This window comes from Marinobacter sp. DS40M6, from assembly GCF_028581595.1.
GTDB lineage: Bacteria > Pseudomonadota > Gammaproteobacteria > Pseudomonadales > Oleiphilaceae > Marinobacter > Marinobacter salarius.
On sequence record NZ_JAFCAE010000002.1, the window covers coordinates 691062 to 748732 of the forward strand.

The following is a 57671-nucleotide window of genomic DNA, read 5'->3' on the forward strand; positions in this document are numbered from 1 at the left end:
ATCCGCACCAATGGATGCGGCAGGGTCAAGGCAGACAGCGACCACAGCTGATCAGCCCTGTCCCGGCAGATGTCGGCGAGACCATCCGGCCCGCCGACAAGAAAGCTGACGTCGCGGCCATCCAACTGCCAGTTCTCAAGCTGACCGGCCAATTTTTCAGTGGACCAGTTGCGGCCGCCAACTTCCAGGGCAATCACCCGGTCACGAGGGCCCAACGCCGACAGGATTGCGTCCCCCTCACGCTGCATCAGCCTGGGAATATCCGGATTCTTGCCACGATGGGCCAGGGGAATTTCCACCAGATCAAGGGACAACTCCGGCGGCATCCGGCGGGCATACTCATTATACCCCTGGCTGACCCACTCGGGCATTTTCTGCCCTACACAGACCAGGCGTAACCGCATGATTATTCGCTACCCGCAACACCCAGATCGGGAGCATCACGCCAGAGGCGTTCGAGGTCATAGAACTCTCGGGTTGCCGGCATCATGACGTGAACCACCACGTCGCCGAGATCAACCAGAATCCAGTCACTCGCATTGGCGCCTTCCACATTGCTGGCACGAACCCCCTGCTCCTTCGCTTCGGACAACACCGAATCCGCCAGGGATTTCACATGCCGATTGGAGGTGCCACACGCAAGGACCATGTAGTCCGTTACGCTGGTTCTCCCCCTGACATCAATGATGCTTACGTCCTGCGCTTTGACGTCCTCAAGCGCACCCACGACCAGTTCTTTCAGTTGCTCTGCCTGCATAATCACCCTGTTGGACGGGCAGCGGCGAAGGCAGCCACCCGAAAAGTCATATTCAGACGGGATTGTAGCACTAAAAGTTCCCGTCCGGTCATGCGCCGTATAGTCTCTGGCGTTGAATTTCCCGCCACACCGGGTCGGGCAGCAGGTAACGGGGAGAATGGCCGGAAAGAATCCGATCGCGAATACCGGTCGCAGAGATATCAAGCAACGGTGGGTCGAGTTGCAAAATATGGCCACAAGGCGCGCGAAACAAGGCCTCTACCCGCTCGACTGACCGCTGGCTCAATAATTTCGCCGGCACACCGTCCGGTGCCAGACCTGGCCCCGGACGTTGCACGACGACAATGTGAGCCAGTTCGGGAATCCGCTCCCACTCCTGCCAGCGGTCGAAACCGGCGAAGGAATCCGTACCCAAAACCATGGCGAGCGGTTTGTCGGGGCCGATCTCCGCCCTCAGTTGCGTCAACGTCTCCGCGGTGTAAGACGCGCCTTCCCGCCCCAACTCGCGATCATCCAGAGTCAGCCCGGGCTCGCCGGCAATGGCCAGCTCCAGCAAAGCCAGACGCTGCGCACTCGTGGCACCCGGCACGTCACGGTGAGGAGGCACGTGGCAAGGCATCAAAGCCACTTCCGACACCCCCAACCGCTCCCTTAGTTCGACCGCGAGCCGCAGGTGGCCATGATGTATCGGGTCGAAGGTGCCGCCATAGATCACATGCATGCGCAATCAGGTCCGGATGTGGCCGTCGCCAAACACCACGTATTTCTGTGATGTCAGACCTTCAAGGCCAACCGGCCCACGGGCGTGAATCTTGTCTGTGGAGATGCCGATTTCCGCACCGAGACCATACTCAAAACCATCCGCAAAACGGGTCGACGCATTGACCATGACGGAGCTGGAATCCACTTCCGTCAGGAATCGACGGGCCCGGGTATAGTTTTCCGTGACGATGCTGTCTGTGTGCTGAGAGCTATAACGATTGATATGCTCAATGGCTCCATCAAGCCCGTCGATCACTTTTACCGCAAGCACCGGGGCCAGGTATTCCGTACCCCAGTCGTCCTCGGTGGCACGAACAACATCGGGGAGAATATCCATTGTCTGCGGGCAGCCCCTGAGCTCCACGCCTTTGTCCCGGAAGGCGTCCGCCAGCAAGGGCAGAATATCGGCCGCAATTTCCTGGTCCACCAGCAGTGTTTCCATGGTATTGCAGGTGCCGTACCGCTGGGTCTTGGAGTTCACCGCGATGTTTAGGGCTTTTTCGGGATCAGCATGACTGTCGATGTACACGTGACAGATACCATCAAGATGCTTGATTACAGGTACGCGCGCATCACGACTGATCCGCTCAATCAGTCCCTTACCACCTCTGGGGACTATCACATCCACAAACCGGGGCATGGTAATCAGTTCGCCGACAGCCGCCCTGTCGGTGGTTTTCACGACCTGTACGGCACTTTCTGGCAGTCCTGATTCCTTCAACCCCTTGGCCAGGCAGGCTGCGATGGCCTGATTGGAATGAATGGCCTCGGAGCCCCCGCGCAAAATGGTGGCGTTGCCGGACTTCAGGCACAGACTGGCAGCCTCTACAGTCACGTTGGGCCGGGATTCGTAGATAATACCGATAACACCCAACGGCACACGCATGCGACCAACCTGTATTCCGGAGGGTCGATACGTCATATCGGTAATTTCACCAATCGGATCCGGCAACGAGGCCACCTGGCGCAGCCCTTCAATCATTGCATCGATGCGCGCCGGGGTCAGCTCCAGCCGATCCAGCATCGCTGCTTCAAGACCATTGGCACGGCCACCCTCCAGATCCCTGGCATTGGCTGTGGCAAGCTCATCGCGCGCAGCGTCCAGAGCCTCGGCTGTTGCCAGCAACGCCTGGTTGCGAACAGCCGTTGTGGAGCGGGCCACAGCCCTCGCGGCCTGCCGTGCCTGCTGTCCTACCTCCGCCATATAAGCTGCAATATCCATCCGATTACCTTTCAATGTTAATACCGATTGTGCGAATCAGGGCCTAACTTTACCTTTCCCGTTTCAAGTACGCATCCCAAGCGATTATTATACCGGCCTGAGACACTTTATTCCGCGGGTCATTGAACAAAACCTGCTGTATGCTTTAAACCACGGACGCCCGGGAGAGGACGGATACCATGGCCCAGATGGCCGAAAAATTCCTGTTAAGCCGCCTGTCGAGAACTGGATTCCTGATCCTGATCGCCATTGCCGCATTTTCAGTGATCCAACGGGAGACACTGACAGCAATCACCGCTATTGTCGCCGCAGCACTGGTCTTCAGCGGCAACACCTTCCACCCCGGACGCTCTCGACAACCCTGGCCGGCGATTCACCGACTCCTGTTTGTGGCGCTGTTGTCGCTTTTGGCCACCAGCCTATGGACAGGGCCCTGGAGCCTGACCCACTGGCTCTACGTCGCACCACTGGTCGGCTTTGCACTGCTGCCCGTCACCTGGGCAGCGGCGATTACCGCACTCTGCGCCGTTCTTGCGATGTCTGCCACCCATTGGTCTGCCGGCCTGCCCGAACGCCACCAGATGCTTAGCGCACTGCTGCTGACCGTTATGCTCTCAGGCCTGCTGGTTTTCCTGCGTGAGTACAAGTCGCGACAACTTGCGCCCCTGCGCCGGACCGACGAACTGACCCAGGCCGCAAGCCGCGAATACCTGACGGCTGATCTGCACAAGGAGATCCAGCGCAGTGAACGGGAAGGCACCGATATGTCGGTGATCATGATCGGCCTGGACACCCACCTGAGCGACAGCGACCCGGATGCCGACATACGCTCCATACTGCCACGGATCGGCCGTTATCTGCACTCCCAGCTACGGGATTTCGACACCTACTATCGGGTAGCAGATCTGCAATTCCTGGTCATCCTGCCAGGCATCCCCACGGCAGAAGCGGCATCACAGGCCGAGACGATCCGAAAGGGATTACGCACCCTGCTTGCCTCACACCAACTGCATCTGACGGTCAGTGCGGGAATCGCCGGCCTGAATATCGGCGATGACGCAGACAGTTTGCAGCAATCCGCTGCCAATGCGTTGCGGCGCGCCCAGCAACAAGGGGGCGACCGCGCCCAGTCCTACAGTACCTGGACACACACATCGCCCCCACCCAGAACGGAGGGGCCGGCGTTATGACTGAAACCCGCTTGAGAAGTTTTACCCATCTGGCCGGTTATGCGTTTGCCAGTCTTTTCATTGCAAGCCTGGCGTTCCAGAACCTTCGCTACGGATTCTATGACCTGTTCTTCCTGGCTGCCGGAATGGCGTTGCTGACGGTCGCAGGCGCTGGCTATACCTTCATATGTCGCCGCCGCCAGTTGTCGGCGCCGGGGCATCTCCTTATTCTTACAGCGCTGAACAGTGGGTTGGTGGCGGCCATGTTTGCCCTTGACCCTCCCGGCATCAGTCATTGGGTTATGCCCCTGGTTGTACTGAATCTGCTGATCCTTCCGCTACGACAGGGGCTGATCCTTTCCCTGTTATTGCTGGTCGCACTGGCACTCTTTCTACTCCTGTCATCGCCCCTGATGTACGCCATAACCATCAGTGCCGGGGTGTTTGCTCTGGTCGCGGTGGCCGCGCTGTATATCTGGCACTACGACCACATGGCACAATCGGCAGAGGATCTGGCCATTACCGACCCGGTGACCGGCGCCCACAATGCACGCTTCCTGGACGAAACCCTGCAAAAGGAAATTTCCCGGGCCATTGTCATGTCACACTCCCTGTCGGTGATTTCCCTGGCCATTGATTACGCCGAGGAAGCCGAAGATCTGCACGGCCAGGCCGGCATGCAGCGACTGCTCAGGGACCTCACCCAGCACCTGTTTGACGTTATCCGTGCTGGCGACACCCTTTACACGCTTGAAGACGGCGAGTTTTTCCTGATCCTGCCCTTCACACCGGAAGAAGGCGTACGCGTCATCGCCGAACGAATTCGGCGGACCATCGCGGAACAGAACTGGCCTCTGGCCGGAAAAGTGACTGTCAGCCTTGGCTGCACCACTCGCGCCAGTACCGACATCCGCACGGCGGACCTGCGAAAACGGGTTAGGCATGCATTGGAGGAAGCCCGTAAACGTGGTGCCGATTCGGTCTGGTACAGCCAGGGAGATGTTCGCCCATCATGATGCCGGAGTGGCTACAGTCACTGACCGACTGGCTGGCAACCAACCCGGGCTGGCTGTCAGCGGCGCTGTTCCTCACAGCATTCCTCGAGTCCCTAGCCTTTGCGGGCATCCTGATCCCCGGGGTTGCCATCCTGTTCGCCGTGGCGGTGCTGGCTGGCCAGGTGGCCATACCGGTGGCCGAAGTCCTGCTGTGGGCCGGCGCCGGAGCCGTTGCTGGCGACGGCATCAGCTTCGCCCTCGGCAGACTGTTTCAGGGACGCCTGGACAGGCTTTGGCCACTGAATCGTTTCCCGGGATTTATCGGCAAAGGCGAGGCTTTCTTCCATCGTCACGGCGGTAAAAGCGTCGTTATCGGACGCTTTGTGGGCCCGATTCGACCAATCATTCCGCTCATCGCCGGCGCATTTCTGATGCCGTGGCGACGGTTCCTGGCCTTCAACCTGTCATCGGCAGTGGCCTGGGCACCAGTCTATGTATTGCCGGGGTATCTGGTTGGTAGCGCCCTGGCCAGCGAATTCGAACCACCCGCTCACTTTTACCCTGTGATCGCAATCAGTGCCGCAATACTGCTGGTGATTTACCTGTTGCTTTTCCGCTTCCAGTTAGGTCTTGGGCATGGCAGCCAGCTCTACCTGTGGTTGTCGCGCCTCACGGCCCGCTACGATTCGACCCACCGCTTCTGGCGCCTGTATACCAGCCAGCGACCCGCGCAGGCCGGCGAGTTCCCGCTACCCTCATTGTCGTTGGCACTGGGAGCCGGGGCTCTGTTTATGATTTGGGGCCAACTGGCCATCGCCACCCAACTGCTGGCGCCGTTTGATGAGCTGACCCTTCAGTGGTTTTCTCAGTTGCGGACCCCGCTTCTGGACCCGGTAATGATCCTGCTGACGCTTCTCGGGGACCCACCGGTACTGCTGGCAGCAGCGGCGTTGAGCGCTCTGGCCCTTTACTTTCGTGGTTACTACGCCGCCGCCATCCATGTGGCGGGAGCAGCACTGCTCACGACTGTGTTGGTCTGGGGCTTCAAATACCTGACCGCCATACCTCGGCCGGACGTTGTCTTCGGACCTCCGGATTCGGGCGCTTTCCCCAGCGGCCACGCCACCGGCGTCACCGTTCTTTCTACCCTGGCAGCAAGCTTTATCGCCAGGGAAAGCCGGAATATCAGACGCTGGCGCTACTACCTGCTTTTCAGTATTCCCATTATCCTTGGGGCGCTAAGCAGACTTTATCTGGGCGTTCACTGGTTTACCGATGTGGTGGCGGGGGTGTTTCTCGGGCTCTCGATCTGCGGGTTCGTAAGGGCCAGCTATAGCCGCTACGACAACGTCCCACTGGCAAGGGATGGAACGCTATTGATTGCGGGGTGGGGATGGCTCGCCTTCGTGGCCTGGTATGTAACGACACAATGGTCAAACGCGGTTGTGCTCTACAGTGTCACCGCTCCGTAGCAACCATTATTCAGCTTTCTTCCAGTGCTTCCAGCAACCCCAGCAGACGCTCCAGGCGCTCCAGGGGCGCCTGGAGCTCCACCAGCCGCTGCTTTTCCTGCTTGTCCAGCGGCAGTAATTCGGTCAACCGCCACCCCACATCCCTGGCGTCGTCGTAGTCTACGTCCATATCCAGTTCCCGGACGACAGGATGGCGAAACAACGCTTTCAACACCGAGGGGAGTTCCGCGAAACGCTCAGGAACAGGCGTTTGCTCCTCCGCCAGCAGGCATTCCACATCCCCGACATTCAGTCCGTCCGGCTGCTGCCAGGAACGTACCACCGTTACCTTATCCTTGCCTTCAACGGTAATACCCAGCAAACCGTTATCCATCTGCTGGAAATCAATAATGCGAACATAGGTGCCGATATCGTAGAAAGCCACCGACTTGCCCGTTTCCAGACCTTCCCGAAGCAGCACGACTACAAATCCCCGATCCTCCTTGAGGCAACGGGTAAGCATATCGATGTATCTGGGCTCGAACAGCTGCAGGGGAATCCGTCCACCGGGCAGCACTACAGAGTTCAGCGGGAAAAGAGGTACATTCATTGTTGGTATTGTCACCAGTAAACTAGCTCCGGAGGAATGACGACCCTGTCATATCCTCAATGAATTGAAAGCAGGCGATGGACTTCGTCCACCCTTGCACGGGCTTCCGTCAATAGCTGCAGGCTTCGGGACGCGTTCAGCTCAAGCTCACCAAGACGGCGATAGGCAGGCACCTCGTCAAACGGTGGCAGAGACCCGTTCTGACTGGACCCAATCATCGCATGCAACTGGGCGACAATCACGATATCCACCAGCTGAGGTGAGGATTCCCGGCACTCATACCCCCAGTCCTCCGCATGCCTTGTCGCCTCCAGAAAGCCATTAGGGAACGACCAGCTTTCCAGGATTGCGGTTCCCACATCGGCCCTGAGCTCGCCAATGGCATGCTCAAGATTGGCCTGATCGGCAAACAGATTGACGTGATGCTCCGCCTGCACCAGCACCGGCACGACTCCGATATCGTGCAACAGCCCTGCGAGCAACGCCTCTTCCGGGTTGATGGAGGTAGCACTATCCGCAAGCACCCAACACAGGGCGGCCATCTCACGGGAATGGCGCCAGAGTTTGTCCATTTCCTTTTGCAGCGATGCCTGTTTGGTTTTGAACACCTCGCGCATCGAAAACACCGTAACCAATTGGCGCGTGGTACGCATGCCCAAACGGATAACCGCCTCGCGAACGTTGCGAACATCACTGAATCCACGGTACAGGGGACTGTTGCAGGCTCGAACCAGTTTCGCAGCCATCGACGGGTCCGCCGAGATTGCACTGGCAACCTGATCCGCCGTGGAATCTTCTCGGTCTACGGTTCTGCGCACTTTCCAGGCCACATCCGGCACGCTTGGCAGGGTCAATTGATTGGAGCGCAGCTCGGCATAAAACTCCATCAGCAGATGGTGTTCTTCGCTGCCCTCGTCGCCAGCCCCGTCACCGGAATCCATTTCCACCTGGGGCACGGGTGCGGCCCGCAATAGCTGGTTGAGGATGTCCTGCTGAATAACGAGGAACTCGCTCGCCTTGATGGCGGTCACGTTGTACATCCGGGGTTGCAGCCGGGCAATGGGGTTAATGGCCTTGTCGGTATCGGCCTCGATGGTGGACTTGCGGCCGTCAATCGACTCCAGCTCTACACTGCCGTGGATCAGGAATATGTCCAGGCCATCCCGCACGCCGCGCTCTACCACTCGCTGGCCCGGGCCGTGGGTTCTTCTTTCCGCCCGACTTGCGAGCAAAACCAACTGGTCATCCGTCAACCGGTTCAAGGGTTGAAACTGCTTGAGACGACGCAGAGGCAGGCTTTCCTGGCCAGCCATAGGACTACTCCTCGATCAGTTATTCGTTCGTTCTGTTACACATTGTAAGCGCGGAATCCCAAAACAACCATGCGATCAAGGGGTAATCTGGTATCCTCTTGCGTTCCATTTTCCGACCCAGTTAAAGAAGAGAGACCAGACAACCATGCCCCAGTATCGTTCGCGGACATCTACCGCAGGCCGCAATATGGCTGGCGCACGTGCTCTTTGGCGCGCCACCGGCATGAAGAATGAAGACTTTGGCAAACCCATCATCGCCGTTGCCAATTCCTTTACTCAGTTCGTTCCCGGCCATGTACACCTCAAGGATCTGGGGCAGTTGGTCTGCCGGGAAATCGAGCAAGCCGGCGGCGTTGCCAAGGAATTCAACACCATTGCCGTGGACGACGGCATTGCGATGGGGCATGACGGGATGCTGTACTCCCTACCTTCCCGCGAGATCATCGCTGACTCCGTGGAATACATGGTCAACGCCCACTGCGCTGATGCCCTGGTCTGCATCTCCAACTGCGACAAGATCACCCCGGGCATGCTGATGGCCGCCATGCGCCTGAACATTCCCGCCATTTTCGTCTCCGGTGGCCCCATGGAAGCCGGCAAGACCAAACTCTCGGAGCACAAACTCGACCTGGTGGATGCCATGGTCATCGCTGCCGACCCGAATGCGGATGACGAAACCGTCGCAGAGTACGAACGCAGCGCCTGCCCCACCTGCGGCTCCTGTTCCGGCATGTTTACAGCCAACTCCATGAACTGCCTCACCGAAGCCATTGGCCTGGCTTTGCCCGGGAACGGCTCAATGCTCGCTACCCACTCGGACCGCGAAGCCCTGTTCCTGAAAGCCGGAAGACAGATTGTGGAGAATGCCCGCCGCTATTACGAGGATGACGACGCCAGTGTGTTGCCTCTGAGCATTGCCTCCATGGAAGCGTTCGAGAACGCCATGGTGATGGACATCGCCATGGGCGGCTCCACCAACACCATCCTGCATTTGCTGGCTGCGGCCCAGGAGGGCGGCGTGCCGTTCACCCTCAACGAAATTGACCAGTTGTCCCGCCGGGTACCCCAACTTTGCAAGGTGGCGCCGAATTCCCCCAAGTATCATATGGAGGACGTTCATCGCGCTGGCGGCATCATGGGCATCCTTGGCGAACTGGAACGGGGCGGACTGATCAACACCGACCTGCCAACCGTACACAGCAAAACCATGCGCGAGGCCCTGAAAACCTGGGACATCATGCAGGAGCCCACCCCTGAAGTGGTCGAATTCTACAAGGCCGGTCCTGCCGGCATTCCCACTCAGACAGCCTTCAGCCAAAGCACCCGCTGGCCCTCCCTTGATGGCGACCGCGAGGCAGGCTGTATTCGTTCCGTTGAAAATGCCTACTCATCTGAAGGCGGCCTGGCGGTTCTCTTCGGCAATATTGCCCTGGACGGCTGCGTGGTCAAGACGGCCGGCGTGGACGAAAGCATCTACGTCTTCGAAGGCAAGGCACGAGTATTCGAAAGCCAGGATACCGCGGTCGAAGGCATCCTCAACGACGAGGTCCAGCCTGGAGAGGTGGTCATTATCCGCTACGAAGGCCCTCAGGGCGGCCCCGGTATGCAGGAAATGCTCTATCCCACCAGTTACCTGAAGTCCAAGGGGCTGGGTAAAGAGTGTGCCCTGCTGACTGACGGCCGCTTCTCCGGTGGCACCTCAGGCCTTTCCATTGGCCATGCCTCCCCTGAAGCGGCTGCAGGTGGCGCCATTGGGTTGATCGAGAACGGTGACCTGATCCGTATCGACATTCCCAACCGGTCCATCAACGTGGAGATAGACCAGAACGAACTCGATCGGCGACGTGAGGAGCGGGATGAGAAAGGCTGGAAGCCCGAATTGTCGCGGCCGCGCAAAGTCTCGGCAGCGCTGAAGGCTTATGCGTTGCTGGCAACCAGCGCCGACAAGGGCGCGGTCAGAAACCTGGAAAAATTAGGCTAAACGCACGCGGGCCCGGGGTAGCGACTACCCCGGGCCCGAATTCAGGCAGGAAAAACGGTTATCAGGGCCTAGAAGAAGGACCAGCCACCGTCGTCATCTTCCTCTATATCATCTTCTTGCGCCTGCTCTGCCGACTCGTCAGCTTCCGGCTCCGCGGCCGCACTGGAAGTGCCTGCATCCTGTGACGCTCCGGCGTTGCCGGACGACCCAGCAGCCGCGACCTGAACGTGAACCATACCCAGCGCTTTCTTGGTGGCGTCATCAAGCACACCAGAGGCGTTCAACCCTTGATCCTTTTGAAACGCGGTCAACGCCGAGCGAGTGGTGTCATCCATTTGCGGACTGACATTGTTGATGTCATAACCCGCCGCATAAAGGGCATTCTTAAGCGCCACGGTATCGTTTGCTGACGCAACGGGCGCCGCCGCCAGGGCCATTGCCCCCGCGAGGATAGCAGCCAATATACGGGTGTGAGTGAATATCTGCCTAGCCATGATCTACTCCAGTTACCTGTCGCTTTTTATTGTGTTGCCAGTCCCTACAGGATGGACATTACGACGAAAGACTAACATATTTTAAGCACTGCCGGACCGATCCGATTGTTGTGATTCTGTAGCGGGGGCAGACACATTTACTGACGGGGCTTCATTCGATTCCCCAAACTCGCGTATGAAAATACCCCAGAACGCCATGAACAGAGCCGCGACCAATGGGCCCATCACAAATCCATTAATGCCGAACATCACTATCCCACCCAAGGTGGAGAGCAAAACGATGTAGTCTGGCAGTTTGGTATCCCGGCCAACGAAAACAGGCCGGAGCAGATTGTCCGCGAGCCCGATCACGACCACCCCGAACGCCGTTAGCACAATTGCCGACACCATCTCCCCTGTCGCGGCCAGGTAGAGAGCCGCAGGAACCCAGACCAACGCCGCGCCAACGGCGGGAAGCAGGGACACAATCGCCATCACCACCCCCCAGAGCAGCGCACCCTGAATACCCAGAAGCCAGAAAATACCGCCCCCAAGCGCGCCCTGGATAACCGCGATCAACAAGTTGCCCTTGACCGTGGCCCGCGTGACCTCTGCGAACTTGGCAAACAACAGACGCTCACGCTCGTCTCCCAGCGGCAGCGCACGAATCAACAGATCCACCAGTTTGCTGCCATCACGGAGAAGGAAAAACGCCAGGTAGATCATCAGCGCCAGCCCCAGAAAGAACTGAAACGTATTCTGCCCAAAACCGAGCGCCTGTTTCGCCAGAAACTGACTGCCCCCCACGAAGCCGCTGACCACGCGATCCCTCACCTCTGCGAAGTCCAAACCAAACTGGGCGAAAAACGACTCAATGGCCGGAAACGACTGGATAACCCTGTCGATGTAGTCGCCGGGGCGTAGTTGCCCTTCCTGGATTCGCTGATAGAGGGACAACCCCTCTGCCACCAGCGACGTCACCAACGCCAGCACCGGTATGACCACGATCACCATGCAGATCAGTAGCGTTAGCAGGGCAATGGTATTGGGACGGTCGCCCAACCGCCGGGCCAGGTACTCTCGAACCGGATGAAAGATCAGCGCAATGGCCACGGCCCAGAAAATAGGGCCAAAAAAAGGCTTCATCAGCAGAATGAACGCCAGGGAAACCCCAACCAGCATGGCCAGAAAGGTCCGTGTCTCGAGTTTTCCGTACATAGTGAAATTCCCTGAACCTGGGTGTCGTCGTCTCACAGTAGGTGGGCTGCGGATCTGAATGGGCCTAGACTACCACGCCATCGTGGCCAGTCTAGCGACTTTCAGGTTATAGTGGACGGTTATTGGTCATTCGTTAAACAGGTCGCGACGTTGGATAACGAAGAGTTTGATGTTGAAACGGCGCTGGATGCGGTCGCTGCTCTCAATCGTGTGCTGGCAGCCAGAACGCACCGCCGCAAAGTGATGGGCCAGGAAGTACTGATACCGGGCCAGTTGGGCGAAGCCCTGCAGTTGCCGCAGATCCTGCGGCGTTTGCAGAGTAAACAGGCACGCCAACGGGAGCAGGGACTGGAAGACTTTCAGGAGCTGTGGCCAACGCTGTCGCCTGCCACACGGGAAAAGGTCCTCGACAGAATCGGCTGGTACGACCCGAAATCCCTGGACTGGGAGGACAAACGCTCGAACCGTCGCCCGGTTGCCGACCCGGATCATTGAAACCGTCCTGATAATGAAGTCGTCCTGACAAATGAGCCCTTTCGGGCATTCTTTCGTAGTTCTTGTCCTATTTCTCGTTGAACTGACTTTGAATTGTCACAGTTCGCCCTTACGTTGGAGCTAATGGAGGTTTATTTATGCAACAAACAGAACATTACAACGCCATCGCTTCAGAGAGCAGTGCCGTACCCACTTTACTGTGCGGGCATTGTCGCTCCACCCTGTCCCGTAGCCGAATTTTCCGCAACGAAGAAATGCGGCCCCATAACGACCACTGTCAGACACTTGCCTTATGCTCGGCAGACGACTGTGGTGCTCTGAATTGCTGCGACGCAGCGTTGGCGCGGCTTGACGACCCAGACGAACTCTTCAGCAAAGCATCCTGATTCAAACAGTCAACGCACTGTTACGTAAACCAAACACACAAAATTCCCATCTGATTTATCCTGATTCCTGAAGGCTGCGGTAACACCAGCCACGCAACCACTCAGTCAGGACAGTCGATGGCATGCGTATTCTGAGAACCGATGAAGCCCGCTTCGCAGGTCTTCCGGATTACCCTTTTTCCCCTCATTATCTGGACGTAGAGCCAGGCCTGAGAATGCACTATGTAGACGAAGGCCCGAGGGACGCATCGCCCGTGCTGATGCTGCACGGCGAGCCATCGTGGTCGTACCTTTATCGTCACATGATCCCACTGGTGGCAGAAGCGGGGCATCGGGTACTGGCTCCCGACCTGATCGGGTTCGGTAAATCCGATAAGCCAGCCGATGTAAGCGACTACAGTTACGAACGCCACATGGCGTGGCTGTCCGAGTGGCTTAAGGCCCAGGGCCTGAAGAACATCACTCTGGTCTGCCAGAACTGGGGTTCACTCCTGGGCCTGCGACTGGCGGCCGAACACCCTCAACTCTTCCGCCGGATCATTGTTGGCAACGGCATGCTGCCGACCGGGGATACCCCGGCGCCCGCCGTATTCACGCTGTGGAAAACCTTTGCCACCCACAGCCCGTGGTTTCCTGTCGGACGGATTGTTCAGCTCGGAACGGAAAGGGCCTTGAGCAAGGCCGAAATCGCAGCCTATGAAGCACCTTTCCCATCTGCAGAATTCAAGGCAGGTGCCCGCGCATTCCCGAAACTGGTCCCCGTTTCCGCCGAAGACCCCTCAAGCGATGCCAACAAGGCGGCCTGGCGCATTCTGGAAACCTGGAAAAAACCCTTCATTACCTGCTTTAGCAACGGCGACCCCATTACCCGGGGTGGAGACCGATACATGCAACGCCGCATCCCCGGGGCCCATGGCCAACCGCACATCACCTTACGCGGAGGGCATTTCCTGCAAGAAGACTCTCCTGACGATTTTGCACGCATTATTATTGATGCGTGCAAGTCTGAAATGGCGGCTTAAGTAACGACATCAAGATTGATGCTTGGGTTGGAAATCGCCAGCATCAACCCTGGGTCGATCACTGTCCGCGTCTGCCAATGGCCGACACTCCTGGAGGCTTGCATGACATCGCATCGTAAGCCGTCTGTATTCCTCCGTGCCCTTGGCTTTCCACGCCACCTCACCGTCACTTAACGTCCGAATGACCCTTGCTGGCGCCCCAACAACCAAAGAGGCCGGCTCACACTGAAAACCCGCCTTAACCAAAGCACAGGCGCCAACAATGGAGCGGGGAGCAATCACTGCTTCATCCATGACCACGGCATTCATCCCCACCATTGCGTCCTCCCCAACAGTACAACCGTGGAGTATCGCGCCGTGTCCCACATGGCCACTTTTCTCAATCACGGTATCCATGCCAGGGAATGCATGCATGACGCAATTGTCCTGGATATTCGAACCCTCCTTGAGCACAACCCGGCCAAAATCACCTCGCAGCGAAGCGGCCGGCCCCACATAGCAATCGGGCCCGACCCACACATCTCCGATCAAGATCGCGGTTGGATGTACGTAAGCAGATGGATGAACGACAGGTTGAACGCCTTCAATACTGTAACTCGGCATGCATCTCTCCTTTCTCCGACTCTCAAAGTTGGCCAAAATTCTGATTCACTTTCTTAAATTCATAAACCATTTTCCGACATTATACCGAAGAAATATAGACAAAAATTCGGCAAAACACCCTCCTAACCTCACAAAACAAAGCATTAAAGAATCATTTTTATCTTTATTATCAACACTTTATTTAACAACAGACCTCATCGCTTAATATGATACAAAATTGCCATTTACAAAATCTTGACCGGTATCAATTAATAGATATACTGATTTAGAAACTGGTCACCGCACCAGCGGAGCGTCACGTTATCGGGATACTGGCCTGCTCGTTTCGTCCAGACAAAAACAAAGCCACATCGGATTATTTATGCCACACAACCTGCTCGTTGACGGGCCCGAACAAGGCGTCCAGATCTTTACTCTCAACCGCCCTGATGTTCGAAATGCCCTGAATACAGAACTGCTCAACAACCTATGCAAAGCCCTGGATAACGCTGAAGCCGACCCTGAGGTCCACGCTGTAGTCATCACCGGGAACCAAAAAGCATTTGCAGCCGGTGCTGACATCAATGAAATGGCCGCCCGTGACCTGGTGGGCATACTTGAGGACCCTCGAGTCGCTCACTGGGAGCGAATAGCTCGCTTCACCAAACCTATTATTGCCGCTGTTAACGGCTTTGCACTCGGCGGTGGCTGTGAATTGGCAATGCACGCCGACATTCTGATTGCCGGCGAGAACGCTCGCTTCGGTCAGCCGGAGATTAACCTGGGAATCATGCCCGGCTCCGGTGGCACCCAGCGACTGACGCGGAAGGTTGGCGAAGCCCTTGCCATGCACATGACGCTCACCGGTGAGCAAATAGACGCCACGCGGGCTCTTCAGGCAGGCCTTATCAGCGAGATTTGCCAACCTGAACTGACCGTTGAAAGGGCCATCGAGATTGGCAAAACCATTGCCCGGAAGGCGCCCATTGCCATTCGCCTGACCAAGGAATCGGTACGCAAAGCCAACGACATAAGCCTTAGTGACGGCCTTCGGTTTGAACGACACGCCTTCACCTTACTCGCTGGCACAGCAGACCGACAGGAAGGCCTCGATGCGTTTCGAGAGAAACGCGCGCCCCGTTTCAAGGGCAAATAATCTGTATTGATAACCACCCATCACTCCACCTATAGGACACCGCCATGACTCAGCCGAGCATTCTTCTGGAAATCGATCAGGGTGTGGCCCAGCTTACCCTTAACCGTCCAGACAACCTGAACAGCTTCAATGTTGATATGCACGAGCGGATGCGAGATGCCATCAGCCAGGTCCGCAAAGACAGCTCTGTGCGTGTCCTAGTTATTACCGGCGCCGGCCGGGGCTTCTGCGCCGGCCAGGACCTTTCTGACCGTAGTGTTGCGCCAGACCAGGACGCCCCTGACCTGGGCGAATCCCTGGAAAAGTACTACAACCCCATGATGCGAAGCCTGAGAGACCTGCCGATGCCGGTCCTCTGTGCCGTGAACGGTGTTGCCGCCGGCGCTGGCGCCAACATTGCGCTGGCCTGCGACATCACCCTGGCCGCGCGTTCAGCGAGCTTTGTCCAAGCCTTCTGCAAACTGGGACTGGTGCCCGATTCCGGTGGTACCTGGACCCTGCCTCGGGTTGCCGGGATGGCTCGCGCCAAAGGCATGGCTTTGCTTGGCGACAAAATCAGTGCTGAGCAGGCAGAAAACTGGGGCATGATCTGGCGCTGCGTTGATAACGAAACGCTGATGGAAGAGACCACGAAACTGGCGCGGCACTTTGCCACTCAGCCCACCAAAGGCCTTGCCCTCATCAAACGGGCCTTGCACGCCAGCTCCAGCAACACCTTTGAAGAGCAGCTCAATCTCGAGCGGGACCTCCAGCGCATGGCGGGCCGTTCCGAGGATTACCGTGAAGGTGTTGCCGCTTTTATGGAAAAACGCACGCCGGCCTTCAAGGGGAAGTAATCCATGCAGGCACTTGATACCCAGACCACGATTGCCGTCATCGGCGCCGGCGCCATGGGTTCCGGCATCGCCCAGGTGGCCGCCCAGGCAGGTCACAAGGTCTATCTTCACGACCAACGCGATGGCGCCGCCAGCGCAGGCCGGGATGGCGTCGCAAAACAACTTCAGCGTCGGGTGGACAAAGGCAAGATGGAACAACAAGCCGTCGATGCCATTGTCGGTCGCATTCATCCCGTCAGTGCCCTTTCGGAAGTCGCCGACAGCAGAATGGTCATTGAGGCTATTATTGAAGATCTCGAGATCAAGCACTCGCTGCTGGCAGACCTCGAAGAACTGTGCGGCAAGGACACCATTCTCGCCACCAACACCTCGTCGATCTCAGTAACGGCACTTGGCGCCAAACTGCGCCATCCCGAGCGACTGGTCGGTATGCACTTCTTTAACCCGGCCCCTTTGATGGCGCTGGTGGAAGTCGTCAAAGGCCTGGCTACGGATCATTCAGTAGCGGAGATTGTCCACGCTACCGCGACCAACTGGGGCAAGAAACCCGTATTCGCCACCTCGACACCCGGATTCATTGTTAACCGCGTAGCACGACCGTTTTATGCCGAAAGCCTTCGATTGCTCCAGGAAGGCGCTGCCGACCCGGCAACTCTGGACGCCATTATCCGGGAGGCAGGAAACTTCCGGATGGGCCCGTTTGAGTTAACCGACCTCATCGGCCATGACGTCAACTACGCGGTAACCAATTCGGTCTTCAACGCCTACTACCAGGACGCCCGTTTTCTCCCGTCCCTGATCCAGAAGGAACTGGTGGAGGCCGGCCGCCTGGGCCGCAAGAGCGGGCATGGCTTCTACAGCTATACCGAAGGAAGCAAACGCCCGGAACCAGACACCGAACCTGCCCGACAGAGTGACGACACAACACTGATCGTTGAAGGCGATCTGGGGCCGGCTTCCACACTGATTAACCGCTTCCGCGACGCTGGCCTCGACATCGTCGAGCGTGATGGCCCGGGGCAGCTTCGATTCGGAGATGCCGTGTTGGCACTCACCGACGGCCGGATGGCAACCGAGCGCGCCCAGGTCGAAGGCACACCCGATCTTGCGTTATTTGACCTGGCATTCGACTTCGAAAAGGCAGCAAGGCTAGCCATTTGTTTCGCTGATCAGGCCTCAGAACAGTCACGCCACGATGCCGTGGCCCTGCTTCAGAAAACGAATATCGCCGTAAGCGCGGTGAAAGACCGCCCTGGCATGGTGATCATGCGCACGGTGGCCACGCTGGCAAACGAGGCAGCCGATGCTGAGCTGCATGGCGTTGCAACGAAAGAGGACATTGACCTGGCCATGAAAGCAGGTCTGAACTACCCGGAAGGTCCGCTGAGCTGGAGCGATCGACTGGGCAATGGCCGGGTGCTCCAGGTTCTTACCAACATTCAGAACAGCTATGGCGAGGACCGCTACCGGCCAGCACTGCTACTCCGGAAAAACCATCACGCCGGAAAGGGATTCTACAAATGAGCGAAAACACCCCACAAGAACTGGCCGAAAATTGCGCCAAAGCCATGTTTTCCCGTGACCGGGCGAGCCAGAAACTTGGCATGAAAATCGAGTCTATCGCTCCGGGCCGGGCGGTACTGAGCATGGCCGTCACCGAAGACATGATTCAGGGGCATGGCTCCTGCCATGGGGGCTACCTGTTTACCCTCGCCGACTCGGCCTTCGCCTTTAGCTGCAATACCTACGACAAAGCAACCGTCGCCTCCGGATGCAGCATCGACTATATGTATGGCGCCAAGGCTGGCGACGTACTGACCGCCACCGCTGAGGAGCAATCCCGTGGTGGGCGAACCGGCGTCTACGACATTACTTTAACCAATCAGGATGGCCGCACCGTTGCCCTCTTCCGCGGAAAGTCCTACCAGGTCCGCGGCACTGTCATTAATTCGGAGCCACAGTCATGACCACTAGCAATCTCTTACAAGACGCCTACATTGTTGACGCCATACGCACCCCTATCGGCCGTTACGGTGGCGCCCTGGCCTCCGTTCGGGCCGACGACCTCGGGGCCATCCCGATGAAAGCCATGATGGAACGGAACCCGAGCGTGGACTGGTCGAAGATTGATGACGTTCTTTATGGCTGCGCTAACCAGGCTGGGGAAGACAACCGCGACGTTGCCCGGATGTCACTGCTGTTAGCCGGCATTCCCATCGACGTTCCCGGCAGCACAATTAATCGCCTCTGCGGGTCAGGCATGGACGCAATCGGAAGCGCAGCACGGGCAATCCGCACTGGCGAAGCCAGTCTGATGCTGGCAGGCGGCGTCGAATCCATGTCCCGCGCACCGTTTGTTATGGGCAAATCTGAAAGCCCGTTCAGTCGGAAAGCAGAGATTTTCGATACCACGATTGGCTGGCGCTTCGTCAATCCAGTACTGAAAAAACAGTACGGTATCGACTCCATGCCTGAAACCGCCGAGAACGTCGCAGAGCAGTTTGGTATTTCCCGGGAAGATCAGGATGCGTTCGCCGCGCGAAGCCAACAGCGGACAGCTGAAGCCCAGTCCGCCGGCCGACTCGCAAGCGAGATCACGCCGGTCAGCGTTCCACGCCGCAAGCAGGACCCGCTGGTGGTTGACACCGATGAACACCCCCGGGAAACCAGCGTAGAGAAGCTGGCATCACTGCCGACCCCCTTCCGTGAAAACGGCTCCGTGACAGCAGGCAACGCCTCTGGCGTCAACGATGGTGCGTGCGCACTCTTACTCGCCAATGCCGATGCCATAAAGCAGTACACCCTGAAACCACGGGCCCGCGTCGTTGCCATGGCAACAGTGGGGGTTGAGCCACGCATTATGGGCTTCGGCCCCGCTCCGGCTACCCGAAAGGTACTGAAGACGGCCGGACTGGAGCTGGCGGACATGGACGTCATCGAATTGAACGAGGCCTTTGCCGCTCAGGCACTTGCCGTCACTCGCGATCTCGGTTTGCCCGACGACGCTGAACACGTTAACCCGAATGGCGGGGCCATCGCCCTGGGACACCCCCTTGGAATGAGTGGCGCGCGCCTGGTCACGACCGCCGTGAACGAACTCGAACGCCGCCACAAGCAGGGGCTGAAGGCCCGTTATGCCCTTTGCACCATGTGCATCGGCGTTGGGCAGGGCATCGCTTTGATCATTGAGAGGGTGGAGAACGTTGCCTGAACGATCAGGTGCAGCGCCCGCTAAGTACAAACGTTAAGCACAATAAGCGCAGGACGAACCTATGAACCTACCATCACAAAAACTCGGCAACCTAGACCGAATGGAGACCGCCAGCATTGACGAGCTTCGCCACGAACAACTCCAGCGCCTGCGCTGGAGCGTGGCTCATGCCTACACCAATGTCCCCTTCTATCGCAAAGCATTTGATGAGATCGGCCTCAAACCAATGGACATCAAATCGTTGGACGATCTGGCGAAAATTCCGTTCACCAACAAGTCAGATCTTCGGGACAATTACCCATTTGGCATGTTCGCCACCCCAATGGATGAAGTCGTTCGCGTTCATGCCTCGAGCGGCACAACGGGTAAGCCCACAGTGGTCGGCTACACCCAGAGCGATATCGACACCTGGGCCGATATTGTTGCCCGCTGCATTCGAGCCGGTGGTGGCTCCCGCGGCGACAAAGTACACGTTGCCTACGGTTACGGCCTGTTCACGGGTGGTCTGGGAGCCCATTACGGTGCCGAACGCCTGGGCTGTACCGTCATCCCCATGTCTGGAGGGCAGACGGAGAAACAGGTTCAGCTGATCACCGATTTCCAGCCTGACATCATCATGGTGACGCCGTCCTACATACTCAACATCGCCGACGAAATGGAGCGGCAAGGCATTGACCCTCACAAGCTACGTTTGCGCCTGGGCATTTTCGGCGCAGAGCCCTGGACAAACGCCATGCGTACCGAAATTGAGGAACGCCTGGGCATTCAGGCGCTGGATATTTACGGTTTGTCCGAAGTGATGGGTCCGGGTGTGGGGATGGAGTGCCTGGAAACCAAAGATGGCCCCACCATCTGGGAGGACCACTTCTATCCCGAAATCATCGACCCGGCGACCGGAGACGTTCTGCCTGACGGTGAGTATGGCGAACTTGTGTTTACGTCCTTGACCAAGGTGGCGCTACCAATCATGCGTTACCGCACCCGTGATCTGACCCGCCTGCTGCCAGGGACTGCACGCCCAATGCGCCGTATCGACAAGATCACCGGCCGCAGCGATGACATGCTGATCATCCGTGGCGTAAACGTGTTCCCGAGCCAGATCGAAGAGCAGGTTCTGAAGTGCAGCGCACTAGCACCACACTATGAAATCGAGGTCTACAAAGAGGGCAACCTGGATTGCGTCGACGTACGTACGGAATTGAAACCAGGCACTTCTGACAGTTCAGAAATTCGCGCAGCGGCAGCCAAAGAGCTGGCCCATCACATCAAGTCGTACATCGGTATCAGCACCCGCATCCACGTGGTTGAGGCAAACAGCATTGCGCGCTCCGAAGGCAAGGCCAAACGGGTTTTCGACCGTCGCAATCCGTAAGTTCCTTTGGCACCAGAGCGTGATCGGGTCGTGGCCCGATCACGCTCTTCACGGCTAACTGATTTCTTATATTTTCTATTCTTATTATTTCTGGTGATTTTAAAAATCACCTTAGTTTTAAATTTTTACATTTATAACAGTCTATTAGATTAAATGACGCTTATCCAAAAACAAAACATGACACACAAAGATGATTCTTGATTTTTATTCAGTGTCATATACTATAAGGGTAACGCTCTGAAACGACCGACGGGCCTCATACGCCCGGAAGCAGCAGAACGACAAGCCCGATTCGGAGGTAAGATATGTACGCCCAGCTCGTTGAAACTGGCAGCAAACGCCTTAAAACGAAAGAAGAGATGTCGCCCCAGGAGCGCGAATTTCAGGAAAAGGTCGACGCTGAAATCAAGATCGAAGCCAAGAACTGGATGCCTGAAGGCTATCGCAAAACCCTGGTTCGCCAGATCTCCCAGCACGCCCACTCTGAAGTCGTTGGCATGCTCCCGGAAGGCAACTGGGTTACCCGCGCGCCCACCCTTAAACGCAAGCTCCAACTGATGGCCAAGATCCAGGACGAGGCAGGGCATGGGCTGTACCTATACAGCGCTATGGAAACCCTCGGTGCTGATCGAGATGAAGAGATCGAAAAGCTGCACCAGGGGAAGGCCAAATACTCCAGCATCTTTAACTACCCAACCCTGAACTGGGCTGACATGGGTGCCGTTGGCTGGCTGGTTGATGGCGCTGCCATCGTCAATCAGGTGGTGCTTCAGCGCACATCCTACGGCCCCTACTCGCGCGCCATGGTCCGCATCTGTAAAGAAGAGAGCTTCCACCAGCGCCAGGGCTATCAGATTCTGTTGGACCTGATGCGTGAAGGTACAGACGAACAGAAGGCCATGGTGCAGGACGCGATTAACCGCCTGTGGTGGCCGTCTCTGATGATGTTCGGCCCGCACGACGATGAGTCCCCGAACTCACAGCAATCCCTGGCCTGGAAGATCAAGCGCAAGGGCAACGACGAACTCCGCCAGATGTTCATTGACCAGACCGTCCCCCAGCTCGAGTTCCTCGGGTGCACCGCGCCGGATCCGGACCTGAAGTGGAACGAAGAGACCGGCCATTACGATTTTGGCGAGATCAACTGGCAGGAATTCTACGACGTTCTCAAGGGCAACGGCCCTTGCAACCGCGAGCGCATCAACACACGCAAAAAAGCAATTGACGAGGGCAGATGGGTTCGTGAAGCGGCCGTCGCCTATGCCAAAAAACAAAAACAGCGCACACAAGCCGCTTGATACCGGAGGAATACACATGTCTGAATGGCGCCTTTATGAAGTTTTTGTACGGTCGAAGCACGGCCTGAACCACAAGCACGTGGGCAGCGTTCATGCCTCTGACGACGAGATGGCCATGGAAAACGCCCGCGACCTCTACACACGCCGCAGCGAAGGCGTGAGCATCTGGGTTGTACCCTCGGACACCATCACAGCCTCCGCATCCGACGAGAAAGAAGTACTTTTCGACCCGGCGGAAGACAAGATTTACCGGCACGCTTCTTTTTACGAGCTGCCCGATGAAGTCGGACACATGTAAGGAGCTGTTCCAATGACACAAGCAGAAGCATTACAGGAATACCTGTTGCGCCTGGCAGATTCCGACATGATCCTGGGCCAGCGATTGTGTGAGCTGTGCGGCAAGGCCCCGGCGCTGGAAGAAGAACTGGCGCTGATGAACGTTGCCCTTGACCTCGTTGGTCAGGCCCGCAACTGGTACGAATACGCCGCAGAGTTGATTGACGATGGTAACGATGCCGACAAACTGGCGTTCCGCCGCGATGCCCATAATTACCGTAATCTGCTGCTGACCGAGCAGCCTAATGAAGATTATGCAGTCACCATGGGTCGTCAGTTCTTCTTTGACGCATGGCATTACTTGACGCTCAAGAGCTTGGTCGAATCCAGCGATGAACGCGTTGCCGGTGTTGCTGCGAAGGCACTGAAAGAAGCCACCTATCACCTGCGCCGGTCTTCGGAGTGGATCAAACGTCTGGGAGATGGTACCGAGGAAAGCCATCGCCGTATGCAGGACGCCGTGGATATCCTCTGGCGTTTCACGGGCGAACTGATTACCCCGGACGATACAGATCACGTCATGGCCAAGGCGGGCATTGGCCCAGAGCCAGACCAGCTCGCCAAAAACTGGCGCGAAATGGTCAACGAAGTGCTTACCCAAGCGACCCTGACACCGGGTGCCGATGACGCCTGGATGTACATGGGCGGCAAGCACGGCGAGCACACCGAGCACCTTGGCTTTATTCTGGCAGAAATGCAGTTCCTGCAAAGGGCCTATCCCGATGCCACAACCTGGTAACTCAGGCAACCGGTCAGCCGTCGACATTCTGATTGCCAGCGATCGGGTACCGGCAAATGCCCGCCCCGATCTGCTGACCGAGAATGACATATGGGCACTTCTCGAAGAGGTCAAGGATCCTGAGGTGCCGGCGGTAAGCGTCGTGGAGCTCGGGATTGTCCGTGCCGTGAGGTGGGATGGCAAAGAACTGTCCATTGATGTCACGCCAACCTACTCCGGCTGCCCGGCTACCGAGTTGATTGAAGAGCTGATCATCGAAGCCATGCGTGCCGCAGGCTTCCGGGCCCCGAAAATCAACCAGGTGCTGACCCCGGCCTGGACCACCGACTGGATCACAGCCGAAGGCAAAGAAAAGCTTCGGGCGTTCGGAATCGCTCCACCCGAAGGCAGCTCCAGCAAACTGAGTCTGCTGGGAGAGCCGGACATTATTGCCTGCCCTCACTGTGGCAGCACGGATACGGAACAGCTCAGTGAGTTTGGATCAACCGCCTGCAAAGCCCTTTATCGCTGCACGGAATGCCTTGAGCCCTTCGACTACTTCAAATGCATCTAGAGCCGATACGATCATGAATAAATTTTACTCACTGACCCTCAAAGAGGTCAGACCTGAAACAAGAAACGCCGTATCACTTGCTTTTGATCTGCCTAAGGATCTGGCAGACACGTTCAACTACAAACAGGGCCAGCACCTGATTGTCAGAACGCAGCTGGATGGAGAGGAGGTGCGACGCTCCTATTCAATCTGCCGCAGTGTTAACGACCAGGAACTTCGCATTGCGGTCAAACAGGTTCCGGGCGGCCGTTTCTCCACGTTTGCCAATGAGCAGCTGAAACCCGGAGAAACACTGGAAGTCATGCCTCCCCAGGGCCATTTCTCCATTGATCTGGATCCCGAGCGGGAAGGCAACTACCTGGCGGTAGCTGCTGGCAGCGGCATTACCCCGATACTGTCGATCGTCAAAACGACTCTGGAAACCGAGCCCAAAAGCGAGGTCACCCTGTTCTACGGCAACAAGGCCACGAGTAGCACCATGTTCAGGGATGAGCTCCAGGATCTCAAAAATGAGTTCATGGCACGGCTGAATCTGGTTTACATCTTCACTCGAGAAGAGCAGGACATTGACCTGTACAACGGGCGAATTGACCACGACAAGTGCGACGCGCTGTTTGATCACTGGATAAACGCCAAGGAGCTCACCGCAGCCTTCATCTGCGGCCCTCAGCTAATGACCGAAGACGTTCGGGATTCGCTGCTCCGCCACGGTATGGACAAAAGCAGGATTCACTTCGAGCTGTTCACGCCGGCCGGTGGCACACCCCAACCCCGCAAGGACAGAGCTCCATCCCAGGTAGATCCGAAGTCGGTGAGCGAAGTCACCGTTATTGCCGATGGCCGTACTCTGACGTTCCCACTGGTTCGTGACACCAAAAGTATCCTGGACGCCGGTAACGAAGAAGGTGCGGACCTGCCTTACTCCTGCAAAGCCGGCGTTTGCTCCACTTGCCGCGCAAAGGTTTTAGAAGGCGAAGTGGAAATGGACCAGAACTTTGCTCTGGAAGACTACGAAGTGGAAGCCGGCTATGTGCTCTCCTGCCAATGCTATCCGATCAGCGACAAGGTAATTCTGGATTACGACGAGATGTAATTTCCAGAAGCACCACAAGCAAAACACGAGCAAGGCAAGTTCCGCTCAAACGGGGCTTGCCTTGGCAGTTCAGAAACGAATGGAGTTCCCCATGTCAGTCCTGAAAAGTTTCATTGCCGGCCAGTGGGTCGGTGACGCCGCCGCCAAGGCCCTGCCTAGCGCTATCAACGGTCAGATCGTGGCGCACACTCACGACGACACCCTCGATTTCAAGAAAACCGTGGAATACGGTCGCACCGTTGGCGGCAAGAACCTGATGGCCATGGACTTCCAGGAGCGCGCTCTGGCACTCAAGGCCATGGCTCAATACCTTCAGGAACACAAAAAAGAACTCTACGCACTCTCAATGCACACCGGTTCAACCAAGGGTGACAACGGCATCGATATTGATGGCGGCTTCGGCACGCTGTTTTCCTACGCCAGCATGGGGCGCCGTGAGCTTCCTTCCGGCAACGTGGTACACGAAGGCCCGGTAACACCACTCGGCAAGAACAACCACTTTGCCGGCACCCACATCCTGGTCCCCCGGGGCGGCGTGGCTGTTCACATTGATGCCTACAACTTCCCGGTGTGGGGCATGCTGGAAAAATTCGCGCCCACCTTCCTGGCGGGCATGCCCTCCATCGTAAAGCCGGCGACGTCCACCTGCTACGTAACCGAACTGGCGGTTCGCCTGATGCAGGAATCCGGTGCCCTGCCTGAGGGAAGCCTGCAACTGATCATCGGCAGCACCGGCGACTTGTTCGAGCACCTCGAAGAACAGGACGTGGTCACCTTCACCGGATCCGCCGCCACTGCACGCAAGCTTCGAAACCACCCGAACATCATTAACCGCTCGATTCCGTTTAACGCGGAAGCCGATTCACTGAACAGCGCGATCCTCGCGCCGGACGTGACCCCCGAGCACGAAGAATTCGACATTTTTGTCAAAGAAGTCGGCCGCGAGATGACCGCCAAAGCCGGTCAGAAATGTACCGCGATCCGTCGAGTTCTGGTGCCCAGAGATCAGGTCGACGCTGTCTGCGACAAGCTGAAAGAGCGGCTGTCAAAAGTCACCGTTGGCGATCCTTCCGTGGAAGGCGTGCGGATGGGGGCGCTCGCCTCCATTGACCAGATGGAAGATGTAAAAGCCAATATCCAGGAGCTCCTCAAAACCAGTGAATTGGTGGTCGGCGGCGAGGGCAACTTCAAGCCCACCGGCGATGGTACCGAAAACGGCGCCTTCATTGAGCCTCACCTGCTGCTGTGCCGAAACCCGGAAAACGGATGCGGAGCCCATGATATTGAAGCGTTCGGCCCGGTCGCTACCGTGGTTCCTTACGACTCCCTTGAGGATGCTGTCGACCTGTGTTCGAAAGGCCGCGGATCCCTGGTCACCACTTTGACCACCCGCGATCCCGCTATTGCCGGCAAAGTCGCACCACTGCTTGCCGCCTTCCACGGCCGGCTGCACCTGCTGGATGCAGAAGCGGCGAAAGAATCTACGGGCCATGGTTCTCCCCTGCCCATGCTCAAGCATGGCGGTCCTGGCCGCGCCGGCGGAGGTGAAGAACTGGGTGGCATTCGCGCGGTACACCACTATCTGCAGCGCACGGCAATCCAGGGCTCTCCCAGTATGCTGGCAGCGGTAACCCGCGAGTATGTGCGAGGGGCTGATGTTATCGAAACTGAGGTTCATCCGTTCCGCCGCCACTTTGAGGATCTCCAGATCAACGAGTCCTTGCTGACTCACCGCCGTACCGTTACCGAAGCGGACATCGTCAACTTCGGCTGCCTCTCCGGCGACCATTTCTATATGCACTTCGATGAGCTTGCAGCGCGGGAGTCCCAGTTCGGCAAGCGCATTGCCCACGGCTACTTCGTACTGTCCGCTGCGGCTGGCCTGTTCGTGTCTCCGGGAGAAGGCCCGGTTCTGGCGAATTACGGCCTGGACACCCTGCGCTTTATCGAACCCGTGGCCCCTGGGGATACGATCAGGGCGCGGCTAACCTGCAAGCGCAAGATTGATCAGGGTCGGACATCGCCAGACGGACACCCTCAGGGTGTGGTGGTCTGGGATGTGCAGGTTCACAACCAGAACGACGAATTGGTTGCGAGCTACGATATTCTGACACTGGTTGCAAAAAAGCCCGAGTAACCTCGGGCTCCCGGGCTTTCTCCCAACCCTTCAGGCGCCTGACCGGGTTCCACCTCAATAACCTCACACCAGACCATCCACGGGGATGGTCTCGGTGTTCTTGATCTCCCGCAATGCGAAGTTTGAATGTACCTGGGCAATGCCCTGCAAGGTAAAGATCTTGCTGTTCAGGAATCGATCGTAACTGGCCATGTCTCGCACCACGACCCGCAGGACAAAGTCGGCACTCCCCGTTACGGCAAAGCACTGAAGCACCTCCGGGTAGCTGCTAACCTGCTGCTCGATCTCTGCCGTGCTGTCGAGGTTGTGCCTCTGCAATGAGAGATTTACCAGCACGCAAAGCCCCTGTCCGACGCGCTCAGGATCCAGCCTGGCACTGTATCCCAGGATCACGCCACTTTCCTCCAGAGTCCGAACCCGCCGCCAGCACGCGGCCGGCGACAACCCCACCTGTTCCGCCAATAGCTGGTTACTGATACGACCGTCCTGCTGGAGCACCGACAGGATTCTCTGGTCCAACCTATCGAGATCAACCTGTTTCATTTAGTAACACCTTATTTTTGTGAAACATCCTTTCCAACCATTGTTATAAACAAAATAATCTTTCGCAAACTCTCCAGACTACTACCTAATTCGCAAGCACCTTTTGCGAACTTCCCTCTAGAATTTTGGTCATAATATCGACAATAAGGAGGACTCCATGTCCGCCGATTCCCCACAGCTTGACCAGTACAAACTCGAAGACCGCTACTTGCGGGAGGCAGGTCGGGTTTTCCTGACTGGAACGCAGGCTTTAGTCCGAATACCCCTGATGCAGGCAGCTCTGGATCGTAAACAGGGATTGAATACGGCGGGGTTGGTCAGTGGTTACCGCGGCTCCCCCCTCGGCGCTTACGATCAGGCGCTCTGGCAGGCCCAACCCCTGCTCGATGACAACCGCATCGACTTCGTCCCGGCTATTAACGAAGACCTGGCCGCCACCATCATGCTCGGCACCCAGCAGGTGGAAACTGACGATGACCGACAGGTAGATGGCGTGTTCGGCCTTTGGTACGGCAAGGGGCCTGGCGTGGATCGCGCAGGCGATGCACTGAAGCACGGCACCACCTACGGCTCGTCTCCCCATGGCGGTGTTCTGGTAGTCGCAGGTGATGACCATGGCTGCGTGTCATCCTCCATGCCTCACCAATCAGACGTGGCGTTCATGAGTTTTTTCATGCCCACCATCAACCCGGCTAACATCGCCGAGTATCTGGAATTTGGCCTATGGGGCTACGCTTTGTCCCGTTACAGTGGCTGCTGGGTGGGGTTCAAGGCGATCTCCGAGACGGTTGAAAGCGCGGCCTCCGTAGACCTGCCACCTGAACCGGAGTTTGTAACCCCCGATGACTTCACGGCGCCCGAAAGCGGTCTTCACTATCGTTGGCCGGACCTGCCTGGCCCGCAGTTGGAAACCCGGATCGAACACAAACTGGCGGCCGTGCAAGCTTTTGCACGAGCAAACCCGATTGACCGTTGCCTGTACAACAATCAACAAGCCCGTTTCGGCATTGTGACCACTGGCAAGGGCCACCTGGACCTGCTAGAGGCTCTCGATCTCCTCGGGATCGATGAAGACAAAGCCCGGGACCTGGGGCTGGATATCTATAAAATCGGCATGGTGTGGCCTCTGGAGCGCCGCGGCATTCTCGACTTCGTTCATGACAAGGAAGAAGTCCTGGTCATCGAAGAGAAGCGGGGCATAATCGAAAGCCAGATCAAAGAGTACATGTCCGAGCCGGATCGCCCTGGCGAGGTACTGATTACCGGCAAGCAGGATGAACTGGGGCGCCCGCTGATTCCCTACGTCGGTGAGCTGAGCCCGAAACTGGTTGCCGGCTTCCTGGCCGCCAGGCTTGGCCGGTTCTTCTCAGTCGACTTCAGCGAACGCATGGCTGAGATCAGCGCCATGTCCAACGCCCAGGACCCGGGTGGGGTAAAGCGGATGCCTTATTTCTGCTCCGGCTGCCCTCACAATACGTCCACGCACGTCCCCGAGGGCAGCAAGGCGCTGGCCGGCATTGGTTGCCACTTCATGGCGTCGTGGATGGGCCGGAACACAGAGTCGCTGATCCAGATGGGCGGCGAGGGGGTCAACTGGATCGGCAAGAGCCGTTACATCGGCAATCCCCATGTGTTTCAGAACCTTGGCGAGGGCACCTATTTCCATTCGGGCTCCATGGCTATCCGCCAGGCAGTAGCAGCCGGAATCAACATTACCTACAAGATCCTGTTCAATGACGCTGTCGCCATGACTGGCGGCCAACCGGTGGATGGCCAGATCACCGTTCCCATGATTGCCCAGCAGGTAGCATCCGAAGGCGTTCGCCGGGTCGTGGTGCTCAGCGATGAACCCGAAAAGTACGAAGGGCATGAGAACCAGTTTCCGAACGACGTCACCTTCCACGACCGCTCCGAACTGGATGAGGTCCAACGGGAACTGAGGGATATTCCAGGCTGTACCGTGCTGATCTACGATCAGACCTGTGCCGCCGAAAAGCGCCGGCGTCGCAAGCGCAATCAGTTCCCGGACCCGGCAAAGCGGGCGTTCATCAACCACCACGTTTGTGAAGGTTGTGGCGATTGCTCGGTACAGTCCAACTGCCTGTCGGTTGTGCCACGTAAAACCGAACTGGGCCGAAAGCGCAAGATTGACCAGTCCTCCTGCAACAAGGACTTCTCATGCGTCAATGGCTTTTGCCCCAGCTTTGTCACCATTGAAGGTGGGCAACTGCGCAAGTCCCGAGGCATGGACACCGGCCTGGTGCTAACCACCAAGCTGGCAGCAACCCCAAAGCCAAACCTGCCGGAAATGACCGGCTCTTACGACCTTCTCGTTGGCGGTGTTGGTGGTACGGGCGTCGTCACCGTGGGCCAACTGATCACCATGGCTGCACACCTGGAATCCCGGGGCGCCTCGGTACTGGACTTCATGGGTTTTGCCCAGAAGGGAGGCGCGGTACTGAGCTACGTGCGCCTGGCGCCATCCCCCGACAAGCTGCATCAGGTTCGGATCAGCAATGGTCAGGCCGATGCGGTTATTGCCTGCGATCTGGTGGTGGCCTCCTCCCAGAAGGCCCTCAGTGTACTGAGGCCAAACCACACCCGGATTGTTGCCAACGAAGCGGAACTGCCCACCGCCGATTATGTGCTCTTCCGCGATGCCGACATGAAGGCCGACAAACGGCTGGGGCTGCTCCGGGATGCCGTTGGCGAGGACCATTTTGATCAGCTTGATGCCAATGGCATCGCCGACAAGCTGTTCGGGGACACCGTATTTTCCAACGTCATGGTGCTTGGTTTTGCCTGGCAGAAAGGGTTGCTGCCCTTGTCTGAAGCCGCCTTGATGAAAGCCATCGAGCTCAACGGTGTTGCCATTGATCGCAACAAGGAAGCCTTCGGCTGGGGCCGCGTGGCGGCGGTTGATCTGAGCGCGTTAACAGACCTGTTGGACACCGGCAGCGCGAAGATTGCGGACGTCAAGTCAGAGCCGACCCTTGATGAGCTGATCGAGACCCGTCACGGCCACCTGGTCGACTACCAGAACCGGCGCTGGGCCGATCAGTACCGGGCCAGCGTTACCGACGTCCACAAGGCCGAAGAAGCCTTGGGGCAGACGAACCTGCTCCTGACCCGGGCCGTGGCGCAACAGCTTTATCGCGTCATGGCCTACAAGGACGAGTATGAAGTGGCTCGACTGTATGCAGAAACAGATTTCATGAAAGAGGTCAGGGAAACCTTCGAAGGTGATTTCAAGGTTCACTTCCACCTCGCCCCGCCACTGCTCAACAAGGAAACCGATGCACAGGGCCGCCCGAAAAAACGCCGGTTTGGCCCCTGGATGTTCCGGGCCTTCCGGCTACTGGCGAAATTCCGCGGCTTGCGTGGAACCGTGGTGGATCCGTTCAGCTATTCGGCAGACCGGAAGCTGGATCGTTCAATGCTGAAGGACTATCAGACCCTCGTCGCCCGCATTGGCCGGGAGCTCAACGCCAGTAACTACGAAACCTTCCTGCAACTGGCGGAACTGCCAGCCGACGTTCGGGGCTACGGGCCTGTACGGGAGCAGGCGGCAGAAGCCATCCGTGAAAAACAGACCCAACTTATCAAGGCGCTCGACACTGGCCGCCCTACCCTCATCCGTACCCAGCAGGCCGACCCGGAGGCGAATCATGTTTGAAGCCCTGAATCCCCTGCCACAGGACCCGATCCTGCAACTGATGCAGCAATTCCGGGAGGACACCCGACCGGAAAAGGTGGACCTGGGTATTGGTGTTTACAAGGATGACGCCGGCAACACTCCCATCATGGCTGCCGTGAACGAAGCGGAACGGCGACTGCTGGAAGGAGAGACCACCAAGAGCTATGTCGGGCCCGCAGGGTCTGCCGGCTTCAACAACGCCATGGCAGCGCTGATCCTGGGGGACAACAGCCCTCTGATCAGGGATGGCCGGATATCCGTTGTCCAGACCCCGGGCGGCTGTGGTGCCCTTCGCATGGCGGCGGAATTTCTGCGCCTGTGTGAAACGGATACCACCGTATGGGTGAGCACTCCAACCTGGGCCAATCACCTTCCCCTGCTAGGGGGAGCGGGCCTGACCATCCGCGAATATTCGTACCTCAATCCGAAAACGCTGGAGGTAGACTTCACCAGCATGCAGGAAACCCTTGAAACCGCCGAGGCGGGAGATGTGGTGCTACTTCATGGCTGCTGCCATAACCCGTCAGGCGCGGATCTGAGCCTGGAGCAATGGAAAGAAGTCACCAGCCTGATTCAGCGCAAGGGTCTGCTGCCACTCGTGGACATGGCCTATCAGGGCCTTGGTGAAGGCCTCGAGGCTGATGCGGCAGGTGTGAGGCATTTGGCAGCTGCCGTGCCGGAAATGATGATTGCTGCGTCCTGCTCCAAGAACTTTGGTCTATATCGCGAACGCACGGGAGCACTGGCACTGATCTCTGGTACGGCATCCGTCAACTCGGCGGCAACGAGTCAGTTGCTTGGCATCATCCGCTCTCATTACTCCATGCCACCGGCCCATGGCGCAGCCATCGTGGAAACCATTCTGGGGGATGACGGCTTGCGAGCCCAATGGCAGGACGAACTGGATGGCATGTGCAAGCGCATACTGCACCTGCGCCATGCCTTTGCTGACACATTAGCCCCGGTGGGAGACTTCCGTTTCATTGCCCGTCAGAGAGGTATGTTTTCGTTCCTCGGGATCAGCCTGGAACAGGTCGCCCGGTTACGAACGGAGCATGGTATCTATCTGCTCGACAGCAGCCGCGTCAACGTAGCAGGGCTGAACGATCGAGTCCTGCCAAGGGTGGCAGACGCAATTAACGACGTCCTCCAATAAGCCATCCGTCCCTCAATCAGACCAGCAACGTTCATCCGACAAAAACAACTACCCGGAGACCACAATGAGTCAGAGTACCCAATCACACCAGCAGGCCAACAACCTCTGGTCTTCAAGGATGGCCTTCATCCTGGCAGCCGCCGGTTCAGCCGTTGGCCTCGGAAACATCTGGAAGTTTCCCTACATTACCGGAGAGAACGGCGGCGGCGCGTTCGTTCTTATCTACCTGGCCTGCATTTTCCTCATTGGAATACCGGTATTAATCGCTGAAACCATGATCGGCCGCCGGGGTGGCCAAAGCCCCGTAGCCACCATGCGCACCCTTACCCAAACCGAGGGAGCGTCCCGGGGCTGGAGAGTGATCGGCTGGAACGGCGTTATTGCCTCATTCCTGGTGCTGTCGTTCTATGCCGTCATTGGTGGATGGGCGCTGGTTTACATTGGCAAGGCCGCTTCCGGACTGTTTACCGGTGCAGATGCCGAGACCATAGGTGGTCAGTTCGGCGGACTACTCGCAAACCCCTGGGAGCTGTTGTTGTGGCACTCGGTATTCATGGCCATTGTCGTGGTTATCGTTGGCCGCGGTATTCGCTCAGGGCTCGAGAAGGCCGTAAACATGCTGATGCCGCTGCTGTTCCTGCTGTTGGTTGTCATGGTGATCTATGCCATGAACAGTGGCAGCTTCGGCCGGGCAGTGAGTTTCATGTTCTCTCCCGATTTCAGCAAGCTGAGCACGGCCGGTGTTCTTACCGCTCTGGGCCATGCTGCTTTTACTCTCAGTATCGGGATCGGCGTGCTTATGGCCTATGGGTCCTACCTGCCAAAGGACGTCAATATTGCCAGAACGGCAATGACCATTGCCGTTCTGGATACCAGTGTGGCGTTGCTTGCAGGACTCGCCATCTTTCCCCTGGTGTTTGCCAACGGTCTGGAACCCGGAACCGGCCCCGGCCTGATCTTCGTGACCCTGCCACTGGCATTCGGTCAGATGAGCGGCGGAGCTCTCTTTGGCACCCTCTTCTTCGCCCTTCTGCTGGTGGCCGCCATTACGTCTGCTATCTCCATGCTGGAGCCGGTGGTGGAATGGCTGGAAGAACACAAAGGGGTCAGCCGGGCAAAGAGTGCACTTGGTGGCGGGCTGGCGATCTGGTTTATCGGAATCGGTACAGTGCTGTCGTTCAACGTATGGGAAGATATACATCCATTGGGCTTCATCGCGTTCTTTGAGGGTAAAACGGTGTTTGACCTGCTCGACTTCCTGGTCTCCAATCTGATGATGCCCCTGGGCGGACTAACAATTGCACTGTTCGCAGGTTGGGCCATGAAGCGGCAAGGGCTGGCAGCGGATATCGGCCTGCAAGGTGGAGCCTACAGGGCCTTTATGCTGGTGCTCCGGTATCTGACACCAGCTGGCATCACGGTGGTGTTCCTTTACAATCTCATCTGACGGCCCCACAAAGCTTCACTGAGGGTGAACCGCCAAAGCCTCGCCTCCGTGCGGGGCTTTTTCGTGGCCGCTTTCACAGCGTCCGGAAAACATTACATTCCCAGGTACGCCTCACGCACTTTCTCGTTGCTGAGCAGTTCCTGGCCGGTTCCCTCGATCACCACCTTTCCGGTCTCCAATACATAGCCACGGTCGGCCAGTGCCAATGCCTGAGACGCATTCTGTTCGACCAGGAAAATGGTAATGCCCTCCTCTTTGAGCTCTTTAACGATGTTGAAAATCTCTTCGATGATCAACGGTGCAAGGCCCATGCTGGGCTCGTCCAGAAGCAGCAGTCTTGGCTTGGCCATCAGTGCGCGCCCCATGGCAAGCATCTGTTGTTGGCCACCGGAAAGCTCACCGGCCAGGTTATGACGTTTCTGGCGAAGGATGGGAAACTTGGTGTACATGCGCTCCAGGTCGTCCATTACCTCGGGGGTCTTTCCACGGGTATAGGCTCCCAGAAGAAGGTTGTCATGGACACTGAGGTCCTTGAAAACCTGGCGGCCCTCAGGCACCTGCACGATGCCAGCGGCCACCCGCTGGTCCGATGCGATCTTCGCGAGGTCCTTGCCTTCAAAGGAAACAGCGCCCCGGTCCGTAGGCTGCAGTCCGGAGATAGTCATCAGGAGGGTTGATTTGCCGGCACCATTAGCACCGACAAGCGATACGATCTCACCACTATTGATGTGGATATCCACATCATGCAGCACCTCGATCTGGCCATAAGATGTTACCAGCCCTCGGATAGACAGCATCTCCTGACTGGCCTGTTCACTGCTTGGCTGGGCAGGCGCCATTTCAGTGTGTTGCTCGCTCATGTGAAATGTCTCCTTGCTCAGCCACCCAGGTAGGCGGCGATAACGTCCGGGTTCTGACGGACTTCTTCGGGGTTACCTTCGGCCAGAACACGACCATAGTTCAGCACCAGCAACCGGTCGGATATCCCCATCACCAGTTTCATATCGTGCTCAACCAACATCACGGTTATGCCCTGGTCTGCAATTTTCCGGATCAACGCCTCCAGTGCCGAGGTTTCCGTGGCGTTCAGGCCCGCCGCCGGCTCATCCAGCAGAATGACTTTTGGCTCGGCGGCCAGTGCCCGTGCAATTTCGAGCCGCTTGAGCGCGCCATAGGACATGGCGGAAGCTTCCGTATCCAGGTAATCACCACAACCAACGTATTCCATAAGATCGGCGGCGCGTTTACGGGCAGCCGTCTCATTGTTACGCAGAGACGGCAACCGGAACAACGTGGTAAACAGGCTGTTCCTGAGCTGGAGATGCCGACCCAGCATCACGTTCTCGATGGCAGTCATATTCATGCAAATCTGCATCTGCTGAAAGGTCCGGCACATGCCCCGCTCCGCAAGCTGGTTCGGCTCGAGCTTCGCGGTACTTTCACCGTTAAGCAGGATCTCACCTTTTGTGGGGGTGTAGAGGCCGGTGATCAGGTTGAACAGCGTGGTCTTGCCGGCGCCGTTCGGACCAATGACAGAATAGACCTGCCCGGCTTCTACGGCGAAACTGACCCCTTCAACCGCATGAACACCACCAAAGGCCTTATCCAACCCTTTTACTTCAACCAGTGCTGTCATGCCTCACCTCCCGCTTTCTTACGCATTCTTTTGGAAACCACAGCGGTCAGGGTCGGGAGTAGGCCCTTGGGCATAAAAATCATGGTCAGCATCAGGATCAGGCCGAACATGACAGTTTCGAGCTCCTGGAAGTCCGCCAGAACCTGGGGCAACAGTTTCAAAACCACGGCGCCCAGAATCACGCCGAATGTGGAGCCCATGCCGCCAAGGACCACCATGGTGATAAAGAGAATAGAGAATTCGAAGCTGGCTACGGCCGGAGTGATAAAGCCCTGAAAGTGGGCGTAAAGCCCTCCCATCACACTTGCATAGATGGCGGAAATCACAAACACAAGGCTTTTGTACTTTGCTGTATCAACACCCACCACGCTGGCCGCCACTTCTGAGCCGTGCACGGAGCGCAAGGCTCTTCCGATAGGCGATTCAATGAGATTCAGAGCAAACCAGACTGCCACCAGAAGAACCACGCTGGCCAGGATATACCACGCCTGAACACCAGAAACCTCGATACCAAACAATGAATATCGACCAAACGTACTTAGCTCCCAGCCGAACAGATCCAGGGCAGGAACCGGCATTCCGTCCGGGCCGCCGGTAATGGCACGTTCGTTGTTCAGAATGATGGCAATAATGAAGCCCACTGCGAGGGTTGCCATAGACAGGTAATGCCCTTTCAGGCGCAGGATCGGGCGCCCTACCAGCCAGGCAATAGTGCCGACTGCGATGGCCCCTACCACCAGCGCGGGCAAAGAAGACCAGCCGTAAGTCCCGGTCGCAATACCGGTAAAGTAAGCTCCCAGGCCAAAAAACCCGGCATGACCGAGACTGATCTGGCCGGCAAAGCCCACCAGCAGATTCAGACCTACAACCGTAGCGGCGATAATGGCCATCTGGATGACCAGTTCATAGTGAAACGGGTTGCCCAGAAAAGCCGGAAGAATAATCAGAATTAGTGCGAGGATCACCAGACCCCGCAGGCGCGACTGCATAAACCGGTTCAACATCAGACGCGCTCCACTACTTTGGCACCGAACAATCCTCGGGGCATAAAGAAAAGCACCAGCAGAATCATGGAAAACGCTACGGCGTCCTTGTAATCGGACGAGATGTAACCGGCCGCCATGGCTTCAACAATACCAAGAGCAAGGCCACCGACAACTGCACCGACACCGCTGCCGAGACCACCGATAGCCGCAGCAACAAAGCCTTTCAGGCCGAGAATGATGCCGATGTCATAGGACGTGAAGGTGATCGGGGCAACCACAATGCCAGCCACCGAACCCAGCAACGCAGACACCATAAACGCCAGCATGAGCACCATCTGGGTACGAATCCCCACCAGGCGCGCCGCCTCCTTGTTCATGGACGTCGCAAGAATCGCTTTACCAATCAGAGTCTTGGTAAAGAACAACACCAGAGCTACCACCATGACCGCGCCAATACCAAGAACCCACAGGCTTTGGCTGTTCAGCACTGCGCCAAAGACCTGGATAGGCTGGTCCGTACTGAAATTCTGCATCACGTGGTACTCCTTGCCCCAGACAACCTGAGCAATGCCCCGGATGAAAATGGATGCACCGATGGTGATGATAATCAGCGTTACTACGTCGGCCTGTTTGGCCGGTGCGATGGCGAAGCGCTGAAGGGCAATACCCAGCACACCTGCCAGAATGACCGCCAGCACAACTGCAATCACCATGGGCACTCCCATGGCTGTCAGGGAAACGGTCGCCATACCGCCAATCATCAAAAACTCGCCCTGGGCAAAATTGATGACGTGGCTGGCGTTATAAATCAGGGTAAAACCGAGGGCTATCAGAGCGTAAGTCGCACCGATAGTAATCCCGGTGAACAGGTACTGTAAGAATTCTGCGAGCATAGCGGTGGTTCCGGTCGAACATCAGCTGGCGACCCGTCCAAAAGGACAGCCGCCAGCCGCGAGACAGGTGAAAAGGAGTTCAGTCAATCAGTTTCCATTCGCCGTTCTGGACTTCCAGAATGCGGAAGGAGTCGGCATTAAGGCCATTGTGGTCGTCCGGCGACATGTTGAACTCACCGGTCACCCCGACATAACCCTGAATATTTTCCAGAGCACTGCGTACCGCTTCAGGATCGGTAGAGCCTGCCTTTTCAATGGCACGAACGGCCAGCATCAGCCCGTCATAGGCGTAGGCGCCAAAGGTTGAAACCTTGGAGTCCCAGTGAGCTTCATATTCAGCCTTGTAATTCTGAACCACTTCTTTCTGAGGATCCTCTTGCGGCAATGAGTCCGGAACCAACAAGGGGGATGCCGGCAGACGAAGACCTTCGGCTGACGAACCCGCCAAATCAAGGAAGCTGTCAGACGCGACACCGTGAGATTGATAGAACGGAAGCTTCATTCCCAACTGAACATAGTTGCGGGTGACGATAGCGGGCCCCTGACCAAAACCAAAGTTGAGGACGGCTTCCACTCCTTTCGTGTTACGGATATTGGTCAGCTGTGCGGTCATATCCGTATCAGATCCGCTATAGGTAACATCAGCGACCACATCCATACCCATCTGCTCTGCCACCTCCAGAGTCTGGGTGCGGCCGGAACTGCCAAAGCCACCTGTGCCGGAAATCAGACCAATCTTGGTAATTCCACGGTCTTTCATGTCCGCCAGGATACGTTCCGCCGCCATGCGGTCAGACTGAGGGGTTTTGAATACCCACTTCTTCACCGGGGTCGTAATAACGACAGCACCTGCCAGAGAGATAAACGGAACTTGTGCCTGTTCAATCAGCGGAACCGCAGCCATTGTGGCGCCGGTGGTGCTGCCGCCCACAATGATATCCACTCGATCCGAACGGATCAGACGGCTGGCGAAGTTACGGGCAGAGGAAGCATTCCCAACGTCGTCATAGTGGATCAGCTCCAGTTGACGCCCGAGGACACCGCCTTCTTCGTTGATTTTCTCGACATACATCTCGAGGGTTTTCAGCTCGGGATCGCCAAGGAAGGATGCCGGACCTGTTACTGACAGGAACGACCCGATTTTGATTGGTTCAGCTGCCTGCGCACTCATCATGAGGCATGCTGCAGCAACCACTGCGCATTGACCTGCGCGGCGCATCATCGTTTTAAGCATTGTTCTTGTTCTCCCGAATTGTGCTGGGCTTGAATGTATTTTTGTTTCTTCGCCCTCAATATAATTCGATACCGATGACGAATATTTAACGAACTTATTGTATCATAATGCCAGTGTCAACCGATTTCACGGAGTCCGACCATGGCCCCGGAGGCAAAGTTGGGGCACATAAAATGCGCTAGTAGAGCAACCGAAGAGACAAACCTTTACCTGACACGAAAGACCCGCATAATACGTCCAACGTGTTTCATTGATTCTTATTTGCGAACTTAAGTCCATGACTGCAAAAAGCCAGCTCGAACTACTTGTCCAGAATTTTCAGAAGAAGCGGCCACTGCGCGCCGGTTCTCTTATCAGCACAATCTATGGCGATGCCATCGTTCCTCGTGGAGGCAACGTCTGGCTTGGCAGCCTGATGAAGCTGGTGGAACCCATGGGCATCAGCCAACGTCTGGTTCGAACCTCTGTTTATCGCCTGGTTCAAGAATCCTGGCTACAAACTGAGAAAGTCGGGCGATGCAGTTATTACAGCCTCACCGGCCCCGGGCTACGCCGCTTTGAGCAGGCTTTTCAGCATGTCTACAATCTGGAAACGGAGGAGTGGAGCGGTAGCTGGTGCCTCGTGTATCTGAACCAGCTATCTCCCGAGCTTCGCCAGAAGGTTCGGGATGAACTGAAGTGGCTCAGCTTCGGTAGCATGGCACCCGGCCTGATGGAGCACCCCAGGTTCACCCGCAGCGAGCTGATACCGATGCTCCAGGAATGGGGCGCCCTGGAGGACACCATCGTCATGCAGACGGTGCCAATGGAGCAAAAGAGCCCGAGGGCACTGCGACTTCAAGTTCGCGAAAGCTGGAACCTGGATGAACTCGGCGGCCGGTATCGACGCTTCCTGAGCCAGTTTCGCCCGCTTTGGCGCGAACTGCAGTCCGATGACACCCTCAGCCCTGAGGAATGCCTGACCGTCCGTATCCTGCTCATACACGAGTATCGAAAAATTCTGCTCCGGGACCCCATCCTGCCCGATGAGTTGCTACCGGGAGACTGGGAAGGGCGCAGCGCCAAGCAACTTTGCCGAAACCTGTATCGTCAAATCTATGTGCGGGCTGAACAGTGGTTGGATGAAACCCTGGAAAACGCTTCCGGCCCTCTGCCGGGGCCCGGGGAGAAGTTTTATCGGCGTTTCGGTGGCCTGAGAGATGTCGCCAGCAAGACTGATTTCACAACGGAGCGAGAAACGTCATAGGTACCACCGGCAGCCAAGTCACTCGTCATCCTGTTCAGGCGCTGGGCCTTCACAAACTCGGAGGCATCCCGAAGTACTCTGTCCTTTGGATCAGCACCGATGGCTAAATCAAGGTAGCGAGTGAGTCAAGTATGGCAGCTCCCTCATCAACAATAGAGTGTCCCTTCTACCCAAACACCGTTACCGTTTGCCGGCTCAGCGCCACAAGCTCTCCACTAGCCGTCCAGATACCAGCCTGGGTATGACCGTATCCCGCGTCAGCCTTATCAATCTCCGCCTTATATAATAGCCAGTCCCCTGGCTCCAGTACTGGCCTGGGGTGCACAATGTCAAGGGCCCAGCTTAAGGAGCTCGTTTTCACCCGCTGCTTCACATACGGCAAAACAGCAGGCGGCCATGCATCAACAAGCGCGACAATGTGGGCATCTGAAAAGGTTTCAGGCGTTTGCCGGAACTGCATCCAGCCACCAAGCTCCCGACCACCTTTACCACTGAACGGAAGATTGCCAAACGCCCAGCGCATCTCAATGTGCTGAATGAACTCCGGTGTAACACCTTCAATGAAATCCAGGCCGTGGCACTGCTCCACTGGCTTCGCCTCGGGCGCTGGTGCGGCATCCACCGAAACGTCAGACTCCCGGTCGCTTCCAAAACTCGCCAGCGCCACCAACTTCGGCTCTCCGCCCTGGACAATGCGGCCCAAAACCTGACTGACGGCCTTGCCTTCCCGCAGAATTTCAGCCTCGACTGTCGCCGGCTCATCCGGCGTTACTGGGCCCACAAAGGACACCTGCATTGAACGCATGGGGCGGCCGGGTGCGACAACACTGGCCATTCGGTCAAATACCAGGGCTGCAACCACCCCACCAAAAGAGGCACGCCCTTGGCCCCAGCTTGAAGGGACAACCAGATCTTTACCGTTGGCCCCACTCTTCATCAATTCATCAAAATTCATGCACCCGCCTCGTTAGCATCCTATTCGAAACAACCCGGAGATTGCCGAAGATCCACCCGCAACGCAACCGTCATCGCCGGCAACTACCTACTGCACTAACAGCATTAGCCGTGTTAAAGACACAACAAACCAGTTATAATCCCCGCCATAACACGCATTGCATTGCAATGCCCTACCCTCCGAATTCTGAGTAAATTAATGTCTGAATTGTCTTTTGCCGACCTCGGCCTGGATCCCGCTGTCCTCGAAGCAGTTGCCGCCGTTGGCTATGAAAAGCCCTCTCCCATACAGGCCCAGACGATCCCTGCGCTGTTGGCTGGTAAGCACTTACTGGGCGTTGCCCAAACGGGTACCGGTAAAACCGCCGCCTTTGCGTTGCCGTTGCTGAGCCGGATAGACGCGTCTGTTATGGAACCACAGATCCTGGTTCTGGCACCCACGCGGGAACTGGCCATCCAGGTGGCCGAAGCGTTTACCACCTATGCCAGCAAGTTCCGCAACTTCCACGTTCTGCCTATCTATGGCGGCCAGGACTTTTTCCCTCAGATCAAGGGCCTGCGCCGCGGTGCCCAGGTGATCGTGGGCACCCCTGGCCGAATGCTGGATCACCTCCGCAAGGGCACACTGAAGCTGGACAGCCTCAAGGCGCTGGTACTGGACGAAGCCGACGAAATGCTGCGCATGGGCTTCATCGACGACGTGGAAGCGATCCTGGCAAAGACCCCGGACAACTGCCAACGCGCATTGTTCTCCGCGACCATGCCGCCGCAGATCAAGAAGGTCGCCCAGACCTATCTGCGCGACGCCACGGAAGTGAAAATCGAGAGCGAGACCCGCACGGTTGAACGCATTTCGCAGTTTGTGCTGCCGGTCTATGCCGAACGCAAACTGGATGCCCTGACCCGCATCCTGGAAGTGGAACCGCTCGACGCCGCCATTATTTTTGTGCGGACGAAAGCGGAAACCACGTTGCTGGCTGAGAAACTATCCGCACGCGGCCATGCCGTAGCACCGCTGAACGGTGACCTGAACCAGCGTCAGCGCGAGCAGACAGTGGAAGACCTCAAGCGCGGCAAGAAAGACATCATCGTGGCAACCGATGTTGCGGCCCGCGGCCTTGATGTCCCCCGCATTACTCACGTAATCAACTACGACGTGCCTTACGACACCGAAGCCTACATTCACCGGGTTGGCCGCACCGGCCGTGCCGGTCGTGAGGGCAAGGCGATTCTGCTGGTCACGCCTCGTGAACGCAGCTGGCTGCGCACGCTTGAGCGCGCCACCAATTCGCCGATGGAATCCTATGAGCTGCCCTCGCCCAACGCTCTGAAGAAGATGCGCGAAGAGCAGTTTGAGTCACAGCTTCTGGGCTTTGCCGAGGATGGCAAGCTGGGCAAGGCGATGGCGTTGCTCGATGAAATTGCCGAACGCAACGACATGGACATTGCGATGGTTGCTGGTGCGCTGGCTTGCTATCTGGAGGCATCCCAGCCGGGCTCACTGCCCTTGGAACAGCCGGAAGCACTGCCGGTGGTTTCTGCCACCGCACCGCCACGTCGTGACCGCAAAGGTGGCCGTCCAGGCGGTAAGCCAGGCGGGTTCAAGCCAGGATTCAAGAAGGGCCCCAAGGGCCGCGGTGGCCCAGGCCCGAAGGGCAAGCCTCCCGGCAAGGGTGGCAAGCCTTCTGGTAAACGCCCACCCCGTCAGGGCTGATCTGCTGACTTAGGCGCTCAAGGCTGACTTGGGCGCTGGTAGACGACGAAGCTGTAGTCGTAAGGATTATTATCGGACGCGGAGAAATCCTCCCGTCCGAGCTCTTCCCACTCATCCCAGTTTACTTCCGGAAAGAATGCGTCTCCCTCCACCTCGGCGTGCACCTGGGTGACGTAGATCCGATCCACCATCGGCAGCGCTTCCGCGTAGATCTGCCCACCGCCGATGATCATGACTTCATCTCCGCCTTCAATCTCGGCCTGTGCTTCGGCTTTGACCAATGCGTCTTCCAATGATTCTGCCGCAACCGTTCCGGCGGGTGCCTCCCATTCCGGATTCCGTGAAATCACCACGTTCATTCGCCCGGGCAAGGGTCTACCAATGGAATCCCAGGTTTTCCGGCCCATGATGATGGGTTTTCCCATGGTGGCCTGTTTGAAGTACCTGAGATCGCCCGGCAAGTACCACGGCAGCTTGTTGTTACGGCCGATGACCCGGTTGCGGGACATGGCTACTATTAGAGCTTTTCTCATTGTTTGTTTATCCTCTTGATTGGGAGCTCCGGATCCCGGGCCCTCGGGACTTAGGGGCTGCAATAGGGCGAGATAATCTGTCCAAAAAACGCCTCAAGGCATCCATGCGCGGCTTGGGCTCCGCCATCCATGGCTCCGCACATTTTTGGACAGATTATCCCGCCCTATTGCGATTCGGCCATACAGATGGTCGATCCACAATTACTTCAATGCAGAGCAGTAGCAAATCTCGAATCATCGCGAACACTCAACCTGACCAACCCTTTCAGATAATCGAACTCTGCTATTCGGTCGCAGGGCAGCGTGTGGGGACTTTCGAAAATGTGCGGAGCCATGGATGGCGGAGACCAAGCCGCACACGGACGTCTCGAGGCGTTTTTCGAAAGTCCCCACACGCTGTTCTGCAGGCACCAAAATAAAAGGGCCAGGCCCAGCTAGAGATCAAATAGCAATGGGTGCCTTAATCCCAGGATGCGGCTCATACCCGTCAAACTCGAAATCCTCCAGCTCGTACTCGAAGATCGATGAAGGCTTCCGCTTGATCACCAGTTGGGGCAACGCCCGTGGCTCCCGCTTCAACTGCTCGAACACGATGTCGTCGGTCAGGTGGTTCTGGTACAGGTGACAATCGCCAAAGGTATGGACGAACTCCCCCACACCCAGATCGCACTGCTGGGCAATCATGTGAGTCAGCAACGCATACGAGGCAATATTGAACGGCACCCCCAGGAACAGATCCGCACTGCGCTGATAGAGCTGACAGGAGAGCTTGCCGTCGGCGACGTAGAATTGGAACAGGCAGTGGCACGGAGCCAAGGCCATGCGACCCTTGCGGACGTTGTCCTGGGGGCCAATGGATTCATCCGGGAGCTCAGCCGGGTTCCACGCCGAGACAATCAACCGGCGTGAATTGGGCTTGTTGCGAATCTGGTCAATCACTTCGCTGATCTGGTCGACGGTGCTGCCATCCGGGCAGTGCCAGCTTCGCCACTGCTTGCCGTAAATAGGACCGAGGTCTCCGCTCTCCAGGGCCCATTCATTCCAGATAGAAACGTTGCGCTCTTTCAGCCAGTTGTTGTCGGTGGACCCCTGCAGGAACCACAACAGCTCCTGGATAATGCTGCGCAGGTGGACTTTCTTGGTGGTCACCAGCGGGAAGCCGTCCTGCAGGTCAAAGCGAATCTGGCGGCCGAAGACCGAGCGGGTGCCGACGCCGGTGCGGTCACCGCGGTCCATACCGTTGTTCACCACGTCTTTCATCAGGTCGAGATAGGCTTTCATTCAGCGTTTCTCCGGTAAGCAATAACGATCAGAACGGCGCCCGCCAGGATCATCGGGAACGACAACACCTGCCCCATGGTCAGCCAGTCGAAGGCCAGGTAACCCAGCTGGGGGTCGGGCTGGCGAACAAACTCCACCAGGAAGCGGAAGATGCCGTAACACGCCAGGAACAGGCCTGAGACCGCCATGCGAGGTCTCGGTTTGGACGAAAACCACCACAGTACGATGAACAGCAGGACGCCCTCCAGGGCGAACTGGTAAAGCTGGGACGGGTGCCGGGCCAGACTGTCCGGCGCGGTACGGAAGACCATACCCCAGGCAACATCCGTGGGTTTGCCCCAGAGTTCGCCGTTGATGAAGTTGCCGATGCGACCAGCACCCAGGCCAACCGGCACCAGTGGTGCAACGAAATCCGCAATCTGCCAGAAGGTGCGATCCACCTTGCGACCGAACCACCACATGGCGAAGATCACACCAAGCAGGCCACCGTGGAAGGACATTCCCCCTTCCCACACGCGTAGCAACATCAACGGGTCAGCCGCGAAGGCACTGAAATTGTAGAAGATCACATAGCCAAAGCGGCCGCCCAATATCACGCCAAGGGCAATGTAGAACAGCATGTCCCCCATCTGCACTTCGGTAATGGGCGACCAGGGCTTGCGGGCGCGAAGGCGGCCCAGCCACCAGCCCACAAGAAATCCGACCAGGTAGGTCAAGCCATACCAGTGTATTTTCAAAGGCCCGATGGCAATGGCCACCGGATCGATTTGCGGATGCTGGAGCATCAATAACCCCTCAGGTCAGAACAGAAAACGGATACCTACGACAATCAGGAAGATGGCGAAGATTTTTTTCAACAGGACTGCGTCCAGGCGATGAGCCAGGTTGGCTCCAACCCGGGCGAACAACACACTGGTCAGAACGATACCCACAAACGCAGGCAGATAGATAAACCCGACACTGAGCTCCGGCAGATCTGGGTTCTGCCATCCGGTGCCAATGTTTGCCAGCGCACCGGCCACAGCGATGGGCAATCCACAGGCAGCGGAGGTGCCTACCGCTTGCTGCATCCGCACGTTGCACCAGCTCAGGAACGGAACAGTCAGCGTCCCCCCGCCAATACCAAAAATAGCGGATGCCCAGCCAATACCGGCCCCGGCACCGCCCAGCCCGACGGAACCGGGCACATCGCGGCCAGGTTTGGGGTTGGCACCGAAAAGCATTTTCAAAGCCACCAGAATGACAAACACACCAATGACCAGCTCCAGGACCTCACCACTGAGCATGGATGCGGTCCAGGCACCCAACACCGCACCGAGCACAATGCCCGCCGTCATGGGGCGGAATATCTCCCAGCGGACGGCGCCGTGGAGGTGGTGGGACCGTATTGAACTGATGGAAGTGAAGACAATAGTGGCCAAAGAGGTGCCCACGGCAAGGTGCGCCGCAATGTCGCTACTCACACCCTGCAGGTCAAAACTGAAAATAAGCACCGGAACAATAACCAGCCCGCCACCAATGCCAAACAGGCCGGCCATGGTGCCCGCCAGGGCGCCCAGCACAAGGTACAGGCCAACAACAGCAAAAAGGGTCATACTCAGCCACACGCAGACAGCAAATCAGGCTGGTATGATACACACCGAATCCCTTTTGTTCACTCGCGACTGATGAGCCCGCCACCATGTGCCTGATTGTTTTTAGCGTAAAACAGCATCCTGCCTTTCCATTGGTCGTGGCAGCAAATCGTGATGAGTTCTTTCGCCGGCCCACGGCGGCCATGGACTGGTGGCACAGCGAAACCGCCGGGCGCGATGTTCTGGCGGGACGTGATTTGCAGTCAGGGGGCACCTGGCTCGCAGTCGATGAGGATGGAGCTGTTGCCGCCGTGACCAATGTGCGGGAAGGCTCGCAGGTGACCGGCGCCCACTCCCGTGGCGAACTGCCACTGATGGCGCTGGCAGACAACAGTGATACGCTCGCAGCCCGGCTGCAGACACGAAAAAGCGATTACTCGGGATTCAATCTGGTCAGGCTGAGTGGCCACTCGGGATGGTACTACAGCAACCGTGACGCTCACCCCGGGCGCCATGTTCATCGCGGCACCTACGGCTTGAGCAACCACCTTCTGCAGACCCCATGGCCAAAACTGCTGAGATTGAGAAACTCGGTGACCGATTTGCTTGAAGGCGCGTCGGCGGACCGCACTGATGACCTCCATCACGATCTTATCGAACGCCTGCAGGACACCACGCCGGCGCCCGACCATGAACTACCGGATACCGGTATTGGCAAGGACACCGAGCGCTTTCTGTCTTCGCCGTTCATTATCGGCAGTGACTACGGTACCCGCGCCACGACAGTGGTCACGGTCAGCGCCGTCGGTGAAGTCCGGGTAACGGAACAGTGCTGGGGACCGGAGGGAAAAAAGGAAGGCACAAGGCATTTCTGCTGGCAGCGGTCGGCCTGAAGCTTTGGTATAATCCGCCAAATTCCGCGAAGCAACCGGAGGCCCTTTATGGCCGGTGAGAAAAGCGCGGCGTCCATCGCCGACTTCGAAAAATCCCTGGATGAGCTGGAAAAACTGGTCCATGACCTGGAGCAGGGCGAACTCTCCCTGGAGCAGTCTCTTACTGCATTCGAGCGCGGCGTAAAGCTGACTCGCGAGTGCCAGCAAGCGCTCAAGACGGCGGAACAGCGGGTAGAACAACTGGTGGAAAACAGCGATGGCACACTGGAAACACGCCCTTTTAGCCCGGACGAACCTGCCTGATGTCAACTCCGAACACCCGCCTGGCGGCTTTCCTGGAGCAATGCCGCAATCAGATTGACGCCGAACTTGAGCGCCAGCTTTGTGCATCCGGCCACGGCTCTGAACGCCTGCAACAGGCCATGCGATACGGTGTTCTGGGCGGTGGCAAGCGCATCCGGCCGGCGCTTTGCCTGGCGGCAGCCACGGCGCTTGGCCAGCCTCAGGAAAGTGCGATCGTTCCCGCCTGTTCGCTGGAACTGATCCATGCCTACTCGCTGATTCACGATGACCTGCCCGCCATGGACAACGATGACCTGCGCCGGGGCCGCCCCACCGCACACATCGCCTTTGACGAAGCCACCGCCATATTGGCAGGCGATGCGCTGCAGACCCTTGCGTTCGGCTGGCTGGCCGAAGCACCGGGACTGGATGATCAGGTGCGCCTTGCAATGATACGTGAATTGGCGACCGCCAGCGGCCACCAGGGCATGGCAGGTGGACAGGCGATAGACCTTGAGTCCGTGGGCAAGCAGCTGACCGTTGAGCAGCTGGAAAATATGCACCGCCACAAAACCGGTGCACTCATTGCGGCCAGTGTCCGGATGGGTGCCCTCACCGCAACCGAGGTGAACAAAGACCAGTTGGCGGCCCTCACGGTTTATTCGCAAACCCTCGGCCTCGCCTTCCAGGTGCAGGATGACTTGCTGGATATCGAGGGCGATACGACTGTGATCGGCAAACCCCAGGGCTCGGATCTGGCCCGATCCAAGCCAACCTATCCCTCGCTGATGGGCGCTGCCGGCGCCCGAAACTACCTGTCACAGCTGCTTGAGTCGGCACTGGCCAGCATCGAGATGTTTGGCGAGGAAGGCGACCTGCTCCGGGACATGGCCGGTTACGTAGTGGCACGCACCCATTGATCATCAACGGCTCAGGCATGCACACTGACTTATGAAGGACTGGAGGGGCCCGGCTGGCCCAATCAGTATGAAACCGGGTGCCTTCATCCCCTATAATAGAACCCACATTTTGAATCACCCGGAAAAGACCCGAGCAGATGCAGGATACATATACTTTTAAGGAAATCCCGTCCCAACGGCCCAACACGCCGCTGCTGGACAGGATTGACACTCCCGGGCAACTGCGCGAACTGGCAGCAGAGCAACTGACCCAGCTCGCCAGGGAGCTACGTGCATTCCTGCTATGGTCGGTGGGACAAACAGGCGGCCACTTCGGCGCCGGCCTGGGTGTCCTGGAACTGACCGTTGCCCTGCATTACGTCTTCAATACCCCGGAAGACCGCCTGGTCTGGGACGTCGGCCACCAGGCCTATCCCCACAAAATCCTGACCGGGCGCCGGGAACGCATGAACAGCATCCGTCGAAAGGATGGCCTGGCCGGCTTCCCGAAACGGGCGGAGAGCGAATACGATACCTTCGGCGTTGGTCACTCCAGCACTTCCATCAGCGCTGCCCTGGGTATGGCCATCGCCTCTCGCATGCAGGGCACTGGTCGCAAGAGCATTGCCGTCATCGGGGATGGTGCCATGACGGCCGGAATGGCGTTCGAAGCCCTGAACCACGCCGGGCATCTGGACGCCAACATGCTGGTGATTCTCAACGACAATGACATGTCTATTTCCCGCAATGTGGGCGGGTTGTCGAACTATTTTGCCAAGCTGTTGGCAAGCCGGACCTACAATCAGGTCCGCGACAGCGGAAAACGGGTGCTTCAGGGCACGCCACAGTTGATGGCGCTGGCCCGCAAGACCGAGGAACACTTCAAGGGCATGATTTCGCCGGGCACTCTGTTTGAAGAGCTGGGGTTCAACTACATCGGCCCCATCGACGGCCACGACCTGCCTCTGCTGCTGGAGACTCTGGAGAACATCCGCGAACTGGACGGACCGCAATTCCTCCACGTGGTCACCACCAAGGGCAAGGGTTTCGCCCCGGCCGAAGCCGATCCAATCGGCTACCATGCCATCAACAAGATCGAACCGGTGCCGCCCAGCAAGCCAGAACCGGTTGCTCCGAAGCCGTCGAAGCTGAAATACGCCAACGTGTTTGGCCAATGGCTCTGCGACGCCGCAGAAGCCGACGACCGCATTGTGGGTATCACCCCCGCCATGTGTGAAGGCTCCGATCTTCTGGCGTTCTCCCAACGCTTCCCGGACCGGTATTTCGACGTCGCCATTGCCGAACAGCATTCCGTCACCCTGGCGGCGGGCCTTGCCTGTGATGGCGCCAAACCAGTGGTGGCGATCTATTCGACGTTCCTGCAGCGCGCCTACGATCAGCTGATCCATGACGTGGCCATACAGAACCTGGACGTCCTGTTCGCGATTGACCGCGCCGGGCTGGTCGGCGAAGACGGCCCCACTCACGCAGGCGCGTTTGACATCAGCTATTTGCGCTGTGTCCCGAACATGATCGTGATGACTCCCTCTGACGAAAACGAAACCCGGCAACTGCTGCACACAGGTATGCTTTTTGAGGGGCCGGCGGCAGTGCGCTACCCGCGGGGCACAGGCCCGGGTGCAGAGATGGTCCGCGAACTGGCTCCCCTACCGATCGGCAAAGGCCAGCTTGTGAAAGAAGGCTCAGGGGTTGCCATACTCAACTTCGGCACCCTGCTTACGCCTGCACTGGAGGCTGCCAAGTCTCTGGGCGCCACTGTCGCCGACATGCGCTTTGTAAAACCGTTGGATGAAGAGCTCATCCTGGCATTGGCGGAAAAGCATGACCTACTGGTTACGATTGAAGAGAACGCCATTGCCGGCGGAGCGGGCAGCGCGGTGACGGAATTCCTGAACAGCCGGGATGTCAGCCAGCCGGTGCTTCAGATCGGCCTGCCAGACACCTTCATAGATCACGGTAAGCACGGCGAGTTGCTGTCTTCCTGTGGACTGGATGCCGAAGGTATCAGGCACACTATTGAAACCCGCCTGGAGCGAATGAAGTACAACCAGTCGCTAAAGGCGGTTCAATAAACACGCGAAGAGATCACATCAGACGGCGGGATCGTCGTCCTGGTGGGTCTCGAACCAGTGTCCGAGCTTGCTCTGCTTGGTATTGAGGTAATGCTCATTGTGGGGGTTGCGCCCCACGTGCAGAGGGACGCGCTCCGCTATTTCTATACCCAGATCGGTCAAAGCATCTACCTTACGGGGGTTATTGGTCATCAGCCTCAGGCTACGAATGCCCAGGTGCGCCAACATATCCCGGCACATGCTGTAGTCCCGCAAGTCAGCCGCAAAGCCGAGTTGTTCGTTGGCTTCCACCGTATCCGCACCCTGATCCTGCAGGTTGTAGGCACGAATCTTGTTCAGCAGCCCAATACCCCGGCCTTCCTGGCGCAGGTACATAAGAATGCCCCGACCTTCGCGGGCAATACTGCGCAAGGCTTCTTCCAACTGATAACCACAGTCACAGCGCATGCTGTACAGGGCATCACCGGTCAGGCACTCGGAGTGGGTCCGCGCCAGCATCGGCTCCGGACTGTTGAGGTCACCCAGCGTAAGCGCCACGTGCTCCTTTCCGGTGTCCGGCTCTTCAAAGCCGTGCATGTCGAAAACGCCGAAAGGGGTTGGCAGCCGGCAAGTCTGGATGTAACGAACAGCCACAGTGTTTCCTCGTGGTTCAGTCAATCGAGCGGCGCATTCTATCACGAGGCCAGCGCCCTGGCGTAATCTCTGTATGATGGATCCTACGAACCGGAGTCAGAAGCAGACCAGTGGCCACTACGCCCACCCTTCTTCTCCAACAGGCGGACATTGTCCACGACCATCCCGCGATCAACAGCCTTGCACATATCGTAGAGGGTCAGTGCCGCCACGCTGGCGGCCGTCAGAGCCTCCATCTCAACACCGGTCTGGCCGGAGAGCTTGCAGCGAGTGGCTATGTGAATCGAAGCGCCGTCCTTGCCCGGCGTCAGCTCTACCTTTACCGAGGTCAGGTTCAGCGCGTGGCAAAGCGGAATCAGCTCGTGGGTTTTCTTGGCCGCCATGATACCGGCAACCCGCGCCACCGCCAGCACATCTCCCTTGGGATGCTGCCCTTCCACAATCATTGCCAGGGTGTCCGGCGCCATCCGAATCAGCGCCTCGGCCCTGGCCTCACGCTCGGTAACAGCCTTGGACGTAACGTCTACCATGCGCGCGGCGCCAGTATCGTCAAGATGCGTCAGTTTGCTCACGGTGTCTCCCAAAATCGTTGATAAAAGCGGCCTTCACGGATCTATCATACCAGAGCGTACAGAACTGGAGGCGGGATCAGTATCCGTTCCCTGACCACCAGAAACCAATACCCGCAATGCCCTGAGCGCCAGCCTGCCGTGCTGCGAGGATATCATCAGGGACAAGCCCGCCAAGGGCATAAACAGGAATCGCGGCGCCTGCAACCAGCTCCTGGAAACGCTCCCACCCAATTCCCGGCGCGCCAGGATGGGAAGAGGTAGGCTTTACCGGTCCCAGGGTAATGAAGTCTGCCTGGAGCTGTTCTGCATGGGCAATTTCCTCTTCATCGTGACAGGAGATTGCCAGCAGGTAGCCCTCGGGTATCGGCCGGGAGGAAAACTGCCGGGCCTCCCGCCACGGCAGGTGCAAACCGGTGGCCTGGGGCAGGCACTCAAGCAGCGGCGGGGCACCGTGAAGCATCAACAGCGAATCGCTGGCGCGACACGCCTCCAGTGACCAGCCCGCCAACCGCTCGTAGACCTCATCGCTTAGTCCCGGTGCCCTGAACAGGCACATCTGTGGGCGCGTTTCGAGCAAGCGCTGACGAAGTTGTTCAGGGAATGCCGAGGGATCGCCAGCAGAACCGGTAATGGCATAGCGACAAGGCAGCTTCAGGGCGCGGATAATCGGACGGTTTGCAGCGGGGAAATCAACATCCGCCAGGTCCAGGACATCGAGCCATTGTATCGCTTGCCCTTCACGGCCCTCGGGATCGCCTTCAGAGGAAGAGGTTTCCCAGACATCAAGAAACACCCGCTTGTCCCCATAATCGTGGCGAACTCCAATCACCGGCTCAAGCAGGTTCGGATTTATCCGCAACCCGGTCTCTTCCCAAATCTCCCTGACCAGGGCCTGTTGGACCGTTTCACCGGCCTCAACCTTGCCACCCGGAAACTCAAGCAAACCACCCTGATGAACATGGTCCGGCCGACGGGCGATCAATACCTTCCCATCACGAAAGACAACACCCACCGCAACGTGTATTTCCCGAACTGGCGTCATAATCAGGTGCGATACTCAGCATTGATGGTGACGTAGTCATGGGAAAAGTCGCAGGTCCACACCCGTTCACTGACATTCCCCCGCCCGAGATCAATGTGGATGGTAATTTCCTCACCGTCCATCACGGCCTGCCCGCGGGACTCGCTGTAATCCGCAGCACGGCCGCCATTGCGAACCAGGCACACATCTCCCAGCCAGATCTCGAGGGCGTTCAGGTCCAGACCGGCGACACCAGCACGCCCCACGGCAGCCAGTATCCGCCCCCAGTTGGGATCGGATGCAAACAGTGCGGTTTTGACCAGCGGTGAGTGAGCGACCGTATAGGCAACGTCCAGCGCCTCCTGTACCGATGTCGCGCGGCTCACATCAATGGTGACAAACTTGGTGGCACCTTCGCCGTCGCGAACAATCGCGTGCGCCAGCTCGAGGAACACCTCGCGCAGCGCTTCCCTGAGCTTTGGCAGGGACGGGCTATCGGCCGCGATTTCAGGGCCGCCGGACTGACCGCTGGCAATGAGCATGCAGGCATCGTTGGTGGACGTGTCACCGTCGATGGTAATCCGATTGAACGACGCCTCTCCTAATTCTGACGCAAGGCTCGCCAACACATCGGGCGCGATATTCGCATCGGTGGCAATAAAGCCCAGCATGGTAGCCATGTTGGGGCGGATCATGCCCGCCCCCTTACTGATACCGGATATGGATACCGCTTGGCCATCCAGATCAATCTGGCGCGAGGCACCCTTGGGACGAGTGTCGGTGGTCATGATCCCAGACGCTGCTTCAGCCCAGTGGGACTCCGAGACATCCGCCAGTGCTTGCGGCAACGCGCTGACAATTTTACCAACCGGCAGTGGCTCCCCGATAACCCCTGTCGAAAACGGCAGCACGCTACCAGCGGGGACACCGGCGTGATCCGCCAAAGCCTGACAACAGGCCTGGGCATCCTTCATGCCTTGTTCGCCGGTGCCGGCATTGGCATTGCCGGTGTTGATCAGCAGGTAGCGCGGTGCATCGCTTGCCAGATGGCTTCGCGTGACGTGAACAGGGGCCGCGCAAAACTGATTACGGGTGAAAATACCGGCCACTCGGCTACCCGGCGCCAACTCTATAACCACCAGATCCTTCTTGCCGGGTTTCTTGATACCGGCAGTGCCGATACCCAGCCTGACACCGGCCACCGGGAAAAACGTCGGCAAGGTTCCTGGACCAACTGCCATTTTCACTCTCCTTTCGTCATGATCGGCTTCTACCCGGCGATCCGGCCGGAACACCGGTTACCAAACGAAAAACCCGCAACCTGTCGATCAGGGTGCGGGCCTTAGTTCGCTCACTCAGCGGCGGAAATCAGTTTACCTTTCCACAACACTGCTTGTACTTCTTGCCAGACCCGCATGGACAAGGCTCGTTTCGCCCTACCTTTCGGTCCTGTCGCACAAAGGTCTCCGGCGTTCCCTGAGGCTGCTGGGTAGCAGCTCCATCTGCGCTGTCATCCTGCCTGTGCTGTGCGGTGGCGCTGGTTTCATCGTGGCGCAGTCGCGCCTGGGCAAGCTCCCGCTCCAGCTCTTCCTTGCGGCGGCGTTCCACCTCTTCCATTTCTTCACGGCTCTGAACACGGACATGAGACAACACCCGGACCACATCACGCTTCATGGTTTCCAGCATGCTTTCAAACAGGTTAAAGGCCTCGCGCTTGTACTCCTGCTTGGGGTTCTTCTGGGCATAACCACGCAGGTGGATTCCACGGCGCAGGTGATCCATGTTTGATAGATGCTCTTTCCAGAGCGTGTCGAGCACTTGCAGGAACACCTGCTTCTCGAACTTGCGCATGGGCTCGGAGCCCGCCAGTTCCTCTTTGGCGTCGTAGGCCGCGACAATCTCTTCCAGAATACGCTGACGCAGATTCTCTTCGTAGAGCTTGCTGTCCTCGTCCAGCCATTTCTGAACAGGCAGATTGATGGCCATCTCCGATTGCAGCTGGCTCTCCAGGCCGGCAACATCCCATTGCTCCGGCATGCTCTGCGGCGGGATGAACTCACTGACCAGAGAGTCCACCACATCCTCGCGAATGGTTTTAATCATCTCGGAAACGTCTTCCGAGGACATGACCTCGTTACGCTGATCATAGATCACCGTACGCTGGTCGTTGGCAACATCATCGTATTCCAGCAGGGTTTTCCGCATATCGAAGTTGCGGCCTTCCACCTTGCGCTGGGATTTTTCAATGGCGTTGGTGACCATTCGATGCTCGATGGCCTCGCCTTTTTTCATCCCCATGGCCTGCATCAGGCTCTTCACCCGATCCGGCGCGAATATCCGCATCAGGTTATCTTCCAGCGACAGGAAGAACCGTGATGAACCAGGATCGCCCTGACGACCGGCACGGCCTCGAAGCTGATTGTCGATACGGCGGGATTCGTGACGCTCGGTACCAATGATGTGCAGACCACCAGCCTCAAGCACCTGGTTGTGGCGCTCGGTCCATTCGGCCTTGGTGCGGGCAATTTCCTCTTCGGTGGGGCTTTCCATACCCGCCACTTCAAATTCCCAGTTACCACCCAGCACAATATCCGTACCACGGCCGGCCATGTTGGTGGCAATGGTGACTGCACCCGGGCGACCGGCCTGGGCAATGATCTGGGCCTCACTCTCATGCTGTTTGGCGTTCAGGATCTTGTGGTCAATCCGCGCCTTCTTGAGCAGCATGGACAGAAGCTCAGAGGCCTCAATTGAGGCCGTGCCCACCAGGATTGGTCGTCCCTCAGCCGTCACGTCCTTGATCTCATCAATGATGGCGTGGAACTTCTCTTCCTGAGTCAGGTAAATCAGATCGTTGTAATCGATTCGCAGGATGGGCTTGTTGGGCGGAATAACAACCACGTCCAGACCGTAGATCTGGCGAAATTCAAATGCCTCGGTGTCCGCGGTACCGGTCATGCCGGCGAGCTTGTCGTAAAGACGGAAATAATTCTGGAAAGTGGTGGATGCCAGGGTCTGACTCTCTGCCTGAATGCGAACACCTTCCTTGGCTTCAATCGACTGGTGCAGACCTTCACTCCAGCGACGGCCCGGCATGGTACGACCTGTGTGCTCGTCAACGATCACCACCTGATCGCCCTGGACAATGTAATCCACGTCCTTCTGGAACAGATGATGAGCTCGGAGGGCCGAGTGGACGTGATGCAACAGGCTAAGGTTGGCTGCGGAGTACAGGCTCTCACCTTCCTTCAGCAAGCCCCTTTCCAACAACAGCTCTTCCACTTTTTCATGGCCGGTTTCGGTCAATTCCACCTGACGGGACTTCTCATCGATGGTGAAATCGCCACTGGGCTCACCCTCTTCACTGACTTCACCCATCTCAAGGCTTGGCACAAGCTCGTTGATCGCCAGGTAAAGTTTTGAACTGTCCTCCGCCGCGCCCGAGATGATCAGCGGGGTACGGGCTTCGTCAATCAGGATCGAGTCCACTTCGTCCACGATGGCAAAGTGGAGGCCGCGCTGCACCTTGTCTTCCGTGCTGAAGGCCATGTTGTCGCGAAGATAGTCAAAGCCGAACTCGTTGTTCGTGCCGTAGGTAATATCCGCCTGATAGGCAGCCCGCTTCTCTTCAGGCGGCTGGCCGGCTACGACAACACCTACCTGTAGCCCCAGGAAGCGATACAGCTTCCCCATCCATTCGGCATCGCGGCGAGCCAGGTAGTCGTTCACAGTGACCAGATGCACGCCCTTGCCAGTCAGAGCATTCAGATACACGGCCAGCGTCGCTACCAGCGTTTTACCTTCGCCGGTTTTCATCTCGGAAATACGGCCTTCGTGAAGCGTGATACCGCCGATCATCTGCACGTCGTAGTGGCGCATCCCCATGACTCGACGACTTGCCTCACGGGTGGTGGCAAACGCTTCGGGAAGCAATGCGTCAAGGCTTTCACCTTCGTCATAGCGACGGCGAAACTCCGCAGTTTTGCCTTGCAACTCGGTGTCGGACAAATTGCCATACTGCTCTTCAAGCTCATTAATACGCGATACGGTTTTGCGCATTCGCTTGATTTCTCTGGCGTTCTTACTGCCGAACATCTTGGTTGCAAGCTTTGTGAACATAGACCACTGCTTCTTTGATTAAACGGAGGAAGCCGGCATTCTAACCTTATTTCGCAGCAGTACAAAAGTCAGGCCTCACAGAAGCCTGTCACAACGCTGAAAAGATTGAAAAAAGAGTGCCGGACGGGGACAACGGGAAGAGATCAGGCGCCCTCACAGGCGCCTCTACAAGCGGCTAGCGGCTAGCTCGTTTGATGTAGGTTTCCGGATTCTCGGATTTGCCGTTGCGGATTACTTCAAAATGCACGTGAGGCCCGGTGGAACGGCCTGTACTGCCCATCAGAGCCAGCACCTGCCCCTTCTGGACAACGTCGCCCACTTTGACCTTGATGGTCTTGGCATGGGCGTAGCGGGTTACCAGGCCATCGCCGTGGTCCACCTCAACGAGGTTGCCGTAGCCATAGCGCTCGTCGGCATAAGTGACCACGCCACCCGCCACGGAGATAATGTCGCTACCTTCCTTGCCAGCCAGGTCCACACCGGCGTGCCAGGTACGCTTACCGGTGAACGGATCGGAACGATAGCCGTATTTCGAGGACAGCCAACCCCAGGTAATAGGACGACCCTCCACGAAGAGCTCTTTCTCGAGCTTCTGGCGGGAAGTAACCATATCCAGCATGCGCAATTGTTGCTCCCGATCTTCAATGCGGCGGGCAAGCTGATCAATCATGCTGGTCAGTTCTGGCGCGGTGAAAGAGTCGCCATCAAGACTTTCCTCGGGGCCACCGACGGCAGCTGGCTGATCAAAGTCGAATTCGTCGCTGGCCACCAGGCCCGATTCCAGAAAGCGCTGCCCGAGAGCATCAAGCCTGAGCAGACGCCCCTGCATTTCACCCAGCCGCAGCGTTAAGGCATCAACCTGCTGCTGGACGTTCCGCTCGATCCGTGCAAGCTCTACCTTCTGTTCGCCCAGCCGGGATTGCCACTGAGCGACCAATTCTGATTCTGCAGGCTCCGCCGGTTCAATCTGGCTCACCGCCACCTTATAGCCGGACCAGCCCGCCAGTACCAACAGTGCAGTCACGAATAACACCGCGCCTGCCAGGACAGGGGCGTTTACCGAAACCGTGCGGGATTTCCCATGGCGTTTGCCAACGA

The 57671-nt window shown here is 57.6% G+C and carries 54 protein-coding genes (2 of these 54 cut by a window edge); 28 read left to right on the plus strand and 26 right to left on the minus strand.

Translation table 11 applies throughout. The features are described 5' to 3' along the window. The 4 genes from rlmH to JJO78_RS07160 all read right to left on the minus strand — a co-directional run. Positions 1-404, minus strand: the 5' portion of a protein-coding gene (gene rlmH, locus JJO78_RS07145; protein ID WP_075194938.1) for a 23S rRNA (pseudouridine(1915)-N(3))-methyltransferase RlmH. 67 nt of this gene lie to the left of the window's left edge; 404 of the gene's 471 nt are visible here — the first part of the coding sequence; the start codon lies at positions 402-404; the stop codon falls past the left edge of the window. Positions 405-406: 2 nt separating this feature from the next. Continuing rightward, positions 407-757 carry a ribosome silencing factor gene (gene rsfS, locus JJO78_RS07150; RefSeq protein WP_036203834.1) on the minus strand — a complete coding sequence of 117 codons (351 nt, stop codon included), beginning with the start codon at positions 755-757 and terminating at the stop codon, positions 407-409. Between the two features lie 88 nt (positions 758-845). Then, on the minus strand, positions 846-1478 hold the full coding sequence (gene nadD, locus JJO78_RS07155) for a nicotinate-nucleotide adenylyltransferase (RefSeq protein WP_036203830.1): 633 nt from the start codon (positions 1476-1478) through the stop codon (positions 846-848). 6 nt (positions 1479-1484) lie between these two features. Further along, positions 1485-2741 (minus strand): glutamate-5-semialdehyde dehydrogenase, encoded by a 1257-nt coding sequence (locus JJO78_RS07160; RefSeq protein ID WP_036203825.1) that lies wholly within the window; start codon positions 2739-2741, stop codon positions 1485-1487. 179 nt (positions 2742-2920) lie between these two features. Between JJO78_RS07160 and JJO78_RS07165 the strand changes: the two genes are divergently transcribed. Genes JJO78_RS07165 through JJO78_RS07175 form a run of 3 tightly spaced genes read left to right on the plus strand, consistent with a single transcriptional unit; the run spans position 2921 to position 6377 of the window. Further along, positions 2921-3931, plus strand: coding sequence for a GGDEF domain-containing protein (locus tag JJO78_RS07165; protein ID WP_036203822.1), 1011 nt, complete (start codon positions 2921-2923; stop codon positions 3929-3931). Beyond that, positions 3928-4926 (plus strand): GGDEF domain-containing protein, encoded by a 999-nt coding sequence (locus JJO78_RS07170; RefSeq protein ID WP_075194936.1) that lies wholly within the window; start codon positions 3928-3930, stop codon positions 4924-4926. The genes JJO78_RS07165 and JJO78_RS07170 overlap by 4 nt, the downstream gene beginning before the upstream one ends. Then, the gene (locus tag JJO78_RS07175; protein ID WP_036203815.1) at positions 4923-6377 is read left to right on the plus strand and encodes a bifunctional DedA family/phosphatase PAP2 family protein; all 1455 of its coding nucleotides are present in this window, start codon (positions 4923-4925) and stop codon (positions 6375-6377) included. The genes JJO78_RS07170 and JJO78_RS07175 overlap by 4 nt, the downstream gene beginning before the upstream one ends. A gap of 10 nt (positions 6378-6387) precedes the next feature. Here JJO78_RS07175 and JJO78_RS07180 read toward each other — a convergent pair whose 3' ends face one another. Both JJO78_RS07180 and JJO78_RS07185 read right to left on the minus strand, forming a co-directional pair. Beyond that, the gene (locus tag JJO78_RS07180; protein WP_075194935.1) at positions 6388-6966 is read right to left on the minus strand and encodes an LON peptidase substrate-binding domain-containing protein; all 579 of its coding nucleotides are present in this window, start codon (positions 6964-6966) and stop codon (positions 6388-6390) included. A 56-nt stretch (positions 6967-7022) separates the two neighbouring features. Next, a complete protein-coding gene (locus JJO78_RS07185; protein WP_036203812.1) occupies positions 7023-8279 on the minus strand; it encodes an HDOD domain-containing protein in 1257 nt (418 codons plus the stop codon). A gap of 145 nt (positions 8280-8424) precedes the next feature. On the opposite strand from JJO78_RS07185, the gene ilvD reads away from it, so the two are divergent. Beyond that, positions 8425-10260 (plus strand): dihydroxy-acid dehydratase, encoded by a 1836-nt coding sequence (gene ilvD, locus JJO78_RS07190; RefSeq protein WP_075194934.1) that lies wholly within the window; start codon positions 8425-8427, stop codon positions 10258-10260. A 68-nt stretch (positions 10261-10328) separates the two neighbouring features. On the opposite strand, the gene JJO78_RS07195 is transcribed toward ilvD, so the two are convergent. Beyond that, positions 10329-10754 carry a peptidoglycan-binding domain-containing protein gene (locus JJO78_RS07195; protein ID WP_036203807.1) on the minus strand — a complete coding sequence of 142 codons (426 nt, stop codon included), beginning with the start codon at positions 10752-10754 and terminating at the stop codon, positions 10329-10331. Between the two features lie 81 nt (positions 10755-10835). Continuing rightward, positions 10836-11951, minus strand: a complete 1116-nt coding sequence (locus JJO78_RS07200) for an AI-2E family transporter (RefSeq protein WP_036203804.1) — start codon at positions 11949-11951, stop codon at positions 10836-10838. Between the two features lie 150 nt (positions 11952-12101). Between JJO78_RS07200 and JJO78_RS07205 the strand changes: the two genes are divergently transcribed. From JJO78_RS07205 to JJO78_RS07215, 3 genes are all read left to right on the plus strand, one after another. Continuing rightward, positions 12102-12446, plus strand: coding sequence for a hypothetical protein (locus JJO78_RS07205; protein ID WP_036203801.1), 345 nt, complete (start codon positions 12102-12104; stop codon positions 12444-12446). 137 nt (positions 12447-12583) lie between these two features. Beyond that, complete coding sequence (locus JJO78_RS07210; protein ID WP_075194933.1) at positions 12584-12832, plus strand: hypothetical protein; 249 nt, start codon at positions 12584-12586, stop codon at positions 12830-12832. A 122-nt stretch (positions 12833-12954) separates the two neighbouring features. After that, a complete protein-coding gene (locus tag JJO78_RS07215; protein WP_075194932.1) occupies positions 12955-13854 on the plus strand; it encodes a haloalkane dehalogenase in 900 nt (299 codons plus the stop codon). A 9-nt stretch (positions 13855-13863) separates the two neighbouring features. Here JJO78_RS07215 and JJO78_RS07220 read toward each other — a convergent pair whose 3' ends face one another. After that, positions 13864-14457, minus strand: a complete 594-nt coding sequence (locus JJO78_RS07220; RefSeq protein ID WP_075194931.1) for a phenylacetic acid degradation protein PaaY — start codon at positions 14455-14457, stop codon at positions 13864-13866. Between the two features lie 361 nt (positions 14458-14818). Between JJO78_RS07220 and paaF the strand changes: the two genes are divergently transcribed. The 12 genes from paaF to paaZ all read left to right on the plus strand — a co-directional run bounded on the left by paaF (position 14819) and on the right by paaZ (position 27167). Further along, entirely contained in the window at positions 14819-15592 is a 774-nt protein-coding gene (gene paaF, locus JJO78_RS07225; RefSeq protein ID WP_075194930.1) for a 2,3-dehydroadipyl-CoA hydratase PaaF, read from the plus strand. A 44-nt stretch (positions 15593-15636) separates the two neighbouring features. After that, positions 15637-16428 (plus strand): 2-(1,2-epoxy-1,2-dihydrophenyl)acetyl-CoA isomerase PaaG, encoded by a 792-nt coding sequence (paaG, locus tag JJO78_RS07230; RefSeq protein WP_075194929.1) that lies wholly within the window; start codon positions 15637-15639, stop codon positions 16426-16428. 3 nt (positions 16429-16431) lie between these two features. Continuing rightward, positions 16432-17952 (plus strand): 3-hydroxyacyl-CoA dehydrogenase PaaH, encoded by a 1521-nt coding sequence (gene paaH / locus JJO78_RS07235; RefSeq protein WP_075194928.1) that lies wholly within the window; start codon positions 16432-16434, stop codon positions 17950-17952. After that, complete coding sequence (gene paaI / locus JJO78_RS07240) at positions 17949-18395, plus strand: hydroxyphenylacetyl-CoA thioesterase PaaI (protein ID WP_075194927.1); 447 nt, start codon at positions 17949-17951, stop codon at positions 18393-18395. The genes paaH and paaI overlap by 4 nt, the downstream gene beginning before the upstream one ends. Beyond that, a complete protein-coding gene (gene pcaF, locus JJO78_RS07245) occupies positions 18392-19639 on the plus strand; it encodes a 3-oxoadipyl-CoA thiolase (RefSeq protein ID WP_075194926.1) in 1248 nt (415 codons plus the stop codon). Before paaI ends, pcaF begins: the two co-directional genes overlap by 4 nt. 61 nt (positions 19640-19700) lie before the next feature. Continuing rightward, the gene (gene paaK, locus JJO78_RS07250; RefSeq protein ID WP_075194925.1) at positions 19701-21011 is read left to right on the plus strand and encodes a phenylacetate--CoA ligase PaaK; all 1311 of its coding nucleotides are present in this window, start codon (positions 19701-19703) and stop codon (positions 21009-21011) included. Positions 21012-21316: 305 nt separating this feature from the next. Further along, the gene (gene paaA / locus JJO78_RS07255) at positions 21317-22309 is read left to right on the plus strand and encodes a 1,2-phenylacetyl-CoA epoxidase subunit PaaA (protein WP_007155011.1); all 993 of its coding nucleotides are present in this window, start codon (positions 21317-21319) and stop codon (positions 22307-22309) included. Between the two features lie 16 nt (positions 22310-22325). Continuing rightward, complete coding sequence (paaB, locus tag JJO78_RS07260) at positions 22326-22607, plus strand: 1,2-phenylacetyl-CoA epoxidase subunit PaaB (protein ID WP_075194924.1); 282 nt, start codon at positions 22326-22328, stop codon at positions 22605-22607. Between the two features lie 12 nt (positions 22608-22619). After that, on the plus strand, positions 22620-23384 hold the full coding sequence (gene paaC / locus JJO78_RS07265) for a 1,2-phenylacetyl-CoA epoxidase subunit PaaC (RefSeq protein WP_075194923.1): 765 nt from the start codon (positions 22620-22622) through the stop codon (positions 23382-23384). Next, complete coding sequence (paaD, locus tag JJO78_RS07270; protein WP_075194922.1) at positions 23368-23937, plus strand: 1,2-phenylacetyl-CoA epoxidase subunit PaaD; 570 nt, start codon at positions 23368-23370, stop codon at positions 23935-23937. Before paaC ends, paaD begins: the two co-directional genes overlap by 17 nt. 13 nt (positions 23938-23950) lie before the next feature. Further along, the gene (paaE, locus tag JJO78_RS07275; protein WP_075194921.1) at positions 23951-25030 is read left to right on the plus strand and encodes a 1,2-phenylacetyl-CoA epoxidase subunit PaaE; all 1080 of its coding nucleotides are present in this window, start codon (positions 23951-23953) and stop codon (positions 25028-25030) included. Between the two features lie 91 nt (positions 25031-25121). Further along, entirely contained in the window at positions 25122-27167 is a 2046-nt protein-coding gene (paaZ, locus tag JJO78_RS07280; protein ID WP_075194920.1) for a phenylacetic acid degradation bifunctional protein PaaZ, read from the plus strand. A gap of 63 nt (positions 27168-27230) precedes the next feature. Here the strand turns inward: paaZ and JJO78_RS07285 are convergent, their stop codons facing one another. Further along, the gene (locus JJO78_RS07285; protein ID WP_075194919.1) at positions 27231-27710 is read right to left on the minus strand and encodes an Lrp/AsnC family transcriptional regulator; all 480 of its coding nucleotides are present in this window, start codon (positions 27708-27710) and stop codon (positions 27231-27233) included. Between the two features lie 157 nt (positions 27711-27867). On the opposite strand from JJO78_RS07285, the gene JJO78_RS07290 reads away from it, so the two are divergent. From JJO78_RS07290 to JJO78_RS07300, 3 genes are all read left to right on the plus strand, one after another. Further along, entirely contained in the window at positions 27868-31386 is a 3519-nt protein-coding gene (locus JJO78_RS07290) for an indolepyruvate ferredoxin oxidoreductase family protein (protein ID WP_075194918.1), read from the plus strand. Beyond that, complete coding sequence (locus JJO78_RS07295) at positions 31379-32563, plus strand: amino acid aminotransferase (protein ID WP_075194917.1); 1185 nt, start codon at positions 31379-31381, stop codon at positions 32561-32563. Before JJO78_RS07290 ends, JJO78_RS07295 begins: the two co-directional genes overlap by 8 nt. A 64-nt stretch (positions 32564-32627) precedes the next feature. Further along, a complete protein-coding gene (locus tag JJO78_RS07300; protein WP_075194916.1) occupies positions 32628-34010 on the plus strand; it encodes a sodium-dependent transporter in 1383 nt (460 codons plus the stop codon). Between the two features lie 92 nt (positions 34011-34102). Here JJO78_RS07300 and JJO78_RS07305 read toward each other — a convergent pair whose 3' ends face one another. From JJO78_RS07305 to JJO78_RS07325, 5 genes are all read right to left on the minus strand, one after another. Beyond that, positions 34103-34807 carry an ABC transporter ATP-binding protein gene (locus JJO78_RS07305; RefSeq protein WP_075194964.1) on the minus strand — a complete coding sequence of 235 codons (705 nt, stop codon included), beginning with the start codon at positions 34805-34807 and terminating at the stop codon, positions 34103-34105. An 80-nt stretch (positions 34808-34887) separates the two neighbouring features. Further along, positions 34888-35646, minus strand: coding sequence for an ABC transporter ATP-binding protein (locus JJO78_RS07310; protein ID WP_075194915.1), 759 nt, complete (start codon positions 35644-35646; stop codon positions 34888-34890). Continuing rightward, positions 35643-36650: a branched-chain amino acid ABC transporter permease gene (locus tag JJO78_RS07315; protein ID WP_075194914.1), complete on the minus strand. Its 1008-nt coding sequence runs from the start codon at positions 36648-36650 to the stop codon at positions 35643-35645. The genes JJO78_RS07310 and JJO78_RS07315 overlap by 4 nt, the downstream gene beginning before the upstream one ends. Next, positions 36650-37525 (minus strand): branched-chain amino acid ABC transporter permease, encoded by an 876-nt coding sequence (locus JJO78_RS07320; RefSeq protein ID WP_007155025.1) that lies wholly within the window; start codon positions 37523-37525, stop codon positions 36650-36652. Before JJO78_RS07320 ends, JJO78_RS07315 begins: the two co-directional genes overlap by 1 nt. A gap of 79 nt (positions 37526-37604) precedes the next feature. Further along, a complete protein-coding gene (locus JJO78_RS07325) occupies positions 37605-38759 on the minus strand; it encodes an ABC transporter substrate-binding protein (protein ID WP_075194913.1) in 1155 nt (384 codons plus the stop codon). Positions 38760-39036: 277 nt separating this feature from the next. Between JJO78_RS07325 and paaX the strand changes: the two genes are divergently transcribed. Next, on the plus strand, positions 39037-40005 hold the full coding sequence (gene paaX / locus JJO78_RS07330) for a phenylacetic acid degradation operon negative regulatory protein PaaX (protein WP_075194912.1): 969 nt from the start codon (positions 39037-39039) through the stop codon (positions 40003-40005). Positions 40006-40171: 166 nt separating this feature from the next. On the opposite strand, the gene JJO78_RS07335 is transcribed toward paaX, so the two are convergent. After that, positions 40172-40960 carry an acyl-CoA thioesterase gene (locus JJO78_RS07335; protein WP_075194911.1) on the minus strand — a complete coding sequence of 263 codons (789 nt, stop codon included), beginning with the start codon at positions 40958-40960 and terminating at the stop codon, positions 40172-40174. A gap of 198 nt (positions 40961-41158) precedes the next feature. Here JJO78_RS07335 and JJO78_RS07340 point away from each other — a divergent pair, with 198 nt between their 5' ends. Then, positions 41159-42673 (plus strand): DEAD/DEAH box helicase, encoded by a 1515-nt coding sequence (locus JJO78_RS07340; protein WP_036205678.1) that lies wholly within the window; start codon positions 41159-41161, stop codon positions 42671-42673. Positions 42674-42690: 17 nt separating this feature from the next. Here the strand turns inward: JJO78_RS07340 and JJO78_RS07345 are convergent, their stop codons facing one another. The 4 genes from JJO78_RS07345 to JJO78_RS07360 all read right to left on the minus strand — a co-directional run bounded on the left by JJO78_RS07345 (position 42691) and on the right by JJO78_RS07360 (position 46082). Then, complete coding sequence (locus JJO78_RS07345; RefSeq protein ID WP_036203793.1) at positions 42691-43206, minus strand: dihydrofolate reductase; 516 nt, start codon at positions 43204-43206, stop codon at positions 42691-42693. 441 nt (positions 43207-43647) lie between these two features. Further along, entirely contained in the window at positions 43648-44487 is an 840-nt protein-coding gene (locus JJO78_RS07350) for a thymidylate synthase (RefSeq protein ID WP_075194910.1), read from the minus strand. Continuing rightward, entirely contained in the window at positions 44484-45272 is a 789-nt protein-coding gene (gene lgt, locus JJO78_RS07355) for a prolipoprotein diacylglyceryl transferase (RefSeq protein ID WP_036203787.1), read from the minus strand. The genes JJO78_RS07350 and lgt overlap by 4 nt, the downstream gene beginning before the upstream one ends. 15 nt (positions 45273-45287) lie before the next feature. After that, positions 45288-46082, minus strand: a complete 795-nt coding sequence (locus tag JJO78_RS07360) for a sulfite exporter TauE/SafE family protein (protein ID WP_075194909.1) — start codon at positions 46080-46082, stop codon at positions 45288-45290. A gap of 86 nt (positions 46083-46168) precedes the next feature. Between JJO78_RS07360 and JJO78_RS07365 the strand changes: the two genes are divergently transcribed. From JJO78_RS07365 to dxs, 4 genes are all read left to right on the plus strand, one after another. Further along, positions 46169-46954, plus strand: a complete 786-nt coding sequence (locus JJO78_RS07365; RefSeq protein WP_075194908.1) for an NRDE family protein — start codon at positions 46169-46171, stop codon at positions 46952-46954. A gap of 48 nt (positions 46955-47002) precedes the next feature. Then, positions 47003-47257, plus strand: a complete 255-nt coding sequence (locus JJO78_RS07370) for an exodeoxyribonuclease VII small subunit (RefSeq protein WP_036203780.1) — start codon at positions 47003-47005, stop codon at positions 47255-47257. After that, the gene (locus tag JJO78_RS07375) at positions 47257-48156 is read left to right on the plus strand and encodes a polyprenyl synthetase family protein (RefSeq protein WP_075194907.1); all 900 of its coding nucleotides are present in this window, start codon (positions 47257-47259) and stop codon (positions 48154-48156) included. Before JJO78_RS07370 ends, JJO78_RS07375 begins: the two co-directional genes overlap by 1 nt. A gap of 137 nt (positions 48157-48293) precedes the next feature. Then, positions 48294-50228: a 1-deoxy-D-xylulose-5-phosphate synthase gene (gene dxs, locus JJO78_RS07380; protein WP_075194906.1), complete on the plus strand. Its 1935-nt coding sequence runs from the start codon at positions 48294-48296 to the stop codon at positions 50226-50228. A gap of 18 nt (positions 50229-50246) precedes the next feature. Here dxs and ribA read toward each other — a convergent pair whose 3' ends face one another. From ribA to JJO78_RS07410, 6 genes are all read right to left on the minus strand, one after another. Next, positions 50247-50861, minus strand: a complete 615-nt coding sequence (ribA, locus tag JJO78_RS07385; protein WP_007154564.1) for a GTP cyclohydrolase II — start codon at positions 50859-50861, stop codon at positions 50247-50249. A gap of 83 nt (positions 50862-50944) precedes the next feature. Beyond that, positions 50945-51433 (minus strand): cyclic pyranopterin monophosphate synthase MoaC, encoded by a 489-nt coding sequence (gene moaC / locus JJO78_RS07390; RefSeq protein WP_007154565.1) that lies wholly within the window; start codon positions 51431-51433, stop codon positions 50945-50947. A 76-nt stretch (positions 51434-51509) separates the two neighbouring features. Next, a complete protein-coding gene (locus JJO78_RS07395; RefSeq protein ID WP_127400798.1) occupies positions 51510-52475 on the minus strand; it encodes a Nudix family hydrolase in 966 nt (321 codons plus the stop codon). A gap of 2 nt (positions 52476-52477) precedes the next feature. Next, positions 52478-53695: a bifunctional glutamate N-acetyltransferase/amino-acid acetyltransferase ArgJ gene (gene argJ / locus JJO78_RS07400; RefSeq protein WP_127400797.1), complete on the minus strand. Its 1218-nt coding sequence runs from the start codon at positions 53693-53695 to the stop codon at positions 52478-52480. Between the two features lie 127 nt (positions 53696-53822). Further along, a complete protein-coding gene (secA, locus tag JJO78_RS07405) occupies positions 53823-56573 on the minus strand; it encodes a preprotein translocase subunit SecA (protein ID WP_075194902.1) in 2751 nt (916 codons plus the stop codon). A 175-nt stretch (positions 56574-56748) separates the two neighbouring features. Then, positions 56749-57671: the 3' portion of a M23 family metallopeptidase gene (locus tag JJO78_RS07410; RefSeq protein WP_075194901.1), read on the minus strand. It continues 31 nt past the right edge of the window; the window shows 923 of its 954 coding nt (coding positions 32-954); its start codon lies beyond the right edge, outside the window; the stop codon is at positions 56749-56751.

What these genes read in the sequence shown, in the direction of transcription:
- JJO78_RS07305 (WP_075194964.1), bottom strand. Translation starts at nt 34,807, where the DNA reads ATGCTGTCTATCCGAGGGCTGGTAACATCTTATGGCCAGATCGAGGTG.
- JJO78_RS07300 (WP_075194916.1), top strand. Translation starts at nt 32,628, where the DNA reads ATGAGTCAGAGTACCCAATCACACCAGCAGGCCAACAACCTCTGGTCT.
- JJO78_RS07370 (WP_036203780.1), top strand. Translation starts at nt 47,003, where the DNA reads ATGGCCGGTGAGAAAAGCGCGGCGTCCATCGCCGACTTCGAAAAATCC.
- JJO78_RS07165 (WP_036203822.1), top strand. Translation starts at nt 2,921, where the DNA reads ATGGCCCAGATGGCCGAAAAATTCCTGTTAAGCCGCCTGTCGAGAACT.
- JJO78_RS07290 (WP_075194918.1), top strand. Translation starts at nt 27,868, where the DNA reads ATGTCCGCCGATTCCCCACAGCTTGACCAGTACAAACTCGAAGACCGC.
- JJO78_RS07340 (WP_036205678.1), top strand. Translation starts at nt 41,159, where the DNA reads ATGTCTGAATTGTCTTTTGCCGACCTCGGCCTGGATCCCGCTGTCCTC.
- paaG (WP_075194929.1), top strand. Translation starts at nt 15,637, where the DNA reads ATGACTCAGCCGAGCATTCTTCTGGAAATCGATCAGGGTGTGGCCCAG.
- paaA (WP_007155011.1), top strand. Translation starts at nt 21,317, where the DNA reads ATGTACGCCCAGCTCGTTGAAACTGGCAGCAAACGCCTTAAAACGAAA.
- paaZ (WP_075194920.1), top strand. Translation starts at nt 25,122, where the DNA reads ATGTCAGTCCTGAAAAGTTTCATTGCCGGCCAGTGGGTCGGTGACGCC.
- JJO78_RS07185 (WP_036203812.1), bottom strand. Translation starts at nt 8,279, where the DNA reads ATGGCTGGCCAGGAAAGCCTGCCTCTGCGTCGTCTCAAGCAGTTTCAA.
- paaE (WP_075194921.1), top strand. Translation starts at nt 23,951, where the DNA reads ATGAATAAATTTTACTCACTGACCCTCAAAGAGGTCAGACCTGAAACA.
- JJO78_RS07160 (WP_036203825.1), bottom strand. Translation starts at nt 2,741, where the DNA reads ATGGATATTGCAGCTTATATGGCGGAGGTAGGACAGCAGGCACGGCAG.
- JJO78_RS07320 (WP_007155025.1), bottom strand. Translation starts at nt 37,525, where the DNA reads ATGCTCGCAGAATTCTTACAGTACCTGTTCACCGGGATTACTATCGGT.
- JJO78_RS07295 (WP_075194917.1), top strand. Translation starts at nt 31,379, where the DNA reads ATGTTTGAAGCCCTGAATCCCCTGCCACAGGACCCGATCCTGCAACTG.
- JJO78_RS07220 (WP_075194931.1), bottom strand. Translation starts at nt 14,457, where the DNA reads ATGCCGAGTTACAGTATTGAAGGCGTTCAACCTGTCGTTCATCCATCT.
- JJO78_RS07210 (WP_075194933.1), top strand. Translation starts at nt 12,584, where the DNA reads ATGCAACAAACAGAACATTACAACGCCATCGCTTCAGAGAGCAGTGCC.
- paaD (WP_075194922.1), top strand. Translation starts at nt 23,368, where the DNA reads ATGCCACAACCTGGTAACTCAGGCAACCGGTCAGCCGTCGACATTCTG.
- JJO78_RS07375 (WP_075194907.1), top strand. Translation starts at nt 47,257, where the DNA reads ATGTCAACTCCGAACACCCGCCTGGCGGCTTTCCTGGAGCAATGCCGC.
- JJO78_RS07310 (WP_075194915.1), bottom strand. Translation starts at nt 35,646, where the DNA reads ATGACAGCACTGGTTGAAGTAAAAGGGTTGGATAAGGCCTTTGGTGGT.
- JJO78_RS07345 (WP_036203793.1), bottom strand. Translation starts at nt 43,206, where the DNA reads ATGAGAAAAGCTCTAATAGTAGCCATGTCCCGCAACCGGGTCATCGGC.
- paaX (WP_075194912.1), top strand. Translation starts at nt 39,037, where the DNA reads ATGACTGCAAAAAGCCAGCTCGAACTACTTGTCCAGAATTTTCAGAAG.
- JJO78_RS07180 (WP_075194935.1), bottom strand. Translation starts at nt 6,966, where the DNA reads ATGAATGTACCTCTTTTCCCGCTGAACTCTGTAGTGCTGCCCGGTGGA.
- secA (WP_075194902.1), bottom strand. Translation starts at nt 56,573, where the DNA reads ATGTTCACAAAGCTTGCAACCAAGATGTTCGGCAGTAAGAACGCCAGA.
- JJO78_RS07170 (WP_075194936.1), top strand. Translation starts at nt 3,928, where the DNA reads ATGACTGAAACCCGCTTGAGAAGTTTTACCCATCTGGCCGGTTATGCG.
- JJO78_RS07285 (WP_075194919.1), bottom strand. Translation starts at nt 27,710, where the DNA reads ATGAAACAGGTTGATCTCGATAGGTTGGACCAGAGAATCCTGTCGGTG.
- paaK (WP_075194925.1), top strand. Translation starts at nt 19,701, where the DNA reads ATGAACCTACCATCACAAAAACTCGGCAACCTAGACCGAATGGAGACC.
- JJO78_RS07195 (WP_036203807.1), bottom strand. Translation starts at nt 10,754, where the DNA reads ATGGCTAGGCAGATATTCACTCACACCCGTATATTGGCTGCTATCCTC.
- paaH (WP_075194928.1), top strand. Translation starts at nt 16,432, where the DNA reads ATGCAGGCACTTGATACCCAGACCACGATTGCCGTCATCGGCGCCGGC.
- ilvD (WP_075194934.1), top strand. Translation starts at nt 8,425, where the DNA reads ATGCCCCAGTATCGTTCGCGGACATCTACCGCAGGCCGCAATATGGCT.
- JJO78_RS07215 (WP_075194932.1), top strand. Translation starts at nt 12,955, where the DNA reads ATGCGTATTCTGAGAACCGATGAAGCCCGCTTCGCAGGTCTTCCGGAT.
- nadD (WP_036203830.1), bottom strand. Translation starts at nt 1,478, where the DNA reads ATGCATGTGATCTATGGCGGCACCTTCGACCCGATACATCATGGCCAC.
- paaC (WP_075194923.1), top strand. Translation starts at nt 22,620, where the DNA reads ATGACACAAGCAGAAGCATTACAGGAATACCTGTTGCGCCTGGCAGAT.
- JJO78_RS07200 (WP_036203804.1), bottom strand. Translation starts at nt 11,951, where the DNA reads ATGTACGGAAAACTCGAGACACGGACCTTTCTGGCCATGCTGGTTGGG.
- JJO78_RS07325 (WP_075194913.1), bottom strand. Translation starts at nt 38,759, where the DNA reads ATGCTTAAAACGATGATGCGCCGCGCAGGTCAATGCGCAGTGGTTGCT.
- pcaF (WP_075194926.1), top strand. Translation starts at nt 18,392, where the DNA reads ATGACCACTAGCAATCTCTTACAAGACGCCTACATTGTTGACGCCATA.
- argJ (WP_127400797.1), bottom strand. Translation starts at nt 53,695, where the DNA reads ATGGCAGTTGGTCCAGGAACCTTGCCGACGTTTTTCCCGGTGGCCGGT.
- paaF (WP_075194930.1), top strand. Translation starts at nt 14,819, where the DNA reads ATGCCACACAACCTGCTCGTTGACGGGCCCGAACAAGGCGTCCAGATC.
- lgt (WP_036203787.1), bottom strand. Translation starts at nt 45,272, where the DNA reads ATGCTCCAGCATCCGCAAATCGATCCGGTGGCCATTGCCATCGGGCCT.
- JJO78_RS07365 (WP_075194908.1), top strand. Translation starts at nt 46,169, where the DNA reads ATGTGCCTGATTGTTTTTAGCGTAAAACAGCATCCTGCCTTTCCATTG.
- JJO78_RS07335 (WP_075194911.1), bottom strand. Translation starts at nt 40,960, where the DNA reads ATGAATTTTGATGAATTGATGAAGAGTGGGGCCAACGGTAAAGATCTG.
- rsfS (WP_036203834.1), bottom strand. Translation starts at nt 757, where the DNA reads ATGCAGGCAGAGCAACTGAAAGAACTGGTCGTGGGTGCGCTTGAGGAC.
- paaB (WP_075194924.1), top strand. Translation starts at nt 22,326, where the DNA reads ATGTCTGAATGGCGCCTTTATGAAGTTTTTGTACGGTCGAAGCACGGC.
- JJO78_RS07315 (WP_075194914.1), bottom strand. Translation starts at nt 36,650, where the DNA reads ATGTTGAACCGGTTTATGCAGTCGCGCCTGCGGGGTCTGGTGATCCTC.
- JJO78_RS07395 (WP_127400798.1), bottom strand. Translation starts at nt 52,475, where the DNA reads ATGACGCCAGTTCGGGAAATACACGTTGCGGTGGGTGTTGTCTTTCGT.
- dxs (WP_075194906.1), top strand. Translation starts at nt 48,294, where the DNA reads ATGCAGGATACATATACTTTTAAGGAAATCCCGTCCCAACGGCCCAAC.
- paaI (WP_075194927.1), top strand. Translation starts at nt 17,949, where the DNA reads ATGAGCGAAAACACCCCACAAGAACTGGCCGAAAATTGCGCCAAAGCC.
- JJO78_RS07175 (WP_036203815.1), top strand. Translation starts at nt 4,923, where the DNA reads ATGATGCCGGAGTGGCTACAGTCACTGACCGACTGGCTGGCAACCAAC.
- JJO78_RS07350 (WP_075194910.1), bottom strand. Translation starts at nt 44,487, where the DNA reads ATGAAAGCCTATCTCGACCTGATGAAAGACGTGGTGAACAACGGTATG.
- JJO78_RS07360 (WP_075194909.1), bottom strand. Translation starts at nt 46,082, where the DNA reads ATGACCCTTTTTGCTGTTGTTGGCCTGTACCTTGTGCTGGGCGCCCTG.